Genomic DNA, 55,870 nt, shown 5'->3' with positions numbered 1-55,870 from the left:
TGCCGGGTGGGGAACGTCGCGCATGCGTCGCCAGGCGACGGTGAACGTCTCGCTGGTGATGTCCTCTCCCACCTCTCGTCCGACCAGGCTCGTGGCGTAGGCAAGGACGCGTGGGTAGCACTCCTCGTAGACACCTCGAAAGCGCTCAGCAGGTGTCACGCGCCCTCCTTTCAACTCGGCTCTCTCACCGAGCAATGCGTGTGGCGGCTCGTTTCTTACACGCAGGAGCCGACAAACCTGCCGCTGTGATCGACGTCACGCCGGAGAGAAACCCGATGCCATGTCCAGCAGAGGACCACGCCCTTGCGGTCTTGCCTTCGCGGACTTCGCCCCCGCCGACGCGATGCGATATCCGTATGGAGGATGAGCGTCACGCGATAGGGTCGCCGTCGTGAGCATGAACCTCGATGAGCGGGTCAGATCGGCGGTGGCGGCGCTGCTGCACGCCACCGGCGAATCGCAGACCAAGCTCGCCGACGTCCTCGGCGTGACCCAGGCCCAGGTCAGCCGACGCCAGTCCGGCACCGCCGCCTGGAGCCTGAGCGACTGCGAAGCGGTCGCCGCGCACTACGGCATCGACCCACTCGACCTCCTCGCGGGACCCACCCGGGCCGCCGAGGCACTGCCCGCCGCACGCCGCCGCACGCCCGGCCGCCAGTCCGGCACCGGGAACGGCGTCCTCCGGTCCGCCGCTGCCGACGGGGCGGGGCGATGACGGACTTCGGAGCGATCGACGCGCTGCTCGCCGGGGCGAAGAAGGAGGTCCCGCTGCCGCCCGCCGAGGAACGACGGCACCTGCGCGAGGAACTGAACCTCTCCCGCGCCCAGCTCGCGCAGGCCCTGGGCGTCAGCTCGTCCACGGTCGCGGGCTGGGAGGCGGGACGCGACCCGAGCGGCGCGACCCGCGAGAAGTACGCCTACTTCCTCGAAGGAGCACGGACCAAGCTGGCGGCTCCGGCGGCCGAGGACGCCCCAGCCGACGAGCCCGACGAGCCCGACGACGTGACCCTGGCGGCGACAGGGAGCGACGCCGAAGCCGACGCCGTCGACGTGCTCACCACACCCCGGCCCTGCGTACTGTGCGGGCAGCCCGCCCGCCACCAGGTTGAGGGCTTCCCCCAACACCTGGACCGCGCCGAATGCGGCACCCCCGCCCCGCTCGGCGAACCCACCCCGGCGGAGAAACCCGCGACCCCGGCGGAGCCCCGGTGGACAGCGCCCGCGGACACGCACCGGCCCGCGCAGCGCGGCGTCAAGGTCGTACCCGCCGGCCGCCGCCTGAAGACCGCCGATACCCCGGACCTGATCGGCTCCGCCGTCGCGGCCGCCCTCGCCGAGCATTCCGGAGACCTGGGGGCGGCGACCAACACACTGGTGAAGAAGGCGATCCCGGACGCGATGGCACTCCTGGACCACAGCCGCAAGGGCGGCCGATACGAGGTGGTCGCGCACCCCTGGCTCCCCGACGTCCTGCGCAAACAGTCCTCCCGCGGCGCCGACCAGATCTGGGAAGCCCGCCCCAAGTGGACCAGGCCCGAACTCCCGCCCGGCGAGCACGAGATCACCGCACTCGACGTCAACGGCGCCTACCTCAGTGCCCTCAAGACCCACCTCCCGCTCGGCCAGCTGGAACACTCCACCGGCGACCAGCACGACCGCCGCCGCTCCGGCGTCCACCTCATCACTCCGCCCGACTGGGACCACGACGACTACCTGCCCAACCCGATCGGCAGCCGCGACGAGCCAGGCCCGCTGTGGGTCACCGAACCCACCCTGCGTCTGCTGTTGCGCGTGTCCTCCGCCAAGTACGGGCTGTGCGACCCGCCGCAGATCCACGAGTCATGGACGTCGGGCGCGACGGAGGGCCTCCTGGAGAAGTTCCGCGTCGTCCTGAAGGACGCCCGGGACCGGGCGATCACCGAGGACGACGAGGTGACCCTCGAATACGTCAAGGCCATGTACTCGAAGTTCGTCTCCACTCTGGGGGAGTCGAACTACAACCGGGAGCTGTACCGCACCGACTGGATGCACCTGATCCGCTCCCAGGCCTTCGCGAACCTGTGGTGGAAGGCCCACCGCGCCTACGACGAGGGGCTCATGGTGGTACGCGCCATGGGCACGGACGAACTGCACGTCACCGGCGACTGGCGCGCGGTGTTCCCCGAGGGTCGAGGCGTCGCCGAAGTGAAGGTCAAGGACGTGTACACCGTGGGCACCGGTCCTGCGGACGACGGCCTGTGAACCCCTGTACGCTCATGAACACCCGTCACCCGGCCGCGCAGCGAGGAGTGGAGCATGCCGGAGAGGAACATCGACTTCGGCAAGTTCGGAGCCCGCGGCGTCAAGGGATTCGAGGCCGTTGCCCGCCAGCTCGACGCCCTCGCCGGCTTCGTCGCCACTCCGATCACCCAGAGCCGTGGTCTCCTTGCCCGGCTGCACTATCTGACCCGCAGCGACCGCGCTCGCCAGGCGGCCCGCGAGGCCGGGCTCACGGTCACCGACCGCACGCTCAAGGCGTGGCTGGATGGCAGGCGCAGTCCGTCCAGGCGGAACCTCCAAGCCATCGAGACCGCCTACCGAACGGTCCGCCGTCACAACGTGGCCCGCTATCTGACCGCCCGCCTCAACCGCGAAGGCCGCGGCACCCGCGTGGAGTTCCACCCCCTCAACCAGTCTCAGGTCACCCGCCCGCATCAGCGCGTCGTCTCGTTCCGCACCCTCAACGTGCGCCGCTGGGACCGGATTGTCGACGCCTGGGCCAACGACGACAGTGACGCCCTGGACGACGCCTGGATCAACGACGCGACCGTGGATCTGGGCTCTGAATGGGGCCAGTACGAGTACGTCACCAACATCGGCTTCGCCGCCTGATCACCCCTGCCGGACCGCACCCGGCGGTCCGTCCTCTTCGGCGCTCTCTGTTCTGTGCCGAGCCCGCCCAGCTTCCGGCTTCGAGCGGCCTTCGTCGACGGCGGTGCCCCGCGCCATGGCGGGTGTGCGGAAACAACGTGTGAGTGGGTATTCCGAGGGGGTATAAGAGGCCTGCTAGCTCGCCGTGTGACGCCCGTTAGTATGAGTGGACACGTGGGGCAGGCCGTGCGCCACACACAAGCGGGCAGGCGCCCCTAGCACACGAGGTGACCCAATGACGACAGCGCTGGTCTACGCGATATACGTCCTAGTCGCGGTGTTGTACGTCTATGCCCTGGTCGACTGCGTCAGGACGCCTGCTACGCGCATTCGCATGTTGCCCAAGGCGGGCTGGCTGATCGCGATGGTCCTGTTCCCGATCTTGGGCGCCATTGCCTGGCGCAACCTCGGCAAGCGCTCCGCGTCCGCGGAGGGCCCAGTGTCTGTCGCCTGAGCTCTCACTCACCGCTCCCACGTGTCGTTCAGAGCCATTCGTTGACCGCCGCGACCAGCACGGTCGCTTCGTAACGGACGGCGGTTGTCGTACCGGGTGGCGACAGCTCGGTGGCGCTTGAGGCGGTTGCCGCCGCACTCGACAGCACTCCGCTGCTTGTGGTCGTTCCTGCCGAACTTCTGCGGCCTGCCACCGAGCGAACCGCGCTTTTGCCGGTTGCGGACCCGGAATGGTGGCCTTGATACCGATCCGGGGCACCCGGACCGGCTCGAACCGCGGGGCAGTGAGAATCCTGGCCGTGGTTTCGCCCTGCCGCGCCGGCGCCTGAACAGGTCGTAGACCCGGTCCCACGGCCCATAACGCTCCGGCACATCCCGCCACCACGCACCCTCGCGCGGGTCCGACCACCCGTATGCCCGCCATCGACTGCTGCCGAGTCGACACACGCGGGGGTTCCAGCCTGGTCTACCGGACGTTCGCCAGGTCCGCGCCATACACGGGACGCTCGGTGCGTAGGTGCGTAGGTGCGTAGGTGCGTAGGTGCGTAGGCGCGGTGTGGCCCTGACGCCGGTCGGGCCACCGGTGCGGACCGATGCGGCGAGCCTCGTCGACGTTCACGTCTTCTGCCATGTGCCTCCCGGCTTGGCGTGGCGCGATGTCACCGGCGGTGGGCTCGTAGGGCACGTCCTCCCGGCACGGCACATGGTCATCACTCGCTTGACGGGTGACGTACGCGACCCCGCGCGGCAACGTCGGCATGCACCCGTGAGGTCGTGGTGGCCCGGTGCCCCGGCGGGAGGAGGTGAACCGCCACCGAGCGGTCGTGGCGGGAATGCCGCAGGGCCCGTCCTTCAGGACCTCGGTGTCCAGGTTGCCCTCCAGGTGGTGTCCCGCGCCATGCGACAGGCCATCTGTCACCAGCTTGACCGGTGATGCTTGTCGTGAAACAGTCAGGACCGCCCGCAACGCGGTGCACCCGGCGGGGCCTGCTCGTCGTGCCGACAAACCGGCGCATTGGCTCTACATTCGTATGGCGGAGGCATTTCCATGATCAACAGACGTACCTTCAACAAGGCCATCGGTATCGGCACGGGCGCGACCGCGGTCTCGCTGGCCGGATTCCAGCCCGATGCGAACGCCGCACCAGGCCATCACACCGAGGGCGGATCGCCGGCGCCGACGGTGCCCACCGTGCCCCCGGGTGCGCACACCTCATTCGCCCGGCTGAAGCAGGTCAGGGCCGGTGTGCTGGACGTCGGTTACGCCGAGGACGGTCCCAGGCACGGACCCGTGGTCATCTGTCTGCACGGCTGGCCCTACGACATCCACAGCTACGTCGACGTCGCTCCGCTCCTCGCTGCCCAGGGCTACCGCGTCATCGTCCCGTTCCTCCGTGGCCACGGCTCGACGACGTTCCTGTCCTCGCGGACGGTCCGCAACGCACAGCAGTCGGCTGTCGCCCTGGACATCATCGCCCTGATGGACGCCCTCAAGATCGACAAGGCCCTGCTGGCCGGCTTCGACTGGGGCTCGCGCACCGCCGACATCATCGCGGCCCTCTGGCCGGAGCGCGTGAAGGGACTGGTGTCCGTCAGCGGATACCTCATCACCAACGTCGAGGCACAGAAGAAGCCGCTGGCGCCCAAGGCCGAGTACACCTGGTGGTACCAGTACTACTTCGCCACCGAGCGCGGCCGCCTCGCCATGGAGGACAAGACCGACCGGCACGACCTGTGCCGGCTCGTCTGGGGCACCGTCTCTCCGACCTGGAACTTCGACGACGCCACCTTCGAGCGCACGGCCGCCGCGTTCGAGAACCCCGACTACGCGGCCATCGTGATCCACAACTACCGCTGGCGACTGGGCCTCGCGGACGGCGAACGCCGCTACGACCGCTACGAGAAGGCACTCGCCACCCGCCCCGTCATCGAGGTGCCGACGATCACGCTCGACCCGGAACGCGACCCCTTCACCGCCCCTGGCGACGGCGCCTCCTACCGCGACCGGTTCACCGGCAAGTACGGCCACCGCACACTCGCCGGGATCGGCCACAACCTGCCGCAGGAGGCACCCACGGCCTTCGCCCAGGCCGTCGTCGACGTCGACCACTTCTGAGGCCGTACGCCGGACGGACGCCGCCCTGCCGCCGTCCACGCCCCCGGGAATCCCTGCCGGCGGGTACTTGCCGGCAGCCGACAGCCCTGGCCGCCCGCGACAGACAGCGGGCGCGGTCATGGGTTCGCTCCCCATGTCATGATCGCGCCTGGCTTAGCACCCGGGCCGGAGCTGGGCTGGTGCCGCGCCGCCGCGGACTCCCGGCGGCTCCTCGGGTCGCCCTGTGCCGTCCGTCGGACGGGGATGCTGATGCGAGAGCCCGCTTTGGCGGACGCGATACCGGCCCGACCGTCCTACCGGTACCTCCTCAGGAGCGTCGTCCCAGCCATCCCCGTTCCGCCGCGAGCAGGCCGATCTGGAAACGTGTCTTCGCCCCGAGCGCCGTACCCGCGTCGCTGACGTGCTTCTGCACGGTGCGGCGGCTGATGCCCAGAGCCCGTGCGATGGCGTCGTCCTTCATGCCGGTCGCCATCAACCGGAGGACCTCCCGGGTCCGCTCGTCGGGCCGCGGCGTGGGAGCACCGCCGGCCGGCACGGGGCGGTCGTGGCCGGCGCCCAGGAACGCGGGGACCGCCTGGTCCCACACCCTCTCGAAGAGCGCGGCCAGCGCCGCCACCAGTGCGAAGGAGTGGACCACCAGTGATCCCGCCGTCGGCCGGTCGGGACGCACCGGCAGCAGGGCGGAGGTCCGGTCGAAGACCACCAGCTTCGTCGGCAGGTGCGACGCGAGCCGCAGCTCGCCGCCGTCGGCCGTGCCCCGTGAAGCGGTCTCCAGCGACACCGCGTCGGTGAAGCCTTCCGTCTCGTACACGGAGCGAAGGCGCACCCCCGCGGCCACCTCCGGTGCCGGCGAGGATGCCCGGTCAGCCGTGACGTAGGGAGGCTTCGCCAGGTGCAGGACCTCGGCGTTGCTGCTCCGCAGCAGCTGCGCGTAGCGCGCCGCTGTCTCCTCCCCCTTCTGCAGTACCTCTACCAGGTGCGCCGTCCGCGGGGCGGAGACCGCCTCGTACGCCGCGTACAGGCGTTCCGCCAGCTCCTCGGTCCGGGCCAGTTCGGTGCGCCGGCGTGCGAGCAGGCCACCGAGCGAGGACCGCGGCGGACTGACCGTCCAGCGGGCGGGCCGTCCAGCGATCCGTATCACCAGTGAGGCCTCCTCCAGCCGTTGGAGCGTCCGCTCGGCCTCCTGCGTGGACACCCCGGCCGCCTGCGCCACCGATACCACGTCGGCCGGCGGCGAACCCACCAGGTGCTCCAGCAACTGCCCCTCGAACCAGTCCAGTCCGATGGATGCCCAGGGACTGTCCGACGTGACGTCCATACGGTGTGACACTCCTGTACGCCGGGAAGGGGACGAGCCCGGCCGAACGCCCTGTCCGGCCGGGCTCGATGGTAGATCCGGTGCCACCGGCCGGGAGCGGTGCCGTGCCCTGGTGGCTCCCAGCCGTGTGTCGGAACAGGGTGTACAGACCGTCGTTTCACGGTCAGGAGCCGTTGCCGTGACCCGGCATGCCCATCCGTTGACCGTGCTGAGCCCGCTGGTGGCGATTGTCGTGGTCAGTATCGGTGTCTGCATCGTCGGCTACCGCTGTACCGGGGTACGCCCGTTGGCCGCCGCAGGTGTACTGACCGGCCTCGGGGTCGCGGCCATGCACTACCTGGGCATGGCCGCCATGCGTCTGGACGGCGAACCGCATTACAGCGTGACCGTGATCGCCCTGTCGGTCGTCATCGCGGCCTGCGCTGCGCTATGGGCGGCCATCAACGTCCGCGGCTTCCTGCCGTCCCTCTGCGCCAGCCTGGTCATGGGGCTCGCCGTCTCCGGTATGCACTACACCGGTATGGCCGCCGTCAGCGTCGAGCTCCACATGAGCGACCACGAGTCGATCGGGCGCGCACCGACCTCACTGGTGCTGCCCATGCTCATCGGACCCGTCATCTTTCTCGTCGTCGCAGGGGTCATCGTCATGTTCGACCCGGTCCTCATCCTCGGAGACTGGAACCAGAGTTCGGCCCAGCGGCAGGATGCCGAGGCGCGCGTAGCGGCAGAAGCGGACACCGCTTTGATCCCACCTGCAGCCTGAGTCCAGGGCGCCGGTCAGGCCCGCGCCGTCGCCGGCGCTGACATACGAGGTGTCGGCGCTCCACGCGGCATTCGAGGACCGCGTACATCACCTCCGACCGCCCACAGGAAGTCGGCTCTGAAGGCGGCCGGTTCCTGAGCCGACTCCAGCGTGGAATCGCCCTCCCCCGGCCGGGTGGACCGAGGGACCCGCCCCGGCCGAGCCTCAGGTCAGCGCTTCACGTCCGCCACGGAACGGTCATCCGCCACCCGCTCCACCAGCCGCCGGGCTTCATCGAGCGCGGTGTCGGCGTCCGGCGCGGGATGTGCGGTCACCTCTATCAACTGGGCGAAGAGCCGGGCGAGCCGGCCGTCGCCGGCGTACGTCAGAGTGATGCTGCCGGCCAGCAGAGTCTCGCGCACCCGGTCCGGGGTGAAGCACCCGTCTCCGACGCAGGCCACCATCAGGCGGCCAGCAAGGCTCTGCTCCAGTGGCCCCGGTGCCCACAGGCCCTGTTCGAGGTCCTCGGCGAGGGCGGAGACCAAGGAGGTGAGCCGCTCCACGGACGGCGTGGGCCGTCCCTGGAGGGCGAGGTCAGCGGCTGTCTTGTGGGACATGGGAATCGATGGCCTTCTGCTCGGCGCGGGTGATGCGTTCTGTCCTGTCTCGCCGGACAGCAGGTCCGGCAAGGAATCGCCCGGTGCGGGTTTCAATCAGAATACGTGTGTCACCGGCACCTGATGCATCGCCTGCTCGCCCGAACCATGTATGCCCGGTACCGACGAAGTCCAAGATACGTGTTTGGTGAGATCCATCCCCACCCCGGAGCATCGGGCCGACGACCAGTGGCATCATCGCCAGAGAGACCGGAGAAACCATGAGATCGGACGCACGCTGCAACCGGCTGCGCATCCTCGAAGCAGCGGCGGAAGTTCTCGCTCTTCCCGGAGACACCTCGCTGAAGTCCATAGCCCGCAGAGCGGGCGTGGGCCAGGGCACCCTCTATCGTCACTTCCCCACGCGGGAGTCCCTGGTGATCCAGGTGTACGGGGACGAGGTGGAGGCGTTGGTGACTGTCGTACCCGCCCTGATGCGCGGCTTGCGGCCGCCGCTCGCCCTGCGCGCGTGGTTGGGGCGCCTGCTGACCTTCGGGAGACGCGCCCCGGAGTTCGCGGACGCGATGCGCGTGGCCACGGCCACGCCGACGGAGTCGGGCCGGCAGGCCCACCAGCCGCTCTTCGACGCCCTTTCAGTGCTGGTGGAGGCGAACATGACTGCTGGGACCATCGAGCCCGGGACGACGGCCGACGACGTATTCCTTCTGGTCGGACCTCTGTGGCGGGTCGATACGGACGAGGTGGCGGACGCCCGTTTCGTACGCCTCCTGGACGTGGTCATGAGGGGGCTGTGCTCGGCGGCGGGCTCGCCGCAGGGCCCCCTGGCGACGGATGCCGCGCACTTCCGGGACCGAGGCGGCCGGTCGCCCGCACGGCGACTCTGAACGCGGTGGTGGCCGCAGCCGCTTTCGCCGGCTGTCGAGAGGCCGTGTGCGGCATGTGACGGTCGGCGAGGGCGGTTACACCACCAGCGAGTCGCTGATCCGGCAGTTGCTGACCGACGCCCGTCCGGGAGTCGCCCTTCCGACGCCCAGCGATCTGCCCGACACCACTCCGACCGACCGGGATCTCATTCCCGAGATGGACCTGGGGGCGGATCACGCGGAGGCCTACACAGGTGGCCCGCTCACCCTGGGTACCCTCACCTCCGCCGATCCAGCGACGCCGCCGTCCGGCACGTTCTCCCTCTCCGGCACCTGGTCCGTCGGTCAGGAGGCACTGACCAGCAGGAGAGACGCCGCGGTCACACTTGCCTGCTCCGCCCGTGAGGTCTACCTCGATGTCGGTGGCACCGGCACCGGCACCGGCACCGGCACCGTGACCGTGGACGGCAAGACCACCACCCACAAGGTGTCCGGCGCGCCCGACATCCACCCGGTGGTCAGCGGGAACACCTCACGGCCCGCGGTGGTCACCGTCCGACTGTCACCCGGACTCAATGCCTATTCCTTCACGTTCGGCCGAGTTCCCTGCACGGACCCGCGCCGGCCCGCTGGCGACGACCATGGTTCACGGAACCGCCGAGGCGCTGACGTGCCTTGGTGCGGCAGGTCGACGACCCCGCGCGGCCTGATCGGCACCCGCCCGGGCGGCATGCTGTGCCGCGGCCTGTGCAGGCGGTGACGAAGACAACGGCCGCGGTGGTGCAACCGGTGGGTGTGAGACGGATCGTGAATGGCCATCGAAATTCAGACGACATCAGCCATTCGGGTCAGAAGCCGGCGGCGCCGTGGAAACGTCGTGAGGGACCACATCACGACGCCACCTTCGGCTGCCTCGTCTGTTGCCATTCCGCGCGGGTCAGTTCCTGGAGTGTAAGTTTATGCAGGTGTTTACGCCCCCGGGATATCCTGGAACGGATAGTTCCGATCGGCACCCCACTGTTCTTCGCGATCTTGGCGTACGTCCACCCTCCGTCGGCAACGAGCAGAACGGCCTCTCGCTCCGGTGGAGGCAATCGCTTCAATGCAGAACGCATGGCAAACAACATGGCACGATCTTCGTAGATTTGGGAAATTTCATCGGCCACATCAGGGCCGGTGAGTCTGTCCTGCAGACGTTGACCCAGCGCCGACTGCTGGGCAGCTCGAAAGTATTTTTCATCTAGAATCTTACGGGCTACCGCCAAAAGCCAGTCCATCACCTTGTCGGACTCGGCGGGCAAATCCGACTTATGGAGCCATGCCTTCAGTAAGGTCTCCGCGACAACATCCTCTGCACAGTCCTCATTCGAATCAGGCAGGGCAGGGTATCGACATATCATATCGGCGCACCGTCGACACAACTCATCGAAAATAATCGGAAATCCCTCTCCGAAAATATACATATGCGCCTTACGGTCTCGCGGTAATACTGCTGCCGGTGGTGTGGGTCATAAAAATCATTGATGTATCAAGAATGCATCATGGGCGTGTCGAGGATGCGCAGCTGTCAGCCGGGTGTGCCACATCTGTCGCCTTGGCGTCACCAGCATGCGTGGAGTCGTCGATTCCGGCCCTGGCCTGCGAATGCCGCCGCCCCCTGGGGAGCAGCGGCAGTCGCAAGGCTGACTTCGACGAACGCCGCTGGCCTAGTACCAGTGGTTCGCCTGCCAGAACGTCCACGCCGCACACGGGCTGCCGTAACTGCTGTTCATGTAGTTCAGGCCCCACTTGATCTGAGTGGGCGGGCTGCTCTGCCAGTCCGCGCCTGCTGAGGCCATCTTGGAGCCCGGCAGCGCCTGGAAGAGGCCGTAGGCGCCGGAAGAAGGGTTGACGGCACGGTAGTTCCAGCTGGACTCGTGGTCCACGATGTTGCTGAAGCACTGAAACTGGCCGCCCGGCACCATCTGGCGCGCCATCGCCTGGATCTGCGCGACGGTATAGGAACTCTGCACGGTGAAGCTGGAGGCATCACGCGTACTGCGGCTTGCCGCCGCCTTGGCCTCGGCGCGCTCCGTGGCCGCCTTCTTCTTCGCGACCGCGCTCTGCGCGGCAGCCCGGCGGGCCGCCTCCTCGGCGTCCTTCTTGGCGCTCGCGTCGGCGGCGATGGCCTGGGTGTCGGCCTGCTGCGTCAGGGACGCGGCCTGCACCTGGACTTGCTGACCCGCGGGGATGTCCGCGAGGAGCGTGGTGTCGGTTGCCGTCGCCTCAGCGTCGTTGGGCTGTGCGACGCTGCCCGAGGCAACGCCGATGACGCTTCCGACGGCGGTGACCGCGGTGGCCGAGGCCACTGCGAATCCCCGGACCGAAATCCGGCTCACACGTTTTCCTTCCGGCATCGCCCGCTTCGGTGACTCTGACGGACGCAAGCGCGCCCCTGACACTGGCCTCCCCACGACGGCGTCACTGGAGGCACGGACCCGGTGGGCAACTCCCCGCAGGGGAGCGCCGCGTGCAGAACGGGCGGCATACGACGACGCTATGGAGTTGACACTGGTACTACTGCGGTCCCGAACCGCTGGGGGAAACATGTGTCGTATGCGGGGCCTGACAGGAGTGTGACTGTGCCGCACCCGACACCGGATGGCAATTCTAGATCACGTGTGAAAGCTCACACGTGCCCACCGCGGCCAGCCCCGGACATCGCATGCGCACGAAGCGACCGACGGATGCGGTACTTGACCCTCCTGACTCTCAACCAGTGACATGTGCTTGGACGCGGCCCACCCGCTGCTGGTGAGCAACGTGCCGACGACGCACTGCGTCAGAGAGCTCAGAAACGGAATAGCCACTTATGGCGAGGGCTACCAGGACCTTCTCGACGAGGTGTGGGCAGTGCTCCCGAAACGGGATCTCAACCAGCCATAGCTCATGACCTGTCGGAGCAGGAACCGCCGGACCGGTTCCTCCCGGCGTCAGCCGCTGCGGGGAATGTCGAACCGCCGAGAGGACCAGGCGCGGAACGGCCGCTTCCGGAGCACCCGTTCAGAGCCTCGTCGCGCACCGTCCTCTCCTTCCGCCATAAACTTGTTCGTCAACTATGAGCTGTCCGACTCAGTGAGATGCCGCCGTGTGGCGTCCGGCACGGACAGGGCCCGAGCCGTCTGCTCGCTGATACCTGTGAGATGTGCGGATCCCATGACGGCGTCGAAGTGCATCACATTCGACATCTGAAGGATCTCAATGTCCGGGGGCGGGCTACCAAGCCCGCCTGGGCTCATGGCCGCGCGTCATCGGAAGACCCTGGTCGTCTGCCGTGTCTGTCACGAAGGTATCCATTTCAGTGGACGCCCATCGCGACGGCCGAGCACCAGGCCATCACCACCGAGACCAGGATGCCGATCTACCTCCGCAAGCCGCGGAGCCCGTGGCAACACGGCACCAACGAGAACACCAACCGGCTGCTTCGGCAGTACCTCCCCAAGGGCGCCGACCTCCGCACGTTCAGCCAGGCCGACCTGGACGCCATCGCTCACGAACTCGACCACCGTCCGCGCAAGACCCACGGCTACCGCACTCCGGCAGAGGTCTACGCCGACCTCCTGAACAGCGGTGATGCGCTGACCGCTTGAGCTCGCCGTCGTTTGCCGACAGGCCGCAACCTGGTCCGAACCCCCGGCGCGGTAAGCGTCCGGATCGCGGCACCGAGAACGGCGTCGTGCGACACCCCATCCACCTCTGTCCGATGAAGTAGCCGCACAGGTATCGATATCCGGCCTGGGGCGGTCCCGGGAAGGGCTGGACGTACATGGCGTGCCGGGTACCGTGTATTGCATGGTACCTGATGTGGCAAGCAAGGGTGGCCCAGGTAAGGCGGAGAGTCAGCTCCGCAAAGGAGTGCTGGAGTACTGCGTCCTGGGACTTCTGCGCAGTGGCGCTCGCTACGGCGTAGAACTGCTCGAGGTGCTGGGCACCGTGAACGTGATGGCCACCAGCCAGGGGACGATCTATCCATTGCTGGCCCGGTTGCGCAGGGACGGCTTGGTGGAGACCACCTGGCAGGAGTCCCCAAGTGGGCCGCCGCGCCGCTACTACATGCTGACCCCTCAGGGAGAGGCGGCGCTGACGGAGTTCACTGAGATCTGGCCGCACTTCCGCGACGCCGTGGACCGCTTCATCACCGATTAAACGTCCGAACTCCCCACTGCCCTTACCTGGAGATTCACTATGAAGACCGTCGAGCACCCGCTTGCGGTGGCCTACCTGGAGGCTGTGGCACGCGAGGCCGCAGCCCTGGCGCCGGAGCGCCGCAACGAACTTCTTGCCGACCTGACGGAGCACATTGCGGTGGCATTCGCCGAGCAGCCGGCCCGCACTGAGGCGGAGGTGAAAGTCGACCTGGACCGCCTCGGCGACCCCCGCACCATCGTGGCCACCGCCCGCGAAGGCGAGACCAATGCGCTGCCGGTAGGCAAGTGGCACAGCCTTGCCCCGTTGATCTTGCTGCCGGTGGCAGGACTTCTCGGGGGCGTCAACGTCGTCCTAGGCGGCATTGTCATGATTGCGGGCGTCGTGCTGCTGTGGGCAGCACCTCACTGGAGTCGGCGCGACAAGATCATCGGCACCGCGGCCACGCTCCCGGTCCTTGTAGCGCTTGTCGGCATAGCCCTCACCGCAGCGACAACGGGGCCGCTCGACCCGGTGCTGCTCACTCTCGTCGTCCCCAGCGTGCTGATCCCGGCGGCCGCATCGCTATACCTCTTCCAGACAGGGCGCCGCATGTGGTCATGATGAGGAATCACCTGTTCTGGCAGCGTCACCGACCACATGGCGCGGACCGGGCACTCTGACGGCCGGCGCAAGTTCGAGCCGCCGGTCCATGTCGAGGCGGAAGGTGCCGTACGGGTGGATGGTCGAACAGAACGACGCGGTCAAACCGCGCCGGTCCTCGTCGGACAGCTTCTTGCCCAGGCCGGCTCGGCGAGGACCTGTTGCCACAGCGGGGTGCTGATGGCGACAAACGCAGACCGGAACAGCTGCAGGGCGAGTATCGAGGTCTCGGTGTGTTCCTGGTCCGAGCGGTCAGGGCGTCGTCCTTGCCGTAGCGCAGTACGCCGTCAGCTTCTTCTCCGCCCGCCGCTCGGCACGAGCGTTGATCTTGTGGACCAGAGCCACCAGCAGCCCCACCAGTGCGTCTGTGAAAGGGGAGCACAGCGCCGCGAGCAGTGTGATCCGTGCGTCCTCGGCGGTGTCGCGGAAGTCTGAGGGGGTACGTCTTGACTGCCCGCGGCCACCATCGTCTCCGAGCAGTCCGCGGACAGCCCCTCGGGAAGGCCGAATTCGCGCACGTCGTTCAGCTTGGTGATCTCGGTCAGCAGTGAGTCCAAAACTGACCGCGCCCGGGTCACGCTTGAGTGAGGCGAGCAGGGCGGCGCCGTCCTCGTTGTCCTCCGCCACCAGAGCCAGCAGGCGGGCCAATCCGACGTCGTCCAGGCGCTCGACGGTCCGCTTACAGAACGCCCGCTCCCATCGGTTGCTGGCCGCCACAAGCACTTTGTCCACATGGGTCGGGCCCGGCGGCTCGATCCGCTCGACACTGCACTGCACTGCACCAACAGGCCTCCCACTGCCGGTACTTGACCAACACGACCGGGCGGACCTCCGTCGACAGCCACTCCGGCCGCAACGGCACAGCCTCGCGGATCTTCTTCCGGTACCGAAAAGATCAGTAGTCGCCATCCTCCAGCGTCCAGCGCGCCACCACCTCTTCCAGCGACCACCCTCGTCACACACCCGCTCCTTGCTGTCGTCGAGGCGTCGGTTCATCCGATCAGCTCAACGAGACGGCAGCCGCAGCCCCTTGGAACCTACCGGCGGACTACTTGCTCCCTAGTGTCCGAGCTGGGACTCTCGGACCTCGACGCGGGGCACACGCTGCTGTCGCCGCGGCTCACCTCCAGCGTGTCTACTGCCGTCACCGCTCGGCAGTAGGCAGTAGGCAGTAGGCAGTAGGCCGTGGCGCTCATGCCCTTCACACATGTCTTCCGGTTCGGTGCCGTGCCACCTCTCCACCATTCCTTCACGCACCCGCGGGCATCCGCTCAACCTCCGTTCACCACAGTGTCCTTGAGCCATCGGCGGCAGACCCGGACCCCTTATAGTCGGCCACAGACCGAGCTGCCCCCGCAGAGAGACGTCGTACCGTCCCGGGCGGGCATCCCGGCACATGCTTCCCAGTTGTTAAGGATCATCGCCTTGCGCAAGAGAAAGAGGGCGGTCGGCGTCTCCGCCGCGATCGCCGCGAGCGTGCTGACCGCGAGCGGCATACTCATATCGCCGGTCGCCGCCCAGGCCGACACCTCGAACAGCACCCCCACCGCCCGGCAGCAGGCACTCCGGTCCGCCGCCGCCGAGTACCACATCCCGTCCAGCGTCCTGCTCGCCCTGGCCTACCAGGAGTCGCGCTGGGAGTCGCACGGCACCCAGGTCAGCAGCGACGGCGGCTACGGGGTCATGCACCTCACGGACGTCACCCCCGCGATGCTGGCCGGCGGCGACGCCGGCGCCGTGGGCCGCGCCGACCTGAAGGACCTCGCCGCCGGCCCCGCCCTGCACACCCTCCAGACGGCCGCGAAACTGACCGGCCTGTCCGCGCGGGAACTGCGCGAGGACGACACCGCCAACATCCGCGGCGGCGCGGCGCTGCTCGCCTCGTACGAGAAGCAGCTGACCGGCGGCACACCCGCGGACGCCTCCCGGTGGTACGGCGCCGTGGCCCGCTACAGCCAGTCCAAGCAGCAGCAGGGCGCGTCCGGCTTCGCCGACCACGTCTTCGGCACCATCCGCGGCGGAGCCGCCGTGACCACGCAGGACGGCCAGCGGGTCCGCCTGGCCGCCGACCCGTCGATCGCTCCCGTGCGTTCACAGGCCACCGCACTGGGCCTGAAGGCGGCGACCGCGGACACCGCCGACACCGAGTGCCCGCCCGCCGTCCGCTGCACCTTCGTCGCGGGCTCTCCCGCCGGCCGTCAGGTCTCCAACCGGCCCGCCAACGGCATCAGGATCGACACCATCGTCATCCACGACCTGGAGACCACCTACGACGCCGGTGTCACGGGCCTGGCCAACCCCACGAACCCCGCCGCGACCAACTACGTGATGTCCTCGGACGGTTCGGTCACCCAGATGGTGCCCACCAAGGACATCGCCTTCCAGGCGGGCAACTACTCGACCAACCTGCACTCGGTCGGCATCGAGCACGAAGGCTACGCCGTACAGGGCGCGGCCTGGTACACCGAGGCACAGTACGAGGCCACCGCCTACCTGGTGCGGTACCTGGCCACACGGTTCGACATCCCCCTGGACCGCCAGCACATCATCGGCCATGACAACGTTGCCGGTCCCAACTCGTCCCTCGTCTCCGGAATGCACTGGGACCCGGGCCCCTTCTGGGACTGGGACCACTTCATGAGCCTGCTGGGCGCCCCGCTGAGCGGTCTGCACGCCGTTCCGCAGACGGGCTCGGTCGTGACGATCGACCCGCCGTTCGCGCAGAACAGCCAGACGATCCAGGTGTGTCCCTCCGACGACCCGACCGGGCAGACGACCGCCTGCACCGAGAGGCAGCAGCAGGCGAACTTCGTCTACCTGCGCACCGCCCCGAGCGAGACGGCCCCGCTCTTCGGCGACCAGGCCATCCATGGCACCGCCGTGGGCACCGACCGGGTCAACGACTGGGGCAGCACGGCCCAGTCCGGGCAGCAGTTCGTCGTCGCGGACGTCCAGGGCGACTGGACGGCGATCTGGTACAGCGGCTCCGAAGTGTGGTTCTACAACCCCTCCGGCGCCAACACCAAGACCAGCTACGGCGTGAAGATCATCCGTCCCGCGAACACCGGCGCGGTCTCGCTCTACGGATCGAGCTACCCCGACAAGGCGGAGTACCCGGCGGGCCTCGGCGCCTCGACGCAGGCGCCCCTGAGCATGTACTCCATCCCGGCCGGTCAGGCCTATGTCGCCACCGCCGAACCCGCCGCCACCGACGACTACTTCCCCTCCAACGGAGCGGTCGTCATCGGCGCCAAGAAGATGTACACCATTCAGTACAACCACCGTGTGGCCCTCGTCTACGCCGGTGACGTCACGGCGACCGAAGCAGTCCATCACTGGGAGGACTGACCCGTTCCGAGCCTCCGCGCGGCGGGCCCGTCCGGCACCCGTGCGGAGGCTTTCGCGTTCCTGTCGGCGCGCAATGCCGGCGGCGAGGTCCGGGAGTTCCCCGGAGAGCAGTTCATGACCGCCTTCGAGCGTGTGATCCACCCCATGCTCATCGCCGAGCTGCGCCCGCGCATCGTGTCGGTCGATCTGAACCCGCCGACATCGACGACCGGCGGGTGGAGTTCGGGCGAGGCGACCTGACCGACGTGTCGGCGTTGCTTCCCGCGCCTGACATGGCCGATGTCGATCCGGGACACGTATCTACCGCAAGTACCTCGACCTGTTCGGCAGACTCCACCAGCGCGCTCGACTCGATCTTCGTCACCGCGAACCGGTGAACCCCCGCCCGCAGGCGTACTCGACGCCCTGGCGAGCTAGCCCTGAACCGCTGACTGTTCCCGCGGGCGCGTTCGTGTCCGGCGAACGGTGTATCGCGGGCGGTGCGAGTTGCCCGCATCGTTCCCGGTGTCAGCGGGTGGTCATGGCCGGCGTCGTCTTCTTGCGGGCGCGGTACGCGGCTGCCTTGATCTTGTTGCCGCAGGACTCCATGCCGCACCACTGGCGGCGCATGCCCCGGGAGCGGTCGATGTAGATGCGGGTGCACACCGGGTTCCCGCACTCCTTGAGGAGCGGGACGTCCGGGCCGCTCAGCAGCTCGACGGCCTGTCGGGCGACGGTTGCCAGGGCCTGTTCGGGGGTGGCGTCGATGTGCCGTCCGGTCAGGGTGAGCTGAGGAGTCACCGGGGTCTTGCGCGCCGCCGCGTTGAGCACGCCGAGTGCTTCCCGGTCGAAGTCCTCGCCGAGACGGCGGTCGGTGATGAGCCGGTAGACGGCCTCGCGCACGGTGATAGCCTCCCGGACGTCCTCCTCCTCGCCGGGGGTGACCGTGTCGACGAGTCCGGACTCCACGTACCAGGCGTTCAGGCGCTCCGGGGTCACGAACATCTCGAACCGGGTCGAACGCCGGGCACGGAGGGTGGCCGCGAAGTCCAGGGCCGGGTTTCCGCAGACGAAGACATGGTTGAGATTCACGTCACCATTCTGACAGGTGACTGATGCGAAGCGCAAGCTCTGTCACCATCACCGCTCTGGACGGTGCACCGGACGGGAGCCGTCGAGAGCCCGCGACACCGTACACCGCCCGCCGGGACGCGGTCCTCCGCGGGAGGACGGGCGGCTGGTGACGGCGTTCGGCGAACCGCGCGGTGGTGCCGGGCGAGAGGCGTGTCTCGCCCGGCGTCAAGGGCTGGTTCAGGCGGTGGTGTCGAGCACGACGCGGAAGCGGGCCTCGCCGGAAAGCATGTGCTCGTAGGCCTTCATCGCCTGGGTGAAGGGCATGACCTCGGTGCTGGGACGGATGTCGTGCGCGAGGGTGAACGCGAGGTTGTCCTCGTTCTCGATGGACGAGCCGGTGAGGCTGCCGGTGATGGTGCGGGTGCCGAAGATCAGGTCGGGGGTGGCGATGGTGAGGGGGTCGGGTGCGGCTCCGACCACGACGAGCCTGCCGTTCGGTGCGAGGCCCTGGACCAGCGGGTTCATGGAGGCGCCGCTGGAGGCTGTGGCGATGATGAGGGAGGCGCCGCCCAGGGCGGTGAGCTCGGCTCCGGCGTCGGTGGTGGTGCTGTCGATGTATTCGTGGGCGCCGAGCCGGCGGGCGTATGTCTCCTTGTCCTTTCCGCGCGCGATGGCGACGACGCGGTAGCCGAGGCTGCGTGCGTACTGCAGGGCCAGGTGTCCCAGTCCACCGATGCCCTGTACGGCGATCAGGGCGCCGGCTCGGGTGGGTCCTTGCTGGAGGGCGGTGAAGGTGGTGAGTCCGGCGCAGAGCAGGGGAGCGGCGTCGGTCGCCGGAATGCCGTCGGGGATCCGTACCAGCCCGCTGGCGCGGGCGTAGGCCACCTCGGCGTAGCCGCCGTCGATGGTGGTTCCGGTCTGTTCCTGGTTTCGGCAGTTGACGAAGTCGCCGCGGCGGCATGGTTCGCATTCGCCGCAGTGGCCGTTGAGGAAGCCGACGCCGACCCGGTCCCCGGGCTGCCAGGCGGTGACACCTGCTCCGACGGCGTCGACGACGCCGACGACCTCGTGGCCGGGAACGATGGGCTGTGAGGGATCGGCACGCAGTCCCTCGATGGCCAGCACGTCGGTGTGGCAGACACCGCAGGCCTCCACACGCAGGCGGACCTGCCCCGGTGCAGGGTCGACCAGGTCGCGCTCGACCAGCTGGAGGTTGTGGACACCGGTGGCCTCGAAGGCCCGGTAAGTGGACATTGGCTGCTCCTGTATGTCGTGCCGCCGTGACAGGCCGGTATCGGTGAGGACAGAGCTCAGAGGACGACAGGGCAAAATGACCGGTCGTCTTAGAGGAGGGTAACCCATGTCGAGTGCCCGACGACCCACCGCAGGGCGCCATGGGTGGACCGCACCCCGAGGGCGCCTGCGGGCTCGTGCCTCGGCGGGACGACTACAATATGGTTGGTCGCCTTGGTGTAGTCCTCGGCCGCGAAAATCGCACGCGGCGATCCGGGTCCGTGTCCGCGGAGGGGCGAAAGCGGGTCGGCCCGACGGAAGGCGGAGACGGCATGGCGCAAGTGTCCAAGCGTGAGGAGATCGCTCAGGCGGCCTTTCAGCAGTTCCACGCGCGCGGCTTCAACGCCACCGGCATCAACGACATCACCAGCGCGGCGGGGGTTCCCAAGGGGTCCTTCTACAACCACTTCTCCAGCAAGGAGGAGAGTGCCCTGGAAGCGCTGAGCCGGTACGCCACCACTCTGAGCTTCGAGATGCTCACGACACCGGGCCGCCCTCCGCTGGAACGGCTTCGTGCCCATTTCGAGTTCCTGAGCAAGGACACCGTCGACAACGGCTTCGTACATGGCTGCCTGGCCGGCAATTTCGGTGCGGAGATGGCCGACCACAGCGACGAGATCCGCCTGGCGGTCGCAGGCGGGTTCGACCGGTGGGGGGCGCTGATCCGGGACGTCCTCGTGGAGGCCCAACAGGCGGGCGATCTGAGTGGCGATGTCGACGCGGAGGCCACCGCCCTCTTCGTCCTGAGTGCCTGGGAAGGCACCCTGATCGCGGCCCGGGCCCACAAGTCGGCGGCGCCGCTGGACGCGTTCTTCCGCACCGTTTTCGACGTCCTCCTGCCGTAGCGTCCCGCGTCCCGCGTCCCTCTTCGCCCTCGCTTCCGCGGTGGGGTGCGGCACACTCATGCGTCACGTGTTTGACTGGTGACATCTGCGGCAACCAGAAGTGTCACCAGCCAAACCTGTGATGCATGGTCGGTGCTCCCGCGGCCAGGTGCCCATCAGGCCGTCGGCCTCGGGGACGTGTCTTCGCACCGGGGGCCGTACCCGTGTCGCCGGCGTGCGTGTACACGGTGCGACGGCTGACTCCCGGAGTCCGCTGGTCGGGAGCGGTGCTGTGCCCGCTGGGGCATGGCACCGCTCCCGACGGCAGTACGGCGAGGTCTTCTAGCCGTGTTGTCTGATCCGGAAGTCCCTCCGGGTGACTCGGTCGTCGAGCGTCACCGCGGTGCGGGTGAGTGTCGCGTAGCCGGATGCCGTGACCTGTAGAGCGTGGCGGCCGGAGCCGGGCAGGAACAGGGTGTACAGACCATCGCCCACAGCCGGGTCGTCCGCAGTGGCGGCCGTGACCGCGCCGCTGTCCGGGGTGCGGGTGTCGACGACGGTGGCGCCGACCACGCCCGCGCCGGTGGCCGCGTCCCTGACGGTGCCCACGGCTAGGCCGCCCGGGACCGGCTCGAGGCGACGGGTCTGGAGGGTCACGTCGTCCAGTGCCCAGAAGTAGCCCCAGTCGGCCACGAAGTGGAAGCGCAGGCGCACGGACCGCTGCCCGGCGTACTGACGCAGCGGGACGGCGACCGTCAGGTGGTCCTCCGAACCGCCGACCCTCGGTCCGGCCCAGACGTTCTGCCAGGTCTTTCCGTCGTCCGTGCTGGCGTCCACCGTCATGTGCTGCTGGGTGAGGTTGGCCACGTAGGCCGTCTCGAAGCTCAGCTCCGCGGACTGCGCGTGCGACAGATCGTAGGCGGGAGTGGTCAGTTGGCTGTCCTGGTGCGGACCGAACGGCCCCTGGTCGCTCTCCACCACGGCGAAGGAGCCGGTACCCCCGGTGGCGTTGCCGCGCTGGATGGGATCGTCGAACTGCCATCCGTTGCCGGTGCCGGCCGCGTTCGTCACGGTCCACCCGGCGGGGGCCGCGGTGGTGGAGTCGAAGGTCTCGGCGTTGTCGGTGCGGCGGGGGGTGTAGCCGATGGCGGTGGCCGCGTCCGGGTCGGCGGTCACCGCGACGTTCGCGGTCACCGGCCTGGCAGCGACCGTCACGGCTCGGATGACGGGTTCGTAGCCGGGCAGCGCGGCGCTGACGTCCAACTGGTAACCGGCCTGCTTCGGCAGGGTGATGTCGTACGCGCCGGTCACCGGATCGGTCCATGCCGGGGCCTCGGGCGACCCTAGGACGGAGATGCGGGCGTAGAGCGGCCAGCCGTGTCCCGAGCCGTCCTTGACCGTGCCGCGGACGTGGACGCGCGGCAGCGGCGCCACCGCGAAGTCGTGGGTCACCGTCTGGCCGTCGGCGATGTCGAGGGCGATCGGCGCTGTGGTCCGGTAGCCGAACGCCGTCACGGTCAGGCCGTCGACCCGGCCGGCGGGGAGGTTCAGGGAGTAGGTGCCGTCCTGGAGGGTCGTGGCGACGTCGGGACCCGTGCCCACGGTGGCTCCGGCGACGGGCCGGCCGGTCTTGGCGTCCTTGACCACGCCGGACACGGTGCCGCTCGGGCCGCTGCGGAACGCCGCCAGGCCGGACGGTGTGCCGAGGCCGGTGGGACCGTCGTAACCGGCGGCCGCGGTGCACAGATACGCGGTGTCGCAGATGCCGTTCGATCCGCTGGTGATGTCGGTCAGGCCCGTGCCGCCGGCCGCGTAGGGGTACGAGTTCGGGTACGTTCCGGGCCGCGGGCTGCCCGCCAGGGCGTAGACGGCCGCGATCACGGGCGTGGCGACGCTCGTGCCGCCGTAGCGCTGCCAGCCCGTTCCGGTCGAGCCGAACGTGGAGTAGACGGCAACGTTGTCAGCGACGGCTGAGACGTCGGCGACGCTGCGGCCGGCACACCCGGTGTCCTTCTGGAAGGCGGGCTTCGGCTGGTGCGTGGCGCACCCGGAACCCGGCGCGTAGGTGTCGCGGTTCCAGACGGTCTCGGACCATCCGCGGGCACTGGTGGGGTCGGCGACCAGGTCCGTGCCGCCGACCGAGGTCACCGTGGACAGGGTCGCCGGGAAGGCGACCCCGTATCCGTTGTCACCGCTCGCCGCTACGACGGCGACACCCGGGTGGTCGTAGGAGGCACCGTAGGTCGCCTGGTCGCTGTCGGAGTCACCGCTTCTGCCATAGGAGTTGGAGACGTACTTGGCGCCGAGGGCGACCGCCCTGTCGACCCCGGCCGCGAGGTTGTCGAGGCCGTCGTTGTCGGTCTCCACGAGGATGATGTGCGCCTGCGGAGCGGTGGCGGAGACCATCTCCAGATCGAGGGCGATCTCGCCGGCCCATGAGTCGCTCGTCATGGGGTAGTTGGTACCGCCGCGCTGGTCCACCTTGGCGAAGCAGCCGTTCGCCGTGGTGCACGGCGGAAGCCCGTACTGGCTGCGGTAGATGGCGAGGTCCGCCTCGGCGTTCGGGTTGTCGTACGCATCGACGATCGCGATCGTCTGTCCCGCTCCGCCGTCGGCGGGCAGGTCGTAGGCGCTGCGGATGTCCTGCGGGCCGAGTCCCGCCGGTGTCTGCGCCGCACTGAGACGAGCCGTCGTGCCGGGCGCGCGCAGGGCGTAGCAAGCTGCGTGCCCCTTGGCGGGGGTATCGCAGAGGGGCGTGAGATCGGTGCCGGGGGTGTCGGCATCGGAGGCGGCCGTGTTCAGCCGTGTCGAGGCGGCCGTCCGGCCCGGCTCCGGGCCGGTTCCGGCACTGGCCGCCGGCTGGAAGCCCACCAGGGCCACAGCCGCCACGCCCACAACCGCGGCGCCGCGCCGCAGGGCGTGAAGCGGTCGAAATCCGCTCTCCACGCGCGTGGATATCTTCATGTTCCACCTGTCATGATCTGGCCTCCATAAGAGACCGGTGGCAGGAAAAATGCATACGCCGGTGCGCAGCGCTTAATTAGCCGCCGTATGCGGTGCGGCTGTCAATGCGTCAGCTGTTACGAGTTCATTTCCCCGTTACTGGAAGCCGAAAAATGGACAGTAAATGCGCAATTCCTTGCCGTTTGGTGCCGTGCTCCCGGACTGCGGGCCGGACGCGGAGCGACACGCGTGGACAGGGCAACTGCCGTATCAACAAGGAGTTTTGTGTAGATCAGACCCATAAGAACCCTTCGGGTGGTGGTGGCCCGACCGGTGCTTCTCACTTGTGCAGCCGCGCAAACGCCCCAGGTTCCGCCATTGCCCCGGCAGACCGTTCGGTCGCAGAATCTGATCGGTACACACCCGGTGCCACGGAATTCTGACTTCCCTTCCGAAATTAGCCTCAGCTCTGCCGGAAAAGTGCGGATGAATTCAGCGGACTGCGAGTGCGCGCCTTCCGATGCTTTTCCGGCGTGGACCTCTTCCACCGCCGCGCGCTACCAGCTCGGCGTTTCCGGCGGCCGATGTAGTCGGGCGCCTGGCCGGGAGCGCCTTATGAGCGGTGTCGGCTGTTACGCACTTTCGGGCGACGGTCTGTGGGGCGGGGCTGCGCACGGTGCCGGTCCGCGTCTGGAATCCCGGCGCGCGTAAGGGCCGGCCGGTGAGGGCCCGTCAACATCGTGCATTCACCGCATACATGGATGGTGCAGATGAGAGTGATGGGAATATGACGAAACTGTCAGGACCTTCGTGTACTCATCCCACCTCCTGCGCATGGTGGGCAGGGTGTGGGTGTGCGGCCGACCGGCCGCCGACCCGCACAACGCACCACGGGCGGCCTGCGACGTTCATGTTGCCCGCCCGGGGTGTCCGGCCCTGAGAAGGGGGATCTCGGGTCGGTATCTGTGGGTGCCTGAACCCGAAGGGTCTCTTGCCGCACTGGGGTTATGCGTATAACGTCGACTGTGCAGGTATGTCCGTCACCGTTCCCGGAGGGGAGGCCCTCAGATGGTCATGACTGGCGGGAGCCGCCATCTGTGGATCTTCGGTGATCACTCGTATCTCAGCCAGTTCTACGGCTGACAAGTCGGTTCAGCTCCAGGGCACACATGTGCCCACCTCACCGACCTCGTCAGCCAAGGAATCTCGTCATGACAACAACCGTCCCCGTCCGCTGCACGATCCCCCACGACGACACCCAGTGGGCCGCCCGTCACATGCCGCTGCTCGCGGCCACCATGCAGACCCACTCGGCCGCGTTCGCGGGACGGCGTATCGGGATCTGTCTGCACATCGAGCCGAAGACCGCTGTTCTGGTGTCCTTCCTGGCTCAGGCGGGCGCGCAGGTCACCCTGACCGGTTCCCCCGGTACCACTCAGGAGGACACCGCGGACGCCTTGCGCGCAGCCGGCGTCACCGTCATCGGCCACCGATCGGACGACCTCGACCAGCACCGCGGGAACATCGCGCAGGTACTGGACTCCAGGCCGGACCTCATCCTCGACAACGGTGCGGACCTTATCGAGGCCGTGATGGCTCGAGGAGGTCTTCCCGGCCTCATCGGGGCCACCGAGGAGACCACCACGGGCGGCCTGCGCATCCGATCCTGGAGCTCCCCGCCGCCCTTCCCCGTAGTCGTCATCAACGACAGCCGGCTCAAATTGCTGGTCGAGAACGAGTTTGGCGTCGGCCAGAGCGTTGTCCAGGGCTTCATGAACGCCACCAACCTCATGCTGCCCGGTGCGCATGCGACCGTCGTCGGCTATGGGCCCTGCGGGCGGGGGGTCGCCGACACACTTGCCCATCTGGGCGCCCGGGTCGCGGTGGCGGACATCGACCCTTACCGCGCTCTGGAGGCACTGATGGCGGGTCATCAGGTTGGAGAGCTGAGCGAGCTTCTGCCCCGGACCCAGTTGCTCTTCCTGGCCACCGGCCACCCGGGAGTGATCGGCACAGCCGAGCTGGACGTCCTGCGGGACGGTGCGGTGATCGCCGGGGTCGGACACAGGCCGTGGGAGCTGGACACGGACGCGCTGGCCGAGCGCACGCGGGCCGTGCACCGATCGGGCGCCAGCGGGCAGGAACGAGCCGTCCACCGCCTCGACGACGGTCGTGAACTGGTCGTGCTCGCCGATACCAAGATGATCAACCTCACGGCGGCCAAGGGCAATCCGATCCAGGCGATGGACCTCGGGCTCACCCTCCAGGCCCGCAGCCTTGCCGCGCTTGCCACGACCACGGATCAGCCCCTCAGCCCGGGCGTGCAGGCCGTCCCCGAGCTCATCGACAGGAGCGTCGCCACCGACCTGGTGTCCATGCTGAGCCACATCTGAGGTCCACCGAAACCCGGGTGGCCCGCCCCGCCAGGCCGGGCCACCCGGAATCGCCTCCCCCCTGAAAGACGTGATCAGGCTGGGTGCGCCGGTGCATGATCCAAGGACTGCACGGCCTCCAGCGTGAACCGTGAGGCCCTGGGGCTGCGGCACGACGACATCGCGATCGCCGAGCGGCAGGTGACCGTGGTGCCGCGGCAGAACGACAACCGGGCCCGCGTGAAGGCCGGCCGCACCCCGCTGCCCTCGGCATGGCGGCCGGTACGGTCAAGAGCACGCTGCACCGGGCCTTCGGCGACTCCGCCAGGAGCCAGCGCGCCGCGATTCTGCTGGAGACGCCCCAAGACGTGGTTCCCTTTGCGTTCGAACTCCCTCGGAGACGGGACGGTGAGTTGCAGCCACTGTGGCGCTGACCGTGCCTCTGCGGTCACTGTTGTTGGCGCGGTGGCCATCATGGAGAAGGGCAAGGTGAGCGAAATCCCCTCCAGCCAGGGCACCTTGGTGATGTGGGTGTCGAACGCGGGAGGGTTCAATGGCTTTCGATCACGTGCGGCATGATCTGGATCATCCCGGCGGCCTGGAACAGGCCGCTGGCTGCGGCGATACAACGGGCCATGATGCATCTGGCCGACCGCTTGGAACGCCGCGATACCGGCCAGGCAGAGCGGTGGCTTCACAAAGCTGCTGAGGCCGGTGAACCAGAAGCGATGTACCGTCTCGCCCACCTGATGACCGGACAGCGGGCGGATGAAGCCGCGTACTGGCACCAGCGAGCTGTCGAGGCTGGACATGTTCAGGCCATGTACGTGACCGGAATGACCGCTCAGGACACCGAGGAGCGCGAGAGGTGGCTTCGGTGCGCTGCCCGCGGGCACCTCGCCGGCAACCGAAACCGCACCGGAGAACAGCACACCCTGCGCGCGGCCAGTGACGCACTGGCCGATTCCCGCTTCCGCGCCTACGCCGATGCCGACTTCGACGTCATCGACACCCTCGGCGCCATCTCCCGGGAACACGGCCGGCCGCCGGCCCAGATCGCCCTGGCCTGGCTGCTCACTCGACCCGCCGTGAGCGCACCGATCATCGGCGCCACCAAACCCCGCCACATCGACGACGCCATCGCCGCACTCGAAGTGACTCTGAGCGAACAGGACCTGCACCAACTGTACGCGCCCTACCGATCACACCCGGTGCTCGGACACTCCTGACCCACCCACGCGATCAGCCGACCGGTCCGACCGAGGCCAGCTCCCGCATCCCGGCTGCCGACCGCTTCCAGACCTTCCTGGACCAGCAGGGATCGGGTCTGTAAAGCGATCGGCTCTGTCCCGTAATCGGTGGTAACGAAGGGTGACGGCCGTCGTTGCCCTGGTGTGCGCGATGTCAATGAGCTTGTGGGTGTGGTGTTTTCGGGCCTGTCGGGCCTTGTCGTCGAGGGCGTGACGGATGAGGGCGAGGTCATCCGGGTGTCGGCGCGGACCCGGGACGATCCGGTGCCGTGCCCGGTGTGCGGGCACCGACCGTGCCGCCCCCGCCAGCGCCTGTCGCTCCGCGGCCGCCAGCACGGTCGGGAGCCTGTCCCGACGGCTGCATAACATCGCAGATCTGCGATGTTCCGCACGAGATCCATGCAGAGCTGCTGCATGGATCGGCCGCGGTCCGGGCGGCCGCGGTTTGTTCTGGAGGAGCAGAACAAGCCGGTTCACCTGGTGCTACCGGCCGTCGTCCGGAACCGACGCGGGGATGCCTCGCGTTGTTCTGCTCCTCCAGAACAAATCGGTTTACCTAGTGCTACCGGCAGGGTGGGGCGGGGCATAAAGAAGGCGCCGCAGTCGGGGGCGCGGCGCCGTGGGATCTTCGCGGGGCCTGGAGCCCGCTGGCGGGCCTAAGCATCCGACATCTGACTCATCTGCCCTTGGGGGTTATGCGTACCGGGCCTGCGGTTGCGGCGGTGCGGGTTGCGTTCACGCTCTTGCTCACCGGCCGTGGTGGCACCAGCGCCGCATCCAAGCAGTGCGCAGCAACGTCGGCGTCAGAGTCAACCTCGGCAAGCCCTCGAGGTCATGCGACCCAGGTCCGTGCCTGGGCACAGGCGGGCGGCTACGACACCCTCGACACGCTCGCGAAGAGCCTGGGGCAAGGGGGAAGGACTCGGACCCTGTCGATCTGGCGGCGCTACAGACAATCTGTACCCGGCTCACCGTGGATGTCGAGGCGGCCGCAGAGGAAGAACCGTGGTCCCAGCTGTCTCAGTCGTGCGCCCCGGCGCCGCCTTCCGGGCGCTGGGGCGCACCGCTTTCCGGTAGGTAGAGCCGCCTCCAGCGTCCCGGAGCCCCACGTGTGGGGCTCCGGGACGTCAGGAAGCGGCAGCGCTACCTGGCCCGCTCGGTTCGGGCGTTCCGGCGGGTGGGGTGCTGGTGGTGTGGCGGTGGATGTTGGCCGTCAAGCGCCGGACGAGGTCCTGGGTGCTGGTGATCTCGGTGGGGGTGAGCCCGATGGCGTCGCCGATGGCGGGCGGGATGCTCGCGATGTGCCGGTAGAGGGCGGTGCCCTCGGCGGTGAGGGCGACTTCGACGACGCGTTCGTCGTCGGTGCGGCGCCTGCGTGTGAGCAGGCCGTTCGTCTCGAGGCGTTTGATCAGCGGGGTGACGGTGCCGTAGTCCAACTGCAAGGTGGCGACGAGGTGTTTCACCGTCATGGCGCCGTGCTCCCCGAGAGCGACCAGGACCAGGTACTGAGGGTAGGTCAGGCCGAGGGGGTCCAGGAGCGGCCGGTAGGCCCCGGTGATCGCACGGGAAGCCGCGTACAGCGAGAAGCACAGATGGTCGTCCAGCAGCGGCGGCCGGAGAACCGGCCCCGGCTCCGGTCCCGGCTCGGGCATGTCCTGGTTGTCACTCATGGCTCGGTTCCCCTTCACTTCACGGTCGGTCGGCTCAGGCCCTCACCACCCTCGCATCACCAAGAGCTCAAAACAATCGTCCACAACTAACTTGTGCACGAGAGAAACGTTCGCTAGGTTTCTCGGTGTCGCCACGGACGGGAGCGCCCGGAGCGGTCACCAGCCGGAATCAGCGCATATCTGAAGGGGAATCGCCATGAAGCTCACGACCGCCCTCCGCCCCACCCGCAAGCGTGTCGCCGCCCTCGGCGCCGTCGCCGGAGCAGTGGCCCTGGCCCTGGCGGTCACCGCCCCGGCAGACGCCACGGGCGCACACCACGCGCCGGACAAGAAGCCCACGGTGGTCCTGGTCCACGGTGCGTTCGCCGACTCCTCCAGCTGGAACGGCGTCGTCAAGCGCCTCCAGCACGACGGCTATCCCGTGGTCGCTCCCGCCAACCCGCTGCGCGGCCTGGCAAGCGACGCCGACTACCTCAACAGCTACCTCAAGAGCGTCAAGGGCCCGATCGTGCTGGCCGGCCACTCCTACGGCGGCGCCGTGATCACCCAGGCCGCAGCCGGCAACCCCGACGTCAAGGCCTTGGTCTACATAGCCGCCTTCGCCCCCGACAAGGGCGAGAGCGCACTGGAGCTGTCCAACAAGTACCCCGGCAGCACCCTTGGCCCGACGCTGAACGCCGTGCCCTTCCCGCTCCCCGGCGGCGGCACCGGCACCGACCTCTACATCAAGGCCGACAAGTTCCACGACCAGTTCGCCGCCGACGTACCTACCCCCGTCACCGACCTGATGGCCGCCACCCAGCGCCCCGTCGTCTCCTCCGCCCTGGAGGAAAAGGCCACCGAGACCGCCTGGCAGACCATCCCCTCCTGGGACCTGATCACCACCCGCGACTACAACATCCCGCCCGCCGCCCAGCGCTTCATGGCCAAGCGGGCCCACTCCCACACCACCGAGATCGCCGCGTCCCACGCCGTCTCGGTCTCCCGCCCCGGCGCCGTCACCCGCATTATCGAACAGGCCGCCCGCACCACCACCCGCTGAACCGCCACCCCCCACACCCCCGGGAGCCGGCCGCCACACGCAGGCGCTCGCGCGACCCCCGCGACTCGGCTGCACCTCCGCACACCCACAGAAGGACGAGAACCACCATGGCCAACTACACCGCTTCCGTGAGCGTCACCGGCGAAGGCCGCAACGGCGGCCGCGTCCAGTCCGACGACGGCCTCCTGACCGCCACCCTCGCCCTGCCCAAGGAACTCGGCGGCGCCGGCGACGCCACCAACCCCGAGCAGCTCTTCGCCGCCGGCTGGGGCTCCTGCTTCCTCGGTGCCCTTCGTCTCGCCGCCACCCAGCGCAAGATCCGACTCACCAGCACCGCCATCGACACCAAGATCACCCTCGTCCACGGCGACGACGGCTTCAGCCTCGCCGCCGTCCTCGACCTCGAAATCGGCGGCGTCGACCAGGACGCCGCCACCGCCCTCGCTGAGGCCGCCCACCAGATCTGCCCTTACTCCAAGGCCACCCGCGGCAACATCCCCGTCACCATCAACGCCACCGCGGTCTGACCTCTCCCCTCACACTCCGCCACCCCACCACGGCCGCCGCCTCCTACCCGGAGACGGCGGCCGGGCCGCGTTCACCAGCCGACGCAGCTCGAGGGCTCAAGTGTCTGACTGTCCCTCCCCTCGTAGCGTGAAGACCGTGACTGCAGGGGAAGTTGGGAGTCATGGCGGAGAAGCGACGGAAGTTCGATCCGGAGTGAGGGAGCTGTACGGATCGTCACGGAGACCGGCAAGACGATCGCCGAGGTTGCCGACGACCTGGAGAACGCCCAGCTCAAGCGCACGACAAGGAACTGGTCATGGAGCGTGATGTCCTTAAACGCTGCATGGTCCTGTGGGTGAAGTAGCCGTGGCGGACCCGGCGTCCGTCGTCGGGGTGATCAGCGACTTCAGCACCGAGCAGGGCATTTCGCACCGCGTCTCCTGCCGCGCTCTGGGCGTGAGCGGGTCGTGGTTCTACAAGCACCGCACTCGCCAGCCCACCCGGCGTGAGCTGCGCAGACAGCGTCTGATGGAAGCGGTGAAGGAGGAGTTCGACACTGCGCGCGGCACCTACGGTTCGCCGAAGATCTGGATCAGGCTGGTGAGGCAGGGCTGGCGGGTCTCGGTGAACACCATCGCGAAGATCATGGCCGAGCTGGGCCTGGTCGCGCGGAAGATACGCAGCCGGCGGGGGCAGGCGAAGCGCCAGGACCGCGAGCTGCCCGAGGCACCCGAGCCGGAGAAGTTGTCCACGGACTCCTGCAAGGCCGCCATCAGATCGAGAACCCTGCCTGGCGGCGCGCGCCGCGAGAACCCTGCCTGGCGGCGCGCGCCGCGACCAGTCCAACTCCCCGCGGGCGCCGAGCTCGTCCAGGACCAGGCGGTGGAGCTTGCCCCACACCCTGGCCCGGCTCCACTCGGTGAACCGGCGGTGCGCGGTCGGCGCGGACGGACCGAAGACCGGCGGCAGTTGCCGCCAGGTGCAGCCCGTCGTGGCCACCGCCAGCGCGCTCATCGACCCGGCCCCGAGCACCAGCACATCCCGGCCCGCGAGGCCCTGCTCGCCCAGGCGCGGCGAGGCCAGTTCCACCGCCAGGCCCAGCAGGCCTGCCCCGGCGCGGCCGATCCCGGTCTCGGCCCGGGCTCGCTTGCCGGCCCGCAGCGCGACGCGGCCGAGGTCGCCCAGGACCCGTCCGATGGTGCCCTGCCGGGCGGCAAGCCTGATCGCCGCGCGCACCTGGCCGACTACCTGTTCCTCGCCCACCACCACCGAATCCAGCCCGCAGGCCACGGCCAGCAGGTGGCTGACGGCGCGGTCCTCGTAGTGCACGTACAGATGGGGGGTCAGGTCATCGAGGGGGACCCCGGAGTGCCGCGCCAGCAGTTCGCAGATCTCCGTCACGCCGGCGTGAAATCGGTCGACGTCGGCATACACCTCGATCCGGTTGCACGTCGAGACGACGAACACCTCGGCCACGGGCTCGGACTGCGCCACGTCATGGAGCAGCTTGCCGAGTGTGTCCCCGGTGACCGAGGCCCGCTCCAGGACCGCCATCGGCGCGCTCTTGTGGCTCAAGCCGACCGCCAGTACGCTCACCGCTCCTCCTCATGTCCGTCAGCCACCCCAGCCTCCGGCGCGCATTGGTGAACGCACATCGCCCGATTCTGGTGAAGTGCGCCGGCCGCTCCCGCGCAAGCGGGCGCCGGCGAGTCCAGTACCGCCCGCGGGAGCACGGTGGCCTTGTCGCCACCGTAGGCATCACGGCGCACTACGAGGTTTCGGTGGCTGGGCAGAAGATGTCCCCGAGCTGATCCGCAACAAGGGCCCGTGGACCAGCATCAACGACTTCGGGAGCGCCGTCGCCGAGTACGTCGACTGGTTCAACCAGCGACGCCTACACGGCGAACTCGGCCACCTCACCCCCGTCGAACACGAAGCTGCCCACTACGCGGCCAAACCCCCTGCGTCACTCCAGAAAGCCAGTAACCCACTCTCCACTAAGAGGTGGCGCGGAAAGGGGTGCGGTCATGGTCGGCGGTTCGGGCGTTCGTCCCAGCGGTGAGTCATCCATGCTCGCCGGATCAGGCTGCGCACGGTGATGATCGTGTCGGTGAGGTCGAAGAATGCGTTGACGACGGTGGCGCGCCGCTCGTAGCAGCGGGCGAGCCGGTGGAAGGCGTTCTGCCATGCATGGGTGCGTTCGACGTGCCAGCGCTGACTGGCCTGGATGGGCGCCTTCTCGCCTTTGTGCGCGATGCGGCCGTGCAGGCCGCGTTCGTCGAGCATCGTGCGGGTCCTGTTCGAGTCGTAGCCGGCGTCCAGGTGGACGGTGACCTCGTCGGGCAACGGACCCGGGTCGTCCAGGCGGTCAAGGGTCGGGGCGAGCAGCGGGGAGTCATGGCAGTTGGCACCGGCCAGAACACGACCCAGCGGAATGCCGTATCCGTCCGTCATGCCCGAGCGTTTCAGGCCCTGTTTGCCGCGGTCGACCGGCGAACGCCCGGGCCACCTCACCACCTCCTGGAGCTTTGGTGCTGGAGCCGTCTACGGCGATCTGGTCGAGGACGAGACCGACGATCCGGTCGTAGGCGTCGAGCGCGATCTGCTTGAGCCGGGCGAAGACGCCCAGGCGTATCCATTCGTCGCGGCGGCTGCGGATCGTGGTGGCCGAGCAGGTTGTGTCGGCGATCGCCTCGTAAGAACAGCCGAAGCGCAGCAGTTGCAGCATCTTGTCGAAGATGATCCGGTCGCTGATGCGTCGGCGGTGGCAGCCAAGTGGATGGTCCGGGTGGTATTCCGGCCGCGCGGGCAGCAGGACTGCGAATTGGTCCCGGAGCGGCTCGGTCAGCCATGACGGAAGCGCAGGCACAGGTCTCCTCGGTGATCACAGAGCGTCAGCAACTCCATGATCAACGGGACCTGTGCCCGCTCGGCTACCTACCTTCCCAACCGCGCCTGTCCGCGCGGCCGAACAGCGCTGTCAAGCCTAGGGCTACTTGCGCCAGCCACTCCCTGCCCGCCGTTTCCAGCGCTTCAACCGGTCGTGTTCCCGACAGGCCCGGCGAACCAGGGTGGTCGACCTGACCACTCGACAACGCGCGTGCCGGCAATGGCCTGAGGAACTCTTCTCACGGAGACTCTGCGCACGGATGCCGAGAGCTTGGGCACTCAGATGCTGTTGGCGATGCGCTCGTGGTCCCGTTCGCCCTCGCGGGTCTGGATACCAGCGGCGAGCAGCTTGTGGGCGAGCTCGGTGACCTCATCGCCGAACGCCGCGAACAGGCCCTCGTTCTCAACGGCGTACGCCGCACGCGTAATCGGCTGCGCGACCGCGTCGACTGCAGCCTTGGTAATGGGGATCACCTCTGGCCGCAGGCCGGCGATCCGTCGGGCGAGGGTGTCGACGAAGGAATCGAGTTCTGCAGCGGGCAGGGCACGGTTGATCAGACCGTACCGTTCCGCGAGCTCCGCGCCGACGAGTTCGGCGCCGAGGATGAGCTCCAGCGCTCGGGCCCTTCCTGCCAGGCGCGTCATGTTCACCGTGCCGCCGCCTCCGGGGAGGATCCCCATCAAGGACTCCGGCTGCCCCTGCCCCGACTTGCCGATCGCCGCGAATCGCATGTCCAGGTACATGAAGAACTCGTTGCCCGCGCCGCGCGCGAAGCCCGCCAGCTTGCCGATGGTGACCTGCGGCAGCGAGCGGACCTCCTCGCTCATCGCCTGGAGGATGTTCAGGCCCTCGGGGATGGCCGAGCCCGGTGCAGCCGCGATCGCAGCGCGAGTGGCTGCAGGCAGCGCGTCAGGGTCGGTGAGGTAGGCCATGTCACCGTGCGCAACGAAGAACTCCGGGTCAGCACTCTCGAAGACAATGACGCGGACGTCGGCGTCGTCCCGCACACGCGCGACGAATGCCCGGAGCGACGGCAGGAGGACCGCGTCCATCAGATTGAGCGGCGGATGATCGATTGTCACTGTCGCGACCCCGTCCGAGACGTCGATCGTCAGGGCGGGAAGGTCTTCGTAGCTCATGAGGTGGCTCCATATCGCGGTAAGGGACGGCCCGTCACCGGGCCGCCGGCTGGGGGCAGCGTCGCGAGTCTCAGCATCGCGACTGACACTGAGTATCAGGTTAGAAACCTGTACCCGAAGAAGCAAACGAGTGTGTCGGAGTACACTCGTCCCCATGAGCGCAGCGCCAGTCGGTACCCGTGAGATCAGCCGCCACGCGGTGCGAGCAGAGCTGGCTCGCGTCGCGTTCAACCAGTTCTGCCTCACCGGCTTCAACCAGGTCACCTTCGCCGACCTCTCCGAAGCCGCTGGGGTGTCGCGGAGCACCTTCCTGCGCTACTTCGGCACCAAGGAAGACGTGGTCCTGTTCGTCTTCGACCCTGTCGGTGACGTCATCACTGACGCGCTCGATGCCGAGCGGGCCAACCAGGACGACTGGGAGAGGCTGCGCAACGCCCTGGAGTCAGCCGTGACGTTCCTTGTACGCGACGTCCAGGAACTCGTGACGATCCTCGGCCTCATCGACCAGACCCCAGCCCTGTGCGCACGCCTCCGCGAGAAGCAGGCTGAATGGCGACCGGAGATCGTCGCCCGACTGCAGAAGACAGCCGCCTCGACCGTCGGCTCATCGGTCATCGCCAACGTTCGCGTAGCCGCGGCGCTCGAATGCTTGTGGATCGTCCTCGGGCAATGGAGTGCGAGCGACGGCGAAGAGGACCTCGGCAAACTGCTGGACGATGCGTTCGCCGCCTTCGCGACTCCGACATGCCAGCAGACGGACGCTCCGTCGTAAAGGGCCGAGGCGGCGGCTTCCTCGGCGGTGCCGAAGCAGCCGAAAGGAGTGGTCGACCCGGCGGCGGTGATCGCGTCGTCGGAATCCAGCCCCGGCCGCGCGTGCAGGAGTGGGGTGTCGATCCGGCCGAAGCGGACGGTGTCCACGCGCAGCCATGCGGGGCCGACGAGGCCCCCACAGCACCTGTCTCCGCGACCTCTAAACTGCTCGCGGCTTGATCAACTCACCACGTGTTGCAACGACCCCTGGAATTCGCCGCCGTGCGGGGGCTTCGCGTGCAGCTCACCGGAGATGCCGTCTCCGCGCTCGTCCTGTGCGGAGCGTTCGCAGCCCTCGCCGCGCTCGTCACCACCGGACGCCTCAGCGCCCCCGAAGCGGGCACTGCCGTGTTCGCGCTGCGCACTGCCGCAGCCGCTCTGACCACCCTGACTCGCACCGCCGCCCGCGTCCTGCGCACCGCATTGTTCGTCGACGACTGGGACCGCTTCTTCGACGACGCCGCGCGGCACCACGCCCGCCGCGGCACCACACGTCTGTCTTGCGACGGCCCGGACGCCATCAGCGCGCGGCCTCACCTTCACCTACCCCGGCAGCGACCGGCCCGCGGTCGACCACGTCGACCTTGACCTCAAGCGAGGCGAGACCGTCGCCCTCGTCGGTGAGAACGGCTCCGGCAAGACCACCTTGATCCACCTCCTGACCGGCCTCTACCTGCCGGACTCCGGCGATGTCGCGTGGGACGGCGTGAACCTCACCGACATCGACCCGGCCGACGTCTGGCGCGCCAGGTCGCCATGACCCCGCAGGAGTACACCCGCCGGCCTGGCTTTGTCGGGCGGTAGTGAAGTCACTTGTCGATGAGTTTGGGAGGCACCGCAATCCACGGATGGGTGATGTCGACGAGTTTGGGAGGCACCGAGGTTCTTGCCAGGGCAGCATCGAGATGCTTCTGGTGAAAGGTGCTGGTCATGCCGCAGATGTCGAGGGTCGAGCTGTACGCGGCGATCCGGCGTGACCATCGTGGCGGTATGTCGATGCGGGAGCTGGAACGCAAGCACGGCGTGACCTGGCGGACGGTGCGGAAGGCATTGGACTCGGCCTGGCCTGAGCCGCGCAAGAAGCTGCCACCGCGGACGACCGGTCTGGATCCGTACAAGCCGGTGATCGACGAGATCCTGCGGGCTGACCTGGACGCGCCGCGCAAGCAGCGGCACACCGTCACCCGGATCTTCCACCGGTTGGTTGAGGAACACGGTGCCGACGTCTCCTACGGGGTGGTCCGCTACTACGTTGCCGCCCGGAAGCCCGAGATCTGGTCGAGTCGGGCAAGGCGCCGCTGGAGGCGTTTGTCTCGCAGACTCACCAGCCCGGTCACGAGGCGGAGGTCGACTTCGGCGACGTGACGATCCGCCTCGCCGGCGAGCTGGTCACCTGCTACCTGTTCTCCTTCCGCCTGTCGTATTCGGGCAAGGCCGTCCACCGGGTGTTCGCCTCGTGCGGCCAGGAGGCGTTCTTCGAAGGCCACGTCCACGCGCTGTGGACGCTGGGCGGTGTCCCGCGGAGCAAGGTTCGCTACGACAACCTCAAGGCAGCCGTGGCCCGGGTGCGGGGGCTGAGCCGGGCGAGGGTGGAGGCGGACCGCTGGATCGCGTTCAAGTCGCACTACGGCATCGAGACCTTCTACTGCCGCCCGGGCGTCGAGGGTGCCATGAGAAGGGCGGCGTCGAGGGGCAGATCGGCTATTTCCGCCGCAACCACTTCGTTCCCGTCCCCGAGGTGTCCTCGCTCGCCGAGCTGAACGAGATGGTCGAGCAGTGGGACCGGCAGGCCGACGCTCGCAGGATCGGCTCCAGGTCCAGGACGATCGCTGAGGAGTTCGCGCTCGAACAGCCGCTGCTGATGCCGCTTCCCGAGGAGCCGTTTGAGACCGGGCGGCTGTTCACCCCGCGGGTTGACCGCTACGGCCAGATTCCGGTCCGCACGAACCGCTACTCGGTCCCCATCCGGCTGATCGGCAAGCGGGTACGGGTCATTTTGCATGCCTCTCACCTGGTGGTTTACGACCGGAACGTGGAAGTGGCCCGACATGAGCGGCTGATCGCCAAGGGTGCTGTCCGCCTGGACCTGGACCACTACCTGGAGGTCTTGGTCCGCAAGCCCGGCGCCTTCCCCGGCTCGACCGCTCTCGAGCAGGCCCGCTCGGCAGGCAGGTTCACCCCAGTCCATGACGCCTGGTGGGCCCAGGCAATGAATCCACGGCGAGCGGGACGGCACTCGCGCGCTGATCGAAGTGCTGCTGCTCGGACGGAACATGCCGCACGAGCACGTCGTCGCCGGCCTGGCCGCGGCCCTGCGGGCCGGAGCTATGACGGCCGACGCCGTCGCGCTGGAGGCTCGCAAGGCCACCCAGGCCGAGACCGAGCCCACACCGGATGCGCGGGTCCCCGGCCAGCCGTCGGCGACGGTGACGTCACTGCACGAGTGGCGTCTCGCGCATCTTCCGCCGGACAGCAGGCCGCTGCCCTCGGTGGCCCCCTACGACCAGTTGCTCCGACACCGCCGGGCAAGCGGCGGTGACCACCGAGAGGGAGAAGCACGATGACCCTGCCCCGCCAGCGAGGCTTGACCGAACAGGCCGCCGACGCCGCCATCGACTCCGCCTGCCGCCTGCTGCGGCTGCCGTCGATTCGCAACGAGTTCTCCGACATCGCCGACCGGGCGATCAAGGACCAGTTGACCTACCGCGGCTTCCTCGCCGAGCTGCTGATGGCCGAGTGCGACGACCGGGCTCGCCGCCGCTCGGAGAGGCGTATCAAGGCGGCGAACTTTCCCCGCGAGAAGTCCCTTCGGACCTTCGATTTCGATGCCAACCCCAACATCGATCCCGCGACCATCCACACCCTCGCCAGCTGCGAGTGGATCAAGAAGGGGCAGCCGCTCTGCCTGATCGGCGACTCCGGCACTGGCAAGTCCCACATGCTGATCGCCCTGGGCACCGAGGCCGCGATGAAGGGCTACCGCGTCCGCTACACCCTCGCGACGAAGCTGGTCAACGAGCTGGTCGAGGCCGCCGACGAGAAGCAGCTGAACAAGACGATCGCCCGCTACGGCCGCGTCGATCTCCTCTGCATCGACGAGCTTGGCTACATGGAACTCGACCGCCACGGAGCCGAACTCCTCTTCCAGGTTCTGACCGAACGCGAGGAGAAGAACAGCGTCGCGATTGCCTCGAACGAATCGTTCGGCGGCTGGACCAAGACCTTCACCGACCCCCGGCTGCGTGGCCATCGTCGACCGCCTCACCTTCAACGGCACCATCATCGAGACAGGCACTGACTCCTATCGCCTCGCCAGCACACGTGCCCGGGCTGAGGAACCCGCCAAGGTCGGCCGAGTGCGATAGCCGCCGATCTTGACGTGAGCGACGAGGGGGGTGGAGGGACATCAGAACGAAGACCGGTGCTAAAAGATTGTTGTATGTGGGTTCAGCGAGTGATCGAACTGACCGGGTGGGAGCCGCTCGGGATCTCCGTCGACTGGGCGGCGATCGAGGGAGAGCTGGGGGTTCCGCTGCCAACGGACTACAAGGAGCTCTACGAGGTGTTCAGCGGCGGCGTCTTCAGTGATTCCGTCTACATTCTGGGGCGCGACGAGGGCATCTCGTTCGACTTCCTGACACAGTGGCGGGTCTCTCTGTCGACCGACCAGGACAGCAAGCTGGGAAGCGTCTCCGCCGTCGATCCCTATGCGATCTACGCGCCGGGCGGCAAGGGGCTGGTTGAGTGGGGCTCCACCGAATGGGCCGACGAATACTTCTGGCTGATCGATGCCGAGCGGCCGGGCGAATACCCCGTCCTTGCGCGGTCCAATGACGTCGGCGGATGGCACCGGTACGACATGTCCACCTCTGAGTTCCTCTACCGCATCCTTGCCGATGCCGATTTTCAACCTTTCGGGATCGCGCAGTACGACCTCGACACGACGTTCAAGCCCGGCTCCGGCGACCCCGTCGATGGCCAGCCGCTCTGACGAGAGGCTGGCCGTCCCACGTTCGTGGACACGACAGTGCCGTCGTTTCTCATCGAGATCCGTGAGCCAGGTGATCACCAACCGCCTCCGGAACCGGTCGCCAAACGCTGTTCCTAGAGATCAACGAAGCCAGTCCCGTTTCCCAGGGCACTACGAACTCGGGGTCGGGGGCGCTGCAGGCGTCGGCGAGTCCTATGAAGAGGCAGCTGCCCGGGAGCTCGGTGAGGAGTTGGGAGTGCAGGCGTCGGTATGCCTTCGGTTCAAGTTCCTTAACCGGGGCGGGCTCAGCCCTCACTGGCTTGGGGTGTGCGAAGCCGTGGTTCCGGAGGCCGTTGTCCCCGATCTGGCAGAGGTGGCCTGGCACGGGTGGCTGACTGAGTCCGAGCTGCGGCGGACTCTGCAGCAGTGGACCTTCACTCCTGATAGCCAGGAAATCTTCGATCGGTATCTGGCTTTTCGTGTTGGCCTGGCGCCCTGGTAGAAACCGTGCCCATGAGCTGGGTCAGGGGGACGAAGCCGCTGGTCGTTCCGAGGTCCCTGGGCGTTGGGCCGGCTGGGGTGGGGGTGTCCGCGAGGCGTTCGGCAAGGGCGGTGACCGCTTCGCGGTCTCCTTCGAGGGCTTCGCGCTCGTCGTCGGTGAGGTCGAGCTGTTCGAGCATATGGTCGATGCCGTCCCTGACGGCCAGGAGCTGTCCGCGGGTGGATGTAGCGCATGGTGGTCGCCGGATCACGGTGGCCGGCGGTACTGGGCGATCTGGTCGATCGTCCAGTCGGCGCGAGCCAGGTCGGTCAGCTGCAGATGCCGGAAGCTGTGCGTGGACAGGTGGGTGGCCCCGGCGCTTCGGGCGCTGCCTTCGACGGTCTTCGACCAGCTGGAAGCGCCCAGCGGGGCGCCGCAGTTGCGGTTCGACGTCGACCGGAACAGCGGCCCGTCGATGCGGCCGAACAGCGTGCGCCGTTCGCGGAGGTAGGCCACGAACAGCTGCGATGAGGTGGTGCCGAAGGCCACCTCCCGGGCCCGTTGGGACTTGGTGGTCTCCGCCCGCAGATGGATCGGCTGGTGCGCGGGCTCGAAGTCCTCGACGTCGAGTTGGACGAGTTCTTCTCGGCGCAGAGCATCGTCGTAGGCGAGCGTGACCATCAACCGATTGCGCAGCGACTCCGCAGCGCAGGCGGCCAGGATCCGCTGCCACACATCCGCGTTGGGGATCCAGGGAGCTTGCTCGATATGCCGCACCAGGCCTGGCGGGGTCTGCGGCCACCACGGCCTGCCTGCCCTCGGCGGACAGGTTCTGTTCGCGCAGGCCGTCCTCCACCAGGTACTCGTAGAAGGACCGGACCGCGACAAGGCGCTGTTGGATGGTCGCGTTCGCCAGACCCGTCTCGGTCTGAGGCGGAGCCTTCGACGGCCGACGCGATGAACGGTCCAGCATCTCCCTGATCCAGGCAGCGACGGTGTCCGCGCGGGCCAGCAGCGGGTCCGTGCCTTCCGCCGCGCAGAACCGCAGTTGGTCCTCGACCGCCCGCCCGTAGGCGTCGATCGTGTTGGGCGCTCGCCCGATGTTCGCGGTGAACTGCAACCACCGACGGGCCAGTTGATGCTCTGCGACAGCGGGGAACTTGCCCCACGGAATCGGGGCCATGTCTGCAGGCTAGCGCTGTGGCTCCTCGGGGCGTCGGCTTGGGCTGTCAGTCATCGCGACCAAATTTGAACGTGTTCAATGTACTGTGTAGTCGGTGACGATCCTTGGGGCAAGTCGCCGCCCAGGCGCCTGGTGGGAGGGATGTGCATGGGGCGAAGGATGGGGCGTTGGGCTGCTCTCGTTGCTGCGGCGACAGCGCTGACCGGGTCCTGCGGATTGGCGTCATCCGTCTATGCGGCGGATATCTCCGTGAATGAGTTGGCGGGCCGATGGGTCAGCGAGGCGGGTACATCCCTGACGTTCCGCAAGGATCACACCTTCACCAGCGAGCACTTCAGTGCATCGGACTGTGGCGACCTCGCGACGCCGGAATCTGGTACCTGGGCGTTCAATGCGCTCACCGGAAACCACGAGCTCGATACTCCTGATGAAGCAGCTACACGTGGTTCCGTTTTGTCCCTGGGCTCGGTTGCCAGCGAGTGCACGGTGACCGTCTACCTGTTCGGCGATGAAGACGACCCCGTCATGTGCCCAACGGGCGATGCGGATGCGGGTTGCCCCTCCGACGAGTATCTCCGCCGCTCCGAGTAGCCCGCCGCGTCGATACGATCGCCCACCGGAGGCGCTCGATTCCACATAAAGCAGAAGGTGCAGTACGACTTCGGCCAGTGCACGCCGAAGCACTGCAGCAGGTAGGCCTCGCACCGCTGGCGGTCCCAGCCCCAGTCGATGAGCGGGAACTCACCCGTACGGCCGGGCATCTTTGAGGTGACCTGGTCGCCGAAGCGGCGGCCCTCCTCGTCGGCGTTGAAGCCCATGATCTGTCTGAAAACGGGCGGCCACCGAAGACCTGCTTGACCCGCCAGTCGCCGACGTCGCCTTTCGCCCACAGTGAGCATTTGCGGGTGCGGTGTGGACGGTCACGTAATTCGGCTCTGTCGAGGATCTTGTGATGCTGCTCGGCTGAACTGGGCATCTACCGGGTGTGCGGTTCAGGGGATTTGGGGCGGTTGCTGCCGCATTTAGCGGGTGTGGTCGTGGAGTCAGTCGAGCGGGTGGGCGGGGCAGTCACATTTCGCACGTCGTGCCGGACGCTCCCGGCGAGATGTACGTCCTGTGCGATGCCTTCCTGGCGGGTGCACGGGCGGTACCGGCGCCGCCTCGCTGACGCGCCCCTCGGCGCCGCCCCCGTCGTGATCGAAGTGCTGGTGCGCCGTTTCAAGTGCCCCAACCCCTGTTGCCCGGCAGTGACGTTCGCCGAGCAGGTCCCCGGGCTGACCAGCCCGCACGCCCGCTACACCCCACTGCTTCGCGCAGTGCTCACCTCAATCGCCCTGACCTTGGCGGGGCGTCCCGGAGCCCGGCTGGCATCCGCGCTGAGCATCCGCGTCGCGAAGGACACCCTCCTGCATCTCCTGCGAGCCGTCCCCGAGCCGCCTCCGGCGCAGGTCAGAGTGCTCGGGGTGGATGATTTCGCCCTGCGCAAGGGCGATTCGTACGCCACCATTCTCATCGACCTGGAGGGCCGCCGGCCGCTCGATGTGCTGCCCGGCCGGGACGCCGCACCGCTGGCCGACTGCTGCGCGGGCACCCCGAAGTGGAGATCATTTGCCGGGACCGGGCCGGTGCTTATGCGGAGGGCGCCCGCAGAGGCGCCCCGCAGGCGACGCAGGTCGCGGATGGGTGGCACCTGTGGCGGAACCTCGCCGAGGCCCTGGAGAAAACAGTCGGCGCCCACTACGGCTGCATCCGGGCCGCGTTCGCGACGCCCCTGGTCACCTGCGGAGCGAGGCCAGGGCTGCCGTCAAACGCGTCTGATGACCAGCACAGCGACGTCGTCCAGGTGGTCTACCGCAACCGCAGCGTCGAGGATTCGGTCAGCGATCGCCTCCGCGTTGAGGCCGTCGTGGAGGGCTTCGGCGGCGAGTGCGCCGGCCCGCTCCAGGCCGTCGTCCAGTGTCAGGCCCGGTCCTTCGACCACACCGTCGGTGAGCAGGATCAGTGCCGTGCCCTTTTCCAGTGTGAAGGTCTCTTCGAGGTAGTGGGTTCCTCCCAGGACTCCCAGGACCGGACCGCCTGGGAGCTCGCGGATGTCGCACTTGCCGTCGTCGTGTGCGCACAGCAGGGGCACATGGCCCGCGCTGGTGCCGGTCACCTGCCCTTCGTGTGGGCCGATGTACAGCATGGTGCAGCTGGCAAATCGTGCCGCGTTCATGGTGAGGAGGAGCTCATTGGTCCGTGTCAGCACGGTTGCCGGCTCCGGTTCGTGCGGGGCAATCGCGCGGATGGAGGTGCGTACCTGGCCCATGAAGGCGGCTGCGTCAACGTCGTGCCCTTGGCTGTCGCCGATCTCCAGGGCCACCCTGCCGCCGGGCATCATGAAGGCGTCGTACCAGTCCCCGCCGATGTCGAGCCCGTCCCGGCTGGGCCGGTAGCGGGCAGCGACTTCCAAGCCGGGCAGCTCTTCGGGCAGCGTAGGGAGCATGCTCTGCTGGAGCGCGGCGGCCAGTTCGACGCGTGCCTGCTGCAAGCGGATCCGCCTGAGCGCCTGGCCTGCGAGATCGGCCAGCGTGCACATGAGGGCGCGCTCGTCCGGCGGAGAGTGGTGCTCCTTGTCGTAGATCACTGCCCAGGCCCCAAGCGGCTGGTCGCCGACCGGGCTGAGGGGGGCGATCGACAGGCCGACAAAGGTGTCCAGGAACGGGATACCGGCTGCCGCCGGCCAGTCACTTACGAGTTCTTCGGTATTGGGGATGAACTCCGGCGTACCGGTTCGAATCGCGCAGGTCAGCGGTATCGGGACGTCCAGCGGCAGGCCTTCCATGCCGTCGACCTGCCGCGGGTCGACTGCGGCATCGGAGGAGGCGTGCAGGAGCCCTGTCTCGCTGTCGACGAGGGCGAGCACGGCGCCTGTGCCGCTGAAGGTGGCGGCGACGCGTGTCAGGACGACCTGCTGGAGTTCCTGCTCGGTGGCGGCGGTGATCAGGGCGGCGGAGAAGGCGGCGATCTCGTCGGCCCGCTGCCGTTCGGCAGCCAGCGTGGCCAGTGCACTTTGCCGGCCCGCTTCGAGTTGGGTGTCGTCGCGGAGTACCCCGAAGACCTGCTCGGTGCCGCCATAGCCCAGCTGGATCCGGCGGGTCTGGCAGGCCATGTGGTGCCAACCCTCGTCGTCTGTACGAAACCGCAGACTGATCCAGGAAGACTGGGCCGCGGTCGAGCGCGCGAGCTGTTCCAGGGCCTCCCGGTCATCCGGGTGCACCCGCCGGAACACCCGGAACAAGGACGTCGAGGCGTGCGGGAACAGCAGAGCCAGGGCCGGGGCGCCGCCTAGCCAGTCCAGCCGGTGTGCCCGGGGCGCGTACATCCACAGCCCAAGGTCCGCCGCTGCGGCCGCCAGTCGGAACGGAATCAGCAGACCGCCCGGATCGTTTCGTGCATCCACCGAGTGCACCCACACCAGTCGCTCGCGACTCACAGGATCTTTCACTGGACGGGCCTCGATGAGGCTGATCACCGACGCCCTATCCGGTCTGGAGAACTCCAGCACCCGCATCGCGACCGTTCTCGTTGTGGCCCCGTGTATCAGCAGGCTCTCGGCCGAGGGGCGCTGTGTTTCAGGCAGCAATCCGAGAAAGTCGTAGCCCACGCACTGCTGCGCCGGCCTGCCGAGTGTCTCGGCCATCGGAGCGTTGAGGGAGTGGATGATGCCATCTGGCGTCAGAAGAGCCGCTGGCGTAGGCCAACGAAGGAATTCGTCCCAGGTGTCCATCTGCCGCTCCTGACGATCCCCGAGTCGTGGCGCAAACACCTCCCCCTCCCCATCTCATTGTATTCCGATCATTTCGTCACCACGCTTTCGGAAAGACCTCGGGCTCTCGCCTGCCGACAGCACGGGCCGGAAGCGGGCCGCACGTACATTCGAATATACGGATTTGTCTGCGGCTGTCAGAAAGCGATCATGGGAACTGTTAGTTGGCCACAGGCCGGGAACCGGCTGGAGACGCCCTTGAGTGAAACGGCCAACTGCCAGCTAGGGCAGGTCAGTCACCAGCCATCTCGTCACCATCTCCAGCTATCCAACGCTGAGAATCACGCTGCCTGCCCCCCTCATTCAGGGGCCCTCTGCATCGTTTTGCAGTTCTGCTGCCGCCCCTGTCGGTTGCTCTGCCCAGACAGTCTTTCCCTGGGTTCGGTAGTGGGTGCCCCACTGATCCGCGAGGCTTGCGATGATGAACAGCCCGCGGCCTGTCTCGTCGACGGTGCGCGCATGTTTCACCTGCGGGGAGCTGGCTGCGGCGTCGCTGACCTCGCAGGTCAGCACCCGCTCGAAGATCAGCCGTAGCTGCAGGGGCGGGGCACCGTAGCGGACCGCATTGCCGACGAGTTCGCTGACGATGAGTTCGGTGGTGAACGCCGTTTCCTCGTCCACATCCCAGGTCTCAAGCTGGCGGCGGGCCGCTGCGCGGGCGATGGGAGCGGCTTCGGGATCTGCGGGTAGGTCGCAGGTCAGTACGCGCTCTTGGGACAGCGCTTTCGTACGGGCGAGCAGCATCAGCATCTCACCGGTGGGGTGGCTGTCGGTGAGCGTGTCTGCGATGGCGTCGCAAACCTCTCGCAGGGGCCTTGTGCCGATGCCCTCCAGGAACGGCCGCAGTGAGCCGGACGGCGCCAAGATCCCGTCGGCGGGTGCGGTGGTGCCCATCGCCAGTGTGGTGCCTTCGGGGAGGCTGACGGTGATCGCGGGGAATGGGGCACTGCTCGATTCGGCGAGTGATGGACCTGCGGGAACCGACAGGGAAGCCGAGGTGCCGTTGGGAAAGACTGCGACTGGATCGGGGAGGCCGGCACGGGCGATGGTGCAGGTGAGATCGACGGGGTCGTAGATCGCGATGACGCATCTCGCAGTGAGCGGTTCGCGGTTCACCGGATCCGGGGGCAGCGTCGCCCGCGCCGCCACCAGGCGGGCGGTGGTGTCGCTGAGACGCGCCAGCAGTTCGTCGGGCTGCAGGTCCAAAGCGGCGAGGGTATGGATCGCCGTCCGTAGAAGTCCCATCGTGATGGCGGCGGCAATGCCCTGCCCTGCGACGTCGCCGACGATCAGCGCGGTCCGTGCGCCGGGCAGCGCGATCGCGTCGGACCACGCGCCGCCGCCCTCCGGATCGGGAAGGTGCAGCTGTGAGATCTCCACGGTGGCGTGCGTGGCGGGCTGGTGCGGAAGGAGCCGGTGCTGGACGGTCCGCGCGATGATCCACTCGCGCATGAACTGACGAGCGTTGTCCATGCAGAGCGCCGCGTGCGCGCACATGGCGGAAGCCACTGCGACGTCCTCTTTATCGAAGTGGTCTTCCTGCCCGTAGCGGTAGAAGCTGACCGCGCCCAGAGCATGGCCTCGCAACGCGAGCGGAGCCACGATCAGGGAATGAGCACCCGACCGTCTTACGACGTCGGCTCGGGCCGGGTCGGCAGCCAGCCACGAACTGCCCTCATCGATCTTCACGAGGCGTGGCTGCAGGTCGGAAAGGATGTCGGAGAACGGGGTATCGACCGGCAGAGAGCTCTCGACGCCGACCGGGGGACCCGCCACCGGGCCTCGGAAAGCCGCTCTGCGCAGGGGGACGTCCCGGTGGACCGGTACTGGGGGAGGTTCCTCTCCTCGGACGACCTCTTCGATCACTTCGACGTCGGCCATGCCCGCGAATGCGGGTACTACCGCATCGACCAGCTCCGAACAGACGTCCATCACGTTCAGCAGGTGCCCCACCTGCGTACGGACCGTGTCCAGGAGAGCCAGACGATTCTGTGCGTTTTCCCGCTCCGTCACGTCGAGCGCCGATGTCACCAGCCCGACCACATTGCCGCCAGAGTCCTCCAACCGGAAGTAGGAGACGGAGTAGATACGGCGCGTGGGCCGACCTGGCGCCTTGACGCGCGGGACGAGCCGATTCACCACCGGTTCGCCACTCTCCAGGACGCCTTGCGCCACAGCGGCTTCTTCCTCAGGTTCCGAGAATTCACATGCCTCGGTGAAATGCGTACCCAGCACATCAGACATGCCATGCTGCTCACCGGTGACGGTGCTCATGCGAACCACGCGCAACCGATGGTCTAGGACATACAGCCTCACCGGGGAATGAGTGAATACAGCTTTCAGGATCGCCGCGTCTTGCCCCGACATGGCGTCCCCCGCCGCGAGGACCTGCCACACCACGGACGTACCGCGCAGCACCGGCTTGACGAGCACCGCGGCCTCATCGGAGAATTTCCCGCGCCACTTGCCACCCGCCGCGGACTCACGCATCAGCGAGGTCACCGACTGGCCAATGGCATCCTCGGCAGACCACCCGAACAGATCCTCAGCCGGACGCGCCCACTCGATCACCCGGCCGCTCTCATCAATGAGCACGAGCACGTCACCGCTGGGCATTCGAAAACACCTCCGTAGCCATGCCTGCCCACCCTGCACTGGAGACCGCCCCGCTTATCCGACAGTTACACCGATCGGCTCAGTACGTGCCGAGGTGTTGCTGCATAGCCGTACGGCTCGCGTTGCGTGGTGCCAATGACGGGTGGTTCAGCCGTACGTGTGGGGGGATACGGCGCGTCGGAATGGTGGTCTGACGGCGTGGACAGCCAGCCCTTGTCGCCCTTTCAGGGTGGGGGAAGCTTCACTGCCGCACTCCCCCGGGAGATCCAACAGCTCGGTTACCGCGGCGGCGTCAACACCGTCCGCCGCCACTTGCGGCCCTACCGAACCGGGACCATTCCAGCCGATGCCCCGCTGCCCCATCTGACCGTCCGCCGGGTCACCGACTGGATCATGCACCGACCCGAGCAGCTCACCGAGACCGAGCGCAAGTGCCTCGACGAGCTGTGCGAACGCAGCCCTGCCCTGGCCACGACCACCCAGTACGCCCGACGCTTGGCCTCGATGGTGCGCGAACGCCGCAGCGAGCACCTGGCCCTCGACGTCTGGCTCGCCGATGTCCGCCTCGACGGACAACGAGAACTCCGCACCCTGGCCGCCGGCATACGGCGCGACCGAGCAGCCGTACTCGCCGCCCTGACCACCACCCACACCTCGGGAGCGGTCGAGGGCAACGTCACCAGGATCAAGCTGCTGAAGAGACAGATGCACGGCCGGGCCAACTTCGACCTCCTACGACGCCGCATCCTCCTGTCACCTTGATCAATCAGCTACTGACCCTGCCGGCGTGATGTCGCGGGGACGACACGCTGTCGGTCAGGGCCCGAACCTCCCGGCAGAGCACCGCTCACGCCGCCGCATCGATCACCTTCCCTCTCTGTCAGCCTTTGGTGAGACGCCCCGCTTCGGCGGGTTAGCCTGAGAGGGCACGACAGGAGAAGCACCCCCTCATGACCAGCACCAAGCCCGCCGGATCCGACTCGGCCCCCCGGCCGAAGCGCCGCACTTTCAGTCCCGAATACAAGCTGCGGATCGTGGCCGAGTACGACGCCGCGCCCAAGAACGAGAAGGGCGCGATCCTGCGCCGCGAGCGGCTGTACCACTCGCACGTGAAGGAGTGGCGCGCCGCGCGGGATGCCGGGGCTCTGGAGAAGCTGGTCGACAAGCGCACCAGCCCGGCGAGGCCGAAGAAGTCTGCTGCCGACGCGGAGAACGAGAAACTGCGCCGCCAGGGCCTGCGGCATCTAGGCGATATTCGGCCTCTCTGATTGCGGCGATTACTAGTCGTGCGTGTCGCTTCGCTTTGCGCCTTCGATGGGACGGGACTGAGAGCATCCCGGAAGAGAGATGAAATAGGAGCGTTTCCCGTTTCACTCTGGTTAGCGCTATTTCTAGATCTTGATGCAACTCTGCACGACTGGACCAATACGCCTTCTTTGTGGCTGCGACCGCTGAGATGGCCTTGGCTGCGGCTGCTGTTAAGGCGTAGCGCCGGTCCATGGGCGGGTAAATATTATGTACGGTCAGAGTTCCACGCATTGCATTAAGCGCACCGAGCAGGAATCCTATCGCCCCCAGGGTCGCGACCAGAGGAAAGAAGATAAATAGTACCGCTAGCAATGCTGCCCCCAGGGCGTCTAGAACGCGCCCACTGGAAGCAGTTTCAGACACAGCGGTGATGAAGGCGTGGGGCTGTCCTTTAATTTCCTTCCATGTGGTTGCAGACGCAATACCGTAGATCCACTTCGCGAGTAGAGCGATTGCCGCGATCCCGCCAATGGTATGCAGTGGACTTTGGTGTGGGGCCGAATGCTGTGCGCGGAGAGCTAATCTCACTTGCGCTGAAGGTGGTTGTAGATCCAGTTGGGACAAAGCGGTAGAGAGATTTGCGATTTCTTTATCGCCGGCAGCTATGGCCAGGCGTCGCAAGCGGCGGTGTATCCATCTGCGCATGGAGGGAGCATGCCACCTTGAGACCAGGCATGAGGGGGAATTCCCCGGGTGGGCATCTTGGGGGCGAGGGTTGAGTAACCTTCGGGATCGGTGCAACCTCCGTGTTCGTCCTGACGGCGGTCCGTTTCCGGCTGGCTCCGCAGCGGCGCGCAGCTTGATCACTGGAGGCCAGCCGAGATGTTCTCTGCGGAGGTGCAAGGCCCCTTCGTGTACGTCGAGACGAGGCAGTGAGCCTTTTCCAACCTCGCACGGCGGATGGGCAGTTGGCCTGAAAGGCGGATGAAGCCCCTGGTGGATGGGTTTTCGACCAAGAGAACCGTCCCCATCAGAGGCTTCGCATGCTTGTCTATTCGTCCGGCGTCGACGTGTCCAGCTCTGCCCTCCTGGCGAGCCGCCTGAGGGAACGTCGGCATGCTCTCGGCACCCGGTGGCGGCGCCTGAATGCAGGCCGACAGGTCCTGCTCACCCTCGCCACCTCCGCAACGGCCAGCCTTACGCCCAGCTCGCAGCCGGCTTCGGAATCGGCACCACCACGGCTTACCGCTACACCACGGAGGCCGTTGAGCTCCTGGCCGCCCTCGCACCCACGGTCGCCGAAGCAGTACGGGGCGCGTCGATGAAGGCGTATCTGATCCTCGACGGGACACTCCTGCCGATCGACCGGATCGCCGCCGACCGTCCGTTCTGCTCGGGCAAACACAAAAGGCACGGCATGAATGTGCAGGTCAAAGCCGACCCGAAAGGCCGCCTCCTGCGGGCTTCACCAGCCCTGGCCGGTGCCGTGCACGACGTCCGGGCCGTCCGCGAGCATGGCATCATCGACGCTCTGGCCAAGGCCGGCATCAACTGCTGGGCAGATAAGGGCTGCATCACAGCTGAGGAGCCAGGTAAACACGACATCATCACCGACGGCCAGGGCATCCCGCTCGCGGTGTCCCTGACCGGCACCGCAGTACGCCGAACTGGCCGCGTTTCGCGACGTGTCTTTGAAAGGGAAGCTGTCGGACCGCGCGCTCGTCTCCTGACCCACCGAACGCGCTCAAGGACCGATGTGGATGTACGGCGCCCAGACGACGGGTGAGTGCCCGGTGGCGGCGTCGCGCAGCCGCTGGACGGCGCGGTGCAGCAGTACCCCGGTCTGTGAGGTCTCCGCACCGGCCGCCAGCGCCGTGTAGACGCCCTGGCTGACCTGCGGGGCCACAGCGTCGTAGATCGGCCAGAGCGTGCCGAGGACATGACGGAAACCCGCCGTCCGCAGGGAGGCGGCAAGGTGGATCGCCTCGTCGGGTAGTGCCGCGCCGCCCGACGCGGTGCGGCAGGCGGACAGGAAGGCCAGCTCGGCGTCGGCCGACCGCAGTCGCGCCACATCGAGGACCTCCAGCGGCTCGTCGTGGAGCATGAGCGCGTTACGGGATGGCTCGGCGAGGTCTTGTCGGCCGTGACAGGCGAAGTGCACCCACGGGTGAACTCCCAGCCGGTCCAGGACCCGCTGCCGGGTGGCGTCCGGGCCGGTGAGCAGAGTGGCCCGGGCGCCGAACAGCTCCCGCAACGTGTCGGTCTCGGGCTCGACGGCGAGGTCCGGCGCGCCCGGGGTGCGGGGCATGGACACCACGAGCAGCCGCGGGTCGCCCGGCGCGCTGCCGCGCCGGGCGGTGATCAAGTCGCGCAGGGTGGGGGTGTAGGAGGAGACGACCAAGTCCAGGGCGCACTCGCCGCTGCTCGGGCGGAGCGCGGCGTGCAGCGGCAGGAAGGCCAGTAGCCCGGTGGGGCACCACCACATCCGGGGCACCGGGCCGACGGCGTCGAGCACGGGCCCGGTCACCGCGGTCCACAGCCATTCCAGCAGGCCGGTCACGGTGAGATGGGCGCGGACGACGGAGGCGAGGGAGGACGGCGGCTCCTCGAACGTGGCGAAGACATCGTCGAGGTACTCGACGAGCCGTTCCGCGTCGAGGCCGGGCAGGGGCACCACGCGCACGGCGCCGTCGCGCACGACCAGGGCGTCGCTGCGCAGCACGCTGAAGTTCACCAGCACGACGGGACCTGCCACAGCCGCCTCGGCGAGCTCGGCGAAGGAGCGCGGCCGCAGGAAGCCTTGGAAGCCGGGCAATTCCCGCACCTCGGCGACGAGTTGATCCCATCGGCGGGCCAGGACCGTGCGGTCCGCAGGCGGTTCCAACCCGGTGACGTCGTAGTCCGCCTGCGTGTCGAGCGCGGTGCGGACCTCGCCGAGCCGCTCGGCGAGATCCGGCCGCACGGCAGTGAGCGCCGTGAGGTCCTCCCGGGTGTCCAGGAGCTGCGCCCACATGACGGACCGTCCCTGCTCCAGCAGTTCCACGGCGAGTTCGGCGCGGCCCGCGGCCACCGCGAACGCGGCCGCCTCCGAGGCGAGTCCGGCCGGCAGCGACAGCCGCCGCTCCTGGTCGGCGCGCGGGATGCCGCGCCAGGCCAGCAGCGGCAGCAGACCCACCGCCTGCCGCGCCGCCGACAGCGCTCCCTCGACGTCGCCGTGCTCCCAGGCCAGAGCACTCGCCCGGCGCGCGGCCCGGACGCGCACGTCGGCCGCCGACACGGCGGCGCCGGCTGCGGCCCGGGACACCTCTACCGCTTCGGCACGGTCCTGCTCACGGCCGGTGAGCCGGTACCGGTCCTCCAGAGCGACGCCCAGGTTGAGGCAGTAGCCACCGCGCCGGGGATCCGACGAGGCCGAGGCCTCCACGGCGGCGCGCAGCAGGCCGACCGCCTCGTCGAGGTCAGCCCGCGTACGCGTCCTCTCCCACCGGTCGGTCAGCACCGTGCCGTACGCCGAGAGGTAGTGAGGGCGGCGGGCGTGACCGGGTGGCAGGGTGGCGAGGGCGTCGCGCAGCGCGTCGGCCGCCTCGTCCAGGTCGCCGACGCTCCCGTCGACCGCGCACCGCAGGGCCAGGGCCTTCGCGAGGTTGATTAGCACCATACGGCGCTTGGGCGGGGTGAGGTCGGTGACCTGCGCCTGCCTCAGGAACGCGACGGCGTCCGCCAGATCGCCGGGCACACCGGTAGACCGGTAGCGCTGTTCGAGGGCGTTACCCAGATTGAGCAGGGCGTCCACGGCATGCGTGCTGCCCGGTGCCGCGACGGCACGGGCCCGGTGGAACGCGTCGATCGCGCGGTCCAGGTCGGCCCCGGACCCGGTGAGGCCAGCGCGGTCGAGCAGTACGATGCCCAGGTTGTTGAGGGCGCGCGCGGTCACTGGCACGGCGGCGTCCGCCGGGCCGGGCACCTCGGCCAGCCGCACCGCCTCGTCGAGGTCCGCCGGATCGCCGTAGCGGCCGTGCCGCAACCGCAGGGCGTTGCTCAACAGGGTCGTGGACTTGTCCCTGCCCTGTGTGCCGGGCAGGGAGGAGGCGACCGACTCGCCTGAGGCGGCGATGGCCTCCTCAAGGTCGTCGGCCGCGTTCCCGGCCGTGTAGCGCTCCATCAGCGCGTCGCCGAGGATGCCCAGCATCCGCTCCCGGTCGGCGTGGCCCACCGGAGTCAGTTCGGCCGCTGTGCGCATCAACTCCACGGCTTCGTCGAGCACTTCGGGGGCATCGAAGTGCTTGTGCCACAGCAGCAGAGCGGTGGCGAGGTTGCCCAGCCAGTCCGGGCGCCCCGGGTCGTCCGGCGTCATCACGGCAACCGCAGCGCGCGCATGGCGCACGCCCGCCTCCAGGTCGGCGACGTCGCCGGTCATGTCGTAGCGCAGATAGTGGCAGATGCCGAGCACGGACAGGGTGCGGGCCTCGTCGCCCGGGCCGGGCCGTGCGGCTGCCGGGGACAGCGCCTCGATGGCCTCGTCCAGGTCGGTGCGGGCCTGCGTGACCTCGTGCCGGGCGTATAGCGCCGCGCCCACGGACGTCAGGTAGGAACCCCGCTCGGGATCGTCCGCCGGCATCAGGCTCAGCGCGTGCCGGGCTGCCTGCACGGCCTCGGTGGCCGAGGCGGGATCGCCGGTCAGGATCAGCCGCTGATCCAGGAACTGGCTCAACAGCAGGTGTGGGAGGGCGCGTTGGGCGGGCACGGACTCCTGCGTGTCCAGGCCGGCCAGTTCTCGCACGGTGGCGATCGCCTCGGTGTTGTCCGGTAGCGCCTGCCGCGCGGCGGCCCGCTGGTGCAGGGAGACGGCCAGCAAGTACAGCGCGCCGTACCGTTCCGGATGGTCGCCGGGCCGGGCGGCGGCGCTGAGCCGAGCATAGGCGACCTGCTCGTCCAGGTCCCGGGCCGCGGCCGGGTTCAGCTGGAGGCGTTCGCCCGCGAGGACGACGGCGAGGTCGGCGGTGGCCGCGAACTCATGGCTTTCTAGGGGAAGTTCGGCCAGGGCCGCAGTGGCGGCCTTGGCGAAGGCGATGCCGGTGGCTGGGGTGTCCTCGACGTCTACCGCATTCGCGAGCGCGCCGGTCAGGAACACATGGATCACCGCACGCAGTCTGTGGTCGGAGCCTGCGTGCTCCAGTGTCTGCTGCAGCAGGGCCGAGGCATCCGTCAACTGCGCCACGTCCCGCGCCCGGTGGCCGCGCAGCGACAGGAACCGGCCGAGCAGCGCCGTGACGAAAGCCCGCAGGGAGTCGTCCTCGCGCAGCAGGGACCGGGCGATATCCGCCGCGGCGATGGCCCGGTCGAGGGAGCCGGGATCGTCCTCCTCGCTGTCCCAGACCCTGGTGAGCTGGAAGAACAGATGGGCGTACCAGTCGCGCCACTCGTCGTCCTCGGGTGGTTCGAGGGCGGCCGACCCCTCGGCGACGACGAAGTCCACCGTGTCGAGGACGGTGGCCAGGTCGGGCGGCAGGGCCTCGGGGTCCCGGCCGCGCAGGAGTTCCGCCGCGCGCACGGCGTCCGGGAGCGACACGGCCGACCCGGCCTCGTAGCTGTACCAGTGGAAGTGCGTGAGGACGCCGAGGACTTCGGTGTCGTCGGGGGCCGCGTCGGACACCGACCGCCACAGTTCACTGGCCGCCCGCACTGCGTCGGGTGCGCCGAGCGCGGCCTCGTCGCCGTCTTCGTACGCCCGGATCGCCCTGCCGAGCACGTCGACCGGCCCCTTGCCCATACACGCCTCCCCCGCCGCGATGCGCGCACTCAATGTACAGCTCTGGACGCGCAGCGTGGTGGCCTGATACCTCAAGTGCCATGACCGACGCCCCCTTCAGCATCCTCCTCGACGCGTCGAGAGTCGCCGACCACGTCCCGGACCGGACCCCGGTGCTCGACCTCCCGCCGGGCTTCGGCGCCGTCGAAGCGGCGGACGCCCTGGAGTCCCTCTTCGTCACGGACCGCGAACTGCACGAGGTCGCCCTCGGCGTGGGCGGCGAGATCGTCGGCGTCACGACCCGGACCTACCTCGACAGCCTCGGCAGGGCGGTCCTGCGCTCCCTCGGCGACGGGGACGGCGCGACCCTGCCCGGAGAGTCGCTGCGCTACGAGATCCTGCGCTACCGCTGCTCCACCTGCGGCGCCGAGGAGCGCCGTATCCACGTCGACGAGCGGTCGGCGCCGGTCTGCCCGAACGGCCACGGCGCGCTGGAACCCACCCCGTGAAGCTCGACGCCGCCGCCCGACCCGGCCTGGACGGCGCCCGGTTCTTCCTGGTCGACTACCTGCCCACCTACGCCGGGGCGCTCTTCGTGCTCGTCCTGATCTGGGCCGGAGCGCCCGGCAGCGCCCTGGACTTCAGCGACGCCTGGCGCACCATCGCCGACCTCGGAACGGGCGAGGTCCTGGCCATCGTGCTCGCCGTCACCCTGGGCGCCGTCCTCGGCCATCCGCTGCAACTGGCGCTAGTGCGCGTGTTGGAGGGCGACTGGCCTCGCTCGGTGGTACGGGTGACACGCCACGCCGAACGGTGGCGCCGGGCGCGGCTGGCCGCACGGACGCGGTTGCCGCAGGGCGACACGGAGCCCACCGAGGCGCAGATCCAGGAGAGCGGCCGCGCCGGCACGCGCCTGCGCCGGTCCTTCCCGCCCGAGGGTCTGGTCCGCCCGACCGCCCTCGGCAACGTCCTGGCAGCGATGGAGTGGGAGGCCGGCGAGCCGTACGGACTGGACGCAGTGGTCGCCTGGCCCCGGCTGTATCCGGCCCTCGGCAGCAACACCCGCCTCATCGTCGACGACCGGCGCAACACGCTCGACGGGGCCGCCCGCCTGGCCGCGACGATGACCGTCACCGCCATCGTCGCCGCCGGTCTGCTGTTGCCCCACGGAGGCTGGTGGACCTTGCTCGCCCTGGTGCCGCTCGCCATCGCCCGGCTCGCCTACGTGGGAGCCGTACGGGCGGCCCTCGCCTACGGCGAATGCGTGCGCACGGCCTTCGACCTGCACCGTTTCGACATGCTCAGGACGCTGCACCAGCCCCTGCCACAGGATCCCGAGGCCGAACGCGCCCTGAACCGGGCTCTGTCGCGGTCCTGGCGTCAGGGCACCGGGCTGACGACGCCCTACGATCACCCCGTCACCGGGTCCGAGGAGGCTTCGTAACGGTTGGCCGAGCACTACGGCGGCCGGGTCCGCGTCCGCCTTGATGGAAGCATGCCCAGCGGGCCTGCACACCTACCAGCTGATGGCCGCCATCGTAACGCTCGGAGGGGGGCTTGTTGGTGTGTCGCGGGCTTGGTGGCCTGGTGTGTTGTGGGTTCGTTGAGAGAGGCCGGGTGCGTGGTTCCAGCGGGCAGTTCGGGGTGTGAGCTGGGGTTGTGTCGTGTGCGCTGTGTGGGGCCGGGCTCGTTGTGGGTTTCGTCAGCGCGTAAAGGCTCGGTTGGTGTTTGTGCTGGACGATGAGTTCACCGGGGCGGGCCGGGATGGAGCCGCCTGCTTTCACGTGCGCGAGCGTGAGCCGATACGCGCGCTGCCATCCGATCTCCC

45 protein-coding genes and 13 pseudogenes (1 of these 58 cut by a window edge) are annotated in these 55,870 nt (G+C 68.3%); 35 read left to right on the top strand and 23 right to left on the bottom strand.

Features of this window, described 5'->3' with window-relative positions; all coding sequences use genetic code 11:
• Nucleotides 1-159: the beginning of an RNA polymerase sigma factor gene (locus ACGFZQ_RS36095; protein ID WP_393843900.1), read on the bottom strand. It extends 411 nt beyond the left edge of the window; the window shows 159 of its 570 coding nt (coding positions 1-159); it begins with the start codon at nt 157-159; the stop codon falls past the left edge of the window.
• Between the two features lie 238 nt (nt 160-397).
• Here ACGFZQ_RS36095 and ACGFZQ_RS36090 point away from each other — a divergent pair, with 238 nt between their 5' ends.
• The 5 genes from ACGFZQ_RS36090 (at nt 398) to ACGFZQ_RS36070 (ending at nt 5,479) form a co-directional block, all read left to right on the top strand.
• Nucleotides 398-715, top strand: coding sequence for a helix-turn-helix transcriptional regulator (locus tag ACGFZQ_RS36090; RefSeq protein WP_294010407.1), 318 nt, complete (start codon nt 398-400; stop codon nt 713-715).
• Nucleotides 712-2,241, top strand: coding sequence for a helix-turn-helix domain-containing protein (locus ACGFZQ_RS36085; RefSeq protein ID WP_393843899.1), 1,530 nt, complete (start codon nt 712-714; stop codon nt 2,239-2,241). The genes ACGFZQ_RS36090 and ACGFZQ_RS36085 overlap by 4 nt, the downstream gene beginning before the upstream one ends.
• A gap of 54 nt (nt 2,242-2,295) precedes the next feature.
• Nucleotides 2,296-2,871 (top strand): transcriptional regulator, encoded by a 576-nt coding sequence (locus tag ACGFZQ_RS36080; protein ID WP_393843898.1) that lies wholly within the window; start codon nt 2,296-2,298, stop codon nt 2,869-2,871.
• Nucleotides 2,872-3,145: 274 nt separating this feature from the next.
• Nucleotides 3,146-3,364, top strand: a complete 219-nt coding sequence (locus ACGFZQ_RS36075) for a PLD nuclease N-terminal domain-containing protein (protein ID WP_393843897.1) — start codon at nt 3,146-3,148, stop codon at nt 3,362-3,364.
• A 1,047-nt stretch (nt 3,365-4,411) separates the two neighbouring features.
• Nucleotides 4,412-5,479, top strand: a complete 1,068-nt coding sequence (locus ACGFZQ_RS36070) for an alpha/beta fold hydrolase (RefSeq protein ID WP_294010398.1) — start codon at nt 4,412-4,414, stop codon at nt 5,477-5,479.
• A gap of 307 nt (nt 5,480-5,786) precedes the next feature.
• Here the strand turns inward: ACGFZQ_RS36070 and ACGFZQ_RS36065 are convergent, their stop codons facing one another.
• A complete protein-coding gene (locus ACGFZQ_RS36065) occupies nt 5,787-6,797 on the bottom strand; it encodes a LuxR C-terminal-related transcriptional regulator (RefSeq protein ID WP_393843896.1) in 1,011 nt (336 codons plus the stop codon).
• A gap of 178 nt (nt 6,798-6,975) precedes the next feature.
• On the opposite strand from ACGFZQ_RS36065, the gene ACGFZQ_RS36060 reads away from it, so the two are divergent.
• Nucleotides 6,976-7,560: an MHYT domain-containing protein gene (locus ACGFZQ_RS36060; RefSeq protein WP_393843895.1), complete on the top strand. Its 585-nt coding sequence runs from the start codon at nt 6,976-6,978 to the stop codon at nt 7,558-7,560.
• Between the two features lie 209 nt (nt 7,561-7,769).
• On the opposite strand, the gene ACGFZQ_RS36055 is transcribed toward ACGFZQ_RS36060, so the two are convergent.
• Nucleotides 7,770-8,156: a hypothetical protein gene (locus ACGFZQ_RS36055; protein WP_393843894.1), complete on the bottom strand. Its 387-nt coding sequence runs from the start codon at nt 8,154-8,156 to the stop codon at nt 7,770-7,772.
• A gap of 260 nt (nt 8,157-8,416) precedes the next feature.
• On the opposite strand from ACGFZQ_RS36055, the gene ACGFZQ_RS36050 reads away from it, so the two are divergent.
• Together ACGFZQ_RS36050 and ACGFZQ_RS36045 are read left to right on the top strand one after the other, a co-directional pair.
• Entirely contained in the window at nt 8,417-9,040 is a 624-nt protein-coding gene (locus ACGFZQ_RS36050; RefSeq protein WP_393843893.1) for a TetR/AcrR family transcriptional regulator, read from the top strand.
• A gap of 46 nt (nt 9,041-9,086) precedes the next feature.
• Nucleotides 9,087-9,779 (top strand): hypothetical protein, encoded by a 693-nt coding sequence (locus ACGFZQ_RS36045; protein WP_393843892.1) that lies wholly within the window; start codon nt 9,087-9,089, stop codon nt 9,777-9,779.
• Nucleotides 9,780-9,909: 130 nt separating this feature from the next.
• Here ACGFZQ_RS36045 and ACGFZQ_RS36040 read toward each other — a convergent pair whose 3' ends face one another.
• Both ACGFZQ_RS36040 and ACGFZQ_RS36035 read right to left on the bottom strand, forming a co-directional pair.
• Nucleotides 9,910-10,482 carry an RNA polymerase sigma factor gene (locus tag ACGFZQ_RS36040; protein ID WP_393843891.1) on the bottom strand — a complete coding sequence of 191 codons (573 nt, stop codon included), beginning with the start codon at nt 10,480-10,482 and terminating at the stop codon, nt 9,910-9,912.
• Between the two features lie 243 nt (nt 10,483-10,725).
• Nucleotides 10,726-11,397 (bottom strand): transglycosylase SLT domain-containing protein, encoded by a 672-nt coding sequence (locus ACGFZQ_RS36035; protein WP_393843890.1) that lies wholly within the window; start codon nt 11,395-11,397, stop codon nt 10,726-10,728.
• Between the two features lie 741 nt (nt 11,398-12,138).
• On the opposite strand from ACGFZQ_RS36035, the pseudogene ACGFZQ_RS36030 reads away from it, so the two are divergent.
• From ACGFZQ_RS36030 to ACGFZQ_RS36015, 4 genes and pseudogenes are all read left to right on the top strand, one after another.
• Nucleotides 12,139-12,231, top strand: a pseudogene (locus tag ACGFZQ_RS36030) (hypothetical protein); the annotation flags it as partial.
• Between the two features lie 180 nt (nt 12,232-12,411).
• Nucleotides 12,412-12,648: a transposase gene (locus ACGFZQ_RS36025; RefSeq protein ID WP_393844064.1), complete on the top strand. Its 237-nt coding sequence runs from the start codon at nt 12,412-12,414 to the stop codon at nt 12,646-12,648.
• A gap of 202 nt (nt 12,649-12,850) precedes the next feature.
• Nucleotides 12,851-13,204 (top strand): PadR family transcriptional regulator, encoded by a 354-nt coding sequence (locus ACGFZQ_RS36020; RefSeq protein WP_393843889.1) that lies wholly within the window; start codon nt 12,851-12,853, stop codon nt 13,202-13,204.
• Between the two features lie 39 nt (nt 13,205-13,243).
• Nucleotides 13,244-13,807 carry an HAAS signaling domain-containing protein gene (locus ACGFZQ_RS36015; protein ID WP_393843888.1) on the top strand — a complete coding sequence of 188 codons (564 nt, stop codon included), beginning with the start codon at nt 13,244-13,246 and terminating at the stop codon, nt 13,805-13,807.
• Between the two features lie 291 nt (nt 13,808-14,098).
• Here ACGFZQ_RS36015 and ACGFZQ_RS36010 read toward each other — a convergent pair whose 3' ends face one another.
• On the bottom strand, nt 14,099-14,563 hold the full coding sequence (locus ACGFZQ_RS36010) for a hypothetical protein (RefSeq protein WP_393843887.1): 465 nt from the start codon (nt 14,561-14,563) through the stop codon (nt 14,099-14,101).
• Nucleotides 14,564-15,271: 708 nt separating this feature from the next.
• Between ACGFZQ_RS36010 and ACGFZQ_RS36005 the strand changes: the two genes are divergently transcribed.
• Both ACGFZQ_RS36005 and ACGFZQ_RS36000 read left to right on the top strand, forming a co-directional pair.
• Complete coding sequence (locus ACGFZQ_RS36005; protein ID WP_393843886.1) at nt 15,272-17,194, top strand: N-acetylmuramoyl-L-alanine amidase; 1,923 nt, start codon at nt 15,272-15,274, stop codon at nt 17,192-17,194.
• Nucleotides 17,195-17,308: 114 nt separating this feature from the next.
• Nucleotides 17,309-17,434, top strand: coding sequence for a hypothetical protein (locus ACGFZQ_RS36000; RefSeq protein WP_393843885.1), 126 nt, complete (start codon nt 17,309-17,311; stop codon nt 17,432-17,434).
• A gap of 267 nt (nt 17,435-17,701) precedes the next feature.
• Here ACGFZQ_RS36000 and ACGFZQ_RS35995 read toward each other — a convergent pair whose 3' ends face one another.
• On the bottom strand, nt 17,702-18,265 hold the full coding sequence (locus ACGFZQ_RS35995; RefSeq protein ID WP_393843884.1) for a CGNR zinc finger domain-containing protein: 564 nt from the start codon (nt 18,263-18,265) through the stop codon (nt 17,702-17,704).
• 219 nt (nt 18,266-18,484) lie between these two features.
• Nucleotides 18,485-19,501 (bottom strand): alcohol dehydrogenase catalytic domain-containing protein, encoded by a 1,017-nt coding sequence (locus tag ACGFZQ_RS35990; RefSeq protein ID WP_294011755.1) that lies wholly within the window; start codon nt 19,499-19,501, stop codon nt 18,485-18,487.
• A 311-nt stretch (nt 19,502-19,812) separates the two neighbouring features.
• Between ACGFZQ_RS35990 and ACGFZQ_RS35985 the strand changes: the two genes are divergently transcribed.
• The gene (locus ACGFZQ_RS35985) at nt 19,813-20,385 is read left to right on the top strand and encodes a TetR family transcriptional regulator C-terminal domain-containing protein (protein WP_393843883.1); all 573 of its coding nucleotides are present in this window, start codon (nt 19,813-19,815) and stop codon (nt 20,383-20,385) included.
• A 321-nt stretch (nt 20,386-20,706) separates the two neighbouring features.
• Here the strand turns inward: ACGFZQ_RS35985 and ACGFZQ_RS35980 are convergent, their stop codons facing one another.
• Entirely contained in the window at nt 20,707-23,328 is a 2,622-nt protein-coding gene (locus ACGFZQ_RS35980; protein WP_393843882.1) for a carboxypeptidase regulatory-like domain-containing protein, read from the bottom strand.
• 1,190 nt (nt 23,329-24,518) lie between these two features.
• Here ACGFZQ_RS35980 and ACGFZQ_RS35975 point away from each other — a divergent pair.
• Complete coding sequence (locus ACGFZQ_RS35975; protein ID WP_294011760.1) at nt 24,519-25,700, top strand: adenosylhomocysteinase; 1,182 nt, start codon at nt 24,519-24,521, stop codon at nt 25,698-25,700.
• Between the two features lie 74 nt (nt 25,701-25,774).
• Here the strand turns inward: ACGFZQ_RS35975 and ACGFZQ_RS35970 are convergent, their stop codons facing one another.
• Entirely contained in the window at nt 25,775-26,491 is a 717-nt protein-coding gene (locus tag ACGFZQ_RS35970; protein ID WP_393843881.1) for a hypothetical protein, read from the bottom strand.
• Nucleotides 26,492-26,500: 9 nt separating this feature from the next.
• On the opposite strand from ACGFZQ_RS35970, the gene ACGFZQ_RS35965 reads away from it, so the two are divergent.
• A complete protein-coding gene (locus tag ACGFZQ_RS35965) occupies nt 26,501-26,908 on the top strand; it encodes an aldo/keto reductase (protein WP_393843880.1) in 408 nt (135 codons plus the stop codon).
• A 195-nt stretch (nt 26,909-27,103) separates the two neighbouring features.
• Nucleotides 27,104-27,289, top strand: a pseudogene (locus tag ACGFZQ_RS35960) (hypothetical protein); the annotation flags it as partial.
• Between the two features lie 767 nt (nt 27,290-28,056).
• Here ACGFZQ_RS35960 and ACGFZQ_RS35955 read toward each other — a convergent pair.
• Nucleotides 28,057-28,581, bottom strand: a complete 525-nt coding sequence (locus tag ACGFZQ_RS35955) for a MarR family winged helix-turn-helix transcriptional regulator (RefSeq protein WP_393844063.1) — start codon at nt 28,579-28,581, stop codon at nt 28,057-28,059.
• A 214-nt stretch (nt 28,582-28,795) separates the two neighbouring features.
• Here ACGFZQ_RS35955 and ACGFZQ_RS35950 point away from each other — a divergent pair, with 214 nt between their 5' ends.
• From ACGFZQ_RS35950 to ACGFZQ_RS35940, 3 genes and pseudogenes are all read left to right on the top strand, one after another.
• Nucleotides 28,796-29,641 (top strand): alpha/beta fold hydrolase, encoded by an 846-nt coding sequence (locus ACGFZQ_RS35950; protein ID WP_393843879.1) that lies wholly within the window; start codon nt 28,796-28,798, stop codon nt 29,639-29,641.
• Nucleotides 29,642-29,748: 107 nt separating this feature from the next.
• A complete protein-coding gene (locus ACGFZQ_RS35945; RefSeq protein WP_393843878.1) occupies nt 29,749-30,168 on the top strand; it encodes an Ohr family peroxiredoxin in 420 nt (139 codons plus the stop codon).
• A 508-nt stretch (nt 30,169-30,676) separates the two neighbouring features.
• Nucleotides 30,677-30,769, top strand: a pseudogene (locus ACGFZQ_RS35940) (IS3 family transposase); the annotation flags it as partial.
• A gap of 203 nt (nt 30,770-30,972) precedes the next feature.
• Here ACGFZQ_RS35940 and ACGFZQ_RS35935 read toward each other — a convergent pair.
• Both ACGFZQ_RS35935 and ACGFZQ_RS35930 read right to left on the bottom strand, forming a co-directional pair.
• A pseudogene (locus tag ACGFZQ_RS35935) lies at nt 30,973-31,147 on the bottom strand (transposase); the annotation flags it as partial.
• 189 nt (nt 31,148-31,336) lie between these two features.
• Nucleotides 31,337-31,702, bottom strand: a pseudogene (locus ACGFZQ_RS35930) (glutamyl-tRNA reductase); the annotation flags it as partial.
• On the opposite strand from ACGFZQ_RS35930, the gene ACGFZQ_RS35925 reads away from it, so the two are divergent.
• Nucleotides 31,665-32,210, top strand: a complete 546-nt coding sequence (locus ACGFZQ_RS35925; protein ID WP_393843877.1) for an IS3 family transposase — start codon at nt 31,665-31,667, stop codon at nt 32,208-32,210. The pseudogene ACGFZQ_RS35930 and the gene ACGFZQ_RS35925 overlap by 38 nt on opposite strands.
• Here ACGFZQ_RS35925 and ACGFZQ_RS35920 read toward each other — a convergent pair.
• Both ACGFZQ_RS35920 and ACGFZQ_RS35915 read right to left on the bottom strand, forming a co-directional pair.
• A pseudogene (locus tag ACGFZQ_RS35920) lies at nt 32,174-33,017 on the bottom strand (IS5 family transposase). The gene ACGFZQ_RS35925 and the pseudogene ACGFZQ_RS35920 overlap by 37 nt on opposite strands.
• A gap of 299 nt (nt 33,018-33,316) precedes the next feature.
• Complete coding sequence (locus ACGFZQ_RS35915; RefSeq protein ID WP_393843876.1) at nt 33,317-34,177, bottom strand: enoyl-CoA hydratase/isomerase family protein; 861 nt, start codon at nt 34,175-34,177, stop codon at nt 33,317-33,319.
• A gap of 154 nt (nt 34,178-34,331) precedes the next feature.
• Between ACGFZQ_RS35915 and ACGFZQ_RS35910 the strand changes: the two genes are divergently transcribed.
• Complete coding sequence (locus ACGFZQ_RS35910; protein WP_393843875.1) at nt 34,332-34,949, top strand: TetR/AcrR family transcriptional regulator; 618 nt, start codon at nt 34,332-34,334, stop codon at nt 34,947-34,949.
• Between the two features lie 218 nt (nt 34,950-35,167).
• On the opposite strand, the gene ACGFZQ_RS35905 is transcribed toward ACGFZQ_RS35910, so the two are convergent.
• On the bottom strand, nt 35,168-35,461 hold the full coding sequence (locus ACGFZQ_RS35905) for a hypothetical protein (RefSeq protein WP_393843874.1): 294 nt from the start codon (nt 35,459-35,461) through the stop codon (nt 35,168-35,170).
• 109 nt (nt 35,462-35,570) lie between these two features.
• Between ACGFZQ_RS35905 and ACGFZQ_RS35900 the strand changes: the two are divergent.
• Nucleotides 35,571-35,747 (top strand): annotated as a pseudogene (locus tag ACGFZQ_RS35900) (ATP-binding cassette domain-containing protein); the annotation flags it as partial.
• 49 nt (nt 35,748-35,796) lie between these two features.
• Here the strand turns inward: ACGFZQ_RS35900 and ACGFZQ_RS35895 are convergent.
• A complete protein-coding gene (locus ACGFZQ_RS35895; RefSeq protein WP_393843873.1) occupies nt 35,797-35,919 on the bottom strand; it encodes a hypothetical protein in 123 nt (40 codons plus the stop codon).
• A 7-nt stretch (nt 35,920-35,926) separates the two neighbouring features.
• Here ACGFZQ_RS35895 and istA point away from each other — a divergent pair.
• The 4 genes and pseudogenes from istA to ACGFZQ_RS35875 all read left to right on the top strand — a co-directional run.
• Nucleotides 35,927-37,551 (top strand): annotated as a pseudogene (gene istA, locus ACGFZQ_RS35890) (IS21 family transposase).
• Nucleotides 37,548-38,352: pseudogene (gene istB, locus ACGFZQ_RS35885) on the top strand (IS21-like element helper ATPase IstB). Before istA ends, istB begins: the two co-directional pseudogenes overlap by 4 nt.
• Nucleotides 38,353-38,441: 89 nt before the next feature.
• Nucleotides 38,442-38,978, top strand: a complete 537-nt coding sequence (locus tag ACGFZQ_RS35880; RefSeq protein WP_393843872.1) for an SMI1/KNR4 family protein — start codon at nt 38,442-38,444, stop codon at nt 38,976-38,978.
• Between the two features lie 130 nt (nt 38,979-39,108).
• Nucleotides 39,109-39,459 (top strand): annotated as a pseudogene (locus ACGFZQ_RS35875) (NUDIX domain-containing protein); the annotation flags it as partial.
• Here the strand turns inward: ACGFZQ_RS35875 and ACGFZQ_RS35870 are convergent.
• The 3 genes and pseudogenes from ACGFZQ_RS35870 to ACGFZQ_RS35860 form a co-directional block, all read right to left on the bottom strand.
• Complete coding sequence (locus tag ACGFZQ_RS35870; protein WP_393844074.1) at nt 39,392-39,637, bottom strand: hypothetical protein; 246 nt, start codon at nt 39,635-39,637, stop codon at nt 39,392-39,394. The pseudogene ACGFZQ_RS35875 and the gene ACGFZQ_RS35870 overlap by 68 nt on opposite strands.
• A 68-nt stretch (nt 39,638-39,705) precedes the next feature.
• Complete coding sequence (locus ACGFZQ_RS35865; protein ID WP_393843871.1) at nt 39,706-40,215, bottom strand: site-specific integrase; 510 nt, start codon at nt 40,213-40,215, stop codon at nt 39,706-39,708.
• 85 nt (nt 40,216-40,300) lie between these two features.
• Nucleotides 40,301-40,621: pseudogene (locus tag ACGFZQ_RS35860) on the bottom strand (site-specific integrase); the annotation flags it as partial.
• A 249-nt stretch (nt 40,622-40,870) separates the two neighbouring features.
• Between ACGFZQ_RS35860 and ACGFZQ_RS35855 the strand changes: the two are divergent.
• Complete coding sequence (locus ACGFZQ_RS35855) at nt 40,871-41,212, top strand: hypothetical protein (RefSeq protein ID WP_393843870.1); 342 nt, start codon at nt 40,871-40,873, stop codon at nt 41,210-41,212.
• Nucleotides 41,213-41,604: 392 nt separating this feature from the next.
• Nucleotides 41,605-41,847: pseudogene (locus ACGFZQ_RS35850) on the top strand (transposase family protein); the annotation flags it as partial.
• A 578-nt stretch (nt 41,848-42,425) separates the two neighbouring features.
• Here the strand turns inward: ACGFZQ_RS35850 and ACGFZQ_RS35845 are convergent.
• The gene (locus ACGFZQ_RS35845) at nt 42,426-44,390 is read right to left on the bottom strand and encodes a SpoIIE family protein phosphatase (RefSeq protein WP_393843869.1); all 1,965 of its coding nucleotides are present in this window, start codon (nt 44,388-44,390) and stop codon (nt 42,426-42,428) included.
• A gap of 342 nt (nt 44,391-44,732) precedes the next feature.
• Nucleotides 44,733-47,045, bottom strand: coding sequence for a SpoIIE family protein phosphatase (locus tag ACGFZQ_RS35840; RefSeq protein WP_393843868.1), 2,313 nt, complete (start codon nt 47,043-47,045; stop codon nt 44,733-44,735).
• A 312-nt stretch (nt 47,046-47,357) separates the two neighbouring features.
• On the opposite strand from ACGFZQ_RS35840, the gene ACGFZQ_RS35835 reads away from it, so the two are divergent.
• From ACGFZQ_RS35835 to ACGFZQ_RS35825, 3 genes and pseudogenes are all read left to right on the top strand, one after another.
• Nucleotides 47,358-47,807 (top strand): transposase, encoded by a 450-nt coding sequence (locus ACGFZQ_RS35835; protein ID WP_393843867.1) that lies wholly within the window; start codon nt 47,358-47,360, stop codon nt 47,805-47,807.
• Nucleotides 47,808-47,995: 188 nt separating this feature from the next.
• Nucleotides 47,996-48,313, top strand: a complete 318-nt coding sequence (locus ACGFZQ_RS35830; protein WP_393843866.1) for a hypothetical protein — start codon at nt 47,996-47,998, stop codon at nt 48,311-48,313.
• A 1,023-nt stretch (nt 48,314-49,336) separates the two neighbouring features.
• Nucleotides 49,337-49,863: pseudogene (locus tag ACGFZQ_RS35825) on the top strand (transposase family protein); the annotation flags it as partial.
• A 174-nt stretch (nt 49,864-50,037) separates the two neighbouring features.
• Here the strand turns inward: ACGFZQ_RS35825 and ACGFZQ_RS35820 are convergent.
• Nucleotides 50,038-54,063, bottom strand: coding sequence for a CHAT domain-containing protein (locus ACGFZQ_RS35820; protein ID WP_393843865.1), 4,026 nt, complete (start codon nt 54,061-54,063; stop codon nt 50,038-50,040).
• An 80-nt stretch (nt 54,064-54,143) separates the two neighbouring features.
• On the opposite strand from ACGFZQ_RS35820, the gene ACGFZQ_RS35815 reads away from it, so the two are divergent.
• Together ACGFZQ_RS35815 and ACGFZQ_RS35810 are read left to right on the top strand one after the other, a co-directional pair.
• On the top strand, nt 54,144-54,551 hold the full coding sequence (locus ACGFZQ_RS35815; protein WP_393843864.1) for a hypothetical protein: 408 nt from the start codon (nt 54,144-54,146) through the stop codon (nt 54,549-54,551).
• On the top strand, nt 54,548-55,486 hold the full coding sequence (locus tag ACGFZQ_RS35810) for a hypothetical protein (RefSeq protein WP_393843863.1): 939 nt from the start codon (nt 54,548-54,550) through the stop codon (nt 55,484-55,486). Before ACGFZQ_RS35815 ends, ACGFZQ_RS35810 begins: the two co-directional genes overlap by 4 nt.
• Nucleotides 55,487-55,870 lie beyond the last annotated feature (384 nt).

The sequence above is a fragment of the Streptomyces sp. NPDC048254 genome (assembly GCF_043201895.1).
Lineage (GTDB): Bacteria > Actinomycetota > Actinomycetes > Streptomycetales > Streptomycetaceae > Streptomyces.
Note: the sequence above shows the minus strand (reverse complement) of the source record. Positions and strands in the feature narration are given on the sequence as shown.

What these genes read in the sequence shown, in the direction of transcription:
- ACGFZQ_RS36090 (WP_294010407.1), top strand. Translation starts at nt 398, where the DNA reads ATGAACCTCGATGAGCGGGTCAGATCGGCGGTGGCGGCGCTGCTGCAC.
- ACGFZQ_RS36085 (WP_393843899.1), top strand. Translation starts at nt 712, where the DNA reads ATGACGGACTTCGGAGCGATCGACGCGCTGCTCGCCGGGGCGAAGAAG.
- ACGFZQ_RS36080 (WP_393843898.1), top strand. Translation starts at nt 2,296, where the DNA reads ATGCCGGAGAGGAACATCGACTTCGGCAAGTTCGGAGCCCGCGGCGTC.
- ACGFZQ_RS36075 (WP_393843897.1), top strand. Translation starts at nt 3,146, where the DNA reads ATGACGACAGCGCTGGTCTACGCGATATACGTCCTAGTCGCGGTGTTG.
- ACGFZQ_RS36070 (WP_294010398.1), top strand. Translation starts at nt 4,412, where the DNA reads ATGATCAACAGACGTACCTTCAACAAGGCCATCGGTATCGGCACGGGC.
- ACGFZQ_RS36065 (WP_393843896.1), bottom strand. Translation starts at nt 6,797, where the DNA reads ATGGACGTCACGTCGGACAGTCCCTGGGCATCCATCGGACTGGACTGG.
- ACGFZQ_RS36055 (WP_393843894.1), bottom strand. Translation starts at nt 8,156, where the DNA reads ATGTCCCACAAGACAGCCGCTGACCTCGCCCTCCAGGGACGGCCCACG.
- ACGFZQ_RS36050 (WP_393843893.1), top strand. Translation starts at nt 8,417, where the DNA reads ATGAGATCGGACGCACGCTGCAACCGGCTGCGCATCCTCGAAGCAGCG.
- ACGFZQ_RS36040 (WP_393843891.1), bottom strand. Translation starts at nt 10,482, where the DNA reads ATGTATATTTTCGGAGAGGGATTTCCGATTATTTTCGATGAGTTGTGT.
- ACGFZQ_RS36025 (WP_393844064.1), top strand. Translation starts at nt 12,412, where the DNA reads ATGCCGATCTACCTCCGCAAGCCGCGGAGCCCGTGGCAACACGGCACC.
- ACGFZQ_RS36020 (WP_393843889.1), top strand. Translation starts at nt 12,851, where the DNA reads ATGGTACCTGATGTGGCAAGCAAGGGTGGCCCAGGTAAGGCGGAGAGT.
- ACGFZQ_RS36015 (WP_393843888.1), top strand. Translation starts at nt 13,244, where the DNA reads ATGAAGACCGTCGAGCACCCGCTTGCGGTGGCCTACCTGGAGGCTGTG.
- ACGFZQ_RS36000 (WP_393843885.1), top strand. Translation starts at nt 17,309, where the DNA reads ATGACCGCCTTCGAGCGTGTGATCCACCCCATGCTCATCGCCGAGCTG.
- ACGFZQ_RS35990 (WP_294011755.1), bottom strand. Translation starts at nt 19,501, where the DNA reads ATGTCCACTTACCGGGCCTTCGAGGCCACCGGTGTCCACAACCTCCAG.
- ACGFZQ_RS35985 (WP_393843883.1), top strand. Translation starts at nt 19,813, where the DNA reads ATGGCGCAAGTGTCCAAGCGTGAGGAGATCGCTCAGGCGGCCTTTCAG.
- ACGFZQ_RS35980 (WP_393843882.1), bottom strand. Translation starts at nt 23,328, where the DNA reads ATGAAGATATCCACGCGCGTGGAGAGCGGATTTCGACCGCTTCACGCC.
- ACGFZQ_RS35975 (WP_294011760.1), top strand. Translation starts at nt 24,519, where the DNA reads ATGACAACAACCGTCCCCGTCCGCTGCACGATCCCCCACGACGACACC.
- ACGFZQ_RS35970 (WP_393843881.1), bottom strand. Translation starts at nt 26,491, where the DNA reads ATGTCCAGCCTCGACAGCTCGCTGGTGCCAGTACGCGGCTTCATCCGC.
- ACGFZQ_RS35965 (WP_393843880.1), top strand. Translation starts at nt 26,501, where the DNA reads ATGTACGTGACCGGAATGACCGCTCAGGACACCGAGGAGCGCGAGAGG.
- ACGFZQ_RS35955 (WP_393844063.1), bottom strand. Translation starts at nt 28,581, where the DNA reads ATGCCCGAGCCGGGACCGGAGCCGGGGCCGGTTCTCCGGCCGCCGCTG.
- ACGFZQ_RS35950 (WP_393843879.1), top strand. Translation starts at nt 28,796, where the DNA reads ATGAAGCTCACGACCGCCCTCCGCCCCACCCGCAAGCGTGTCGCCGCC.
- ACGFZQ_RS35945 (WP_393843878.1), top strand. Translation starts at nt 29,749, where the DNA reads ATGGCCAACTACACCGCTTCCGTGAGCGTCACCGGCGAAGGCCGCAAC.
- ACGFZQ_RS35915 (WP_393843876.1), bottom strand. Translation starts at nt 34,177, where the DNA reads ATGAGCTACGAAGACCTTCCCGCCCTGACGATCGACGTCTCGGACGGG.
- ACGFZQ_RS35910 (WP_393843875.1), top strand. Translation starts at nt 34,332, where the DNA reads ATGAGCGCAGCGCCAGTCGGTACCCGTGAGATCAGCCGCCACGCGGTG.
- ACGFZQ_RS35895 (WP_393843873.1), bottom strand. Translation starts at nt 35,919, where the DNA reads ATGACCAGCACCTTTCACCAGAAGCATCTCGATGCTGCCCTGGCAAGA.
- ACGFZQ_RS35870 (WP_393844074.1), bottom strand. Translation starts at nt 39,637, where the DNA reads ATGCTCGAACAGCTCGACCTCACCGACGACGAGCGCGAAGCCCTCGAA.
- ACGFZQ_RS35845 (WP_393843869.1), bottom strand. Translation starts at nt 44,390, where the DNA reads ATGGACACCTGGGACGAATTCCTTCGTTGGCCTACGCCAGCGGCTCTT.
- ACGFZQ_RS35840 (WP_393843868.1), bottom strand. Translation starts at nt 47,045, where the DNA reads ATGCCCAGCGGTGACGTGCTCGTGCTCATTGATGAGAGCGGCCGGGTG.
- ACGFZQ_RS35830 (WP_393843866.1), top strand. Translation starts at nt 47,996, where the DNA reads ATGACCAGCACCAAGCCCGCCGGATCCGACTCGGCCCCCCGGCCGAAG.
- ACGFZQ_RS35820 (WP_393843865.1), bottom strand. Translation starts at nt 54,063, where the DNA reads ATGGGCAAGGGGCCGGTCGACGTGCTCGGCAGGGCGATCCGGGCGTAC.
- ACGFZQ_RS35815 (WP_393843864.1), top strand. Translation starts at nt 54,144, where the DNA reads ATGACCGACGCCCCCTTCAGCATCCTCCTCGACGCGTCGAGAGTCGCC.